The organism is Oceanobacillus sp. NCCP-135 (genome assembly GCF_059698015.1).
The window spans coordinates 57672-114741 of record NZ_BAAKSZ010000002.1 but is presented as its reverse complement, the minus strand read 5'-3'; the positions used below and the strand labels follow the sequence as shown (position 1 = coordinate 114741).

The following is a 57070-nucleotide window of genomic DNA, read 5'->3' as shown; positions in this document are numbered from 1 at the left end:
AGAGGTAAGTCCTTAAACAGTATTGATTATACCATGCCGGTGAAAAGTGCCCAGGTTAAATCTGCCATACTACTGGCAGGGCTTCATGCTGATGGAGAAACCAAAGTTACAGAGATTACTCCAACCAGAAATCATACTGAAAATATGCTTTGGGCATTTGGTGCAGATCTAACTACAGATAGTCAAACAATTACTATTACAAATAAACAAACACTTAAAGCGACGGATGTATATGTACCTGGAGATATTTCTTCAGCTGCATTTTTCTTAGTTGCTGCTGCAATTATTCCTGGAAGCGAATTAACCCTTACAAATGTGGGGTTAAACGAAACAAGGACTGGAATACTCGATGTACTTCATGCAATGGGGGCAAATGTACAAATAAATAACGAACAGACTGTCAGTGGAGAGTTGTTCGGTGATATAATAATCAAATATTGTAATTTGCATAGCACGACAATCGAAGGAGAAATTATTCCGCGCCTAATTGATGAAATACCGATTATTGCATTATTGGCTACTCAAGTAGAAGGTAAGACAATAATCCGTAATGCCGAGGAGCTTAAAGTAAAGGAAACAGACAGAATAACTGCTGTTGTTGATTTATTATCCACGCTGGGCGCTGCTGTTGAGGCAACTGAAGATGGAATGGTTATTCATGGGAAAACATCACTTTCTGGTGGAAAGGTTTTCTCCTGTAATGATCATCGTATCGCTATGATGGCTGTAGTTGCATCATTAATTGCAAATGATGAAGTAATTGTTGATGATGTGAGTTCCATTGCTGTTTCCTATCCGGGTTTCTTTGACGATCTAAATAAAATCAGTAAATGAAAAGGGAGAATTCGCAAAACAGGCGGATTCTTTTCTTTTGATTGAAGATGAATTTATAATTAGTTATGATAACAATTATTCAAGATATCTAAGAGAGGAAGTTCATCATGGACACCATAATGGAAGCAGTAAATTTAATGGAAAGTAATCAATCAGATCAAGCAATCGAATTATTGGAGAAATATTTGAAGGTTGCTAATGATGAAGAAAGATATACGATTGTTGAACTATATATTCAATGGGGATTTCTTCATAAAGCCAGCATTATTTTAAATGAATTATTGCAGCAATATCCCGACGAAGGTGAGTTGAAAGTTGCACTCGCCAATATCTCTATAGAGTTGGAAGATGATGAAAGGGCGATAAATTTATTAAATGGGATTAATGAAGATGATCCGGCATATGTGCAAGCCTTGATACAATTAGCAGATTTATATGAGGCGCAAGGATTATTTGAAGTTGCCGAGCAGAAATTACTTGCTGCAAAACAAGTTGATCCGAATGAAGTGATTATTGATTTTGCACTTGGGGAACTGTTATTTTCAATCGGTGAATATAGAAAAGCAATTACATATTATGAAAAAACCGTAACAAAAATGAAAGACGTCGCGAATGTTTCAATTAACGAACGACTTGCAGAAGCATATGCAGCCTCAGGTGAATTTGAACAAGCATTAGCATTTTTTGAAAACGAAAAAAATGAAGACCCTGATACATTATTTAAATATGGCTTTACTGCATATCGGGCAGGTCGTAAGGATATTGCAATCAAAGCTTGGGAGCATGTAATTGCAATCGACGCCTATTATCACACTGTATATTATCAATTGGCAAAAGCTTATGAAGATGAGGGGATGTACAAGGATGCCTATGAAACTGCTGATAAAGGATTGCAAGTCGATGAATTTAACAAAGAGCTATTCTTTTTGACAGGGTCACTTGCGCATCAACTGAATAAGGATGTGGAGAGTGAGAAATTTGTTCGAGAAGCATTAGCGCTGGATCCGGATTACAAAGAGGCAGTATTATTTTTAATTGAACTTTTTAAAAATAAAGGAAATTATGAAGGAATTATCGATCTGCTTATCGAAATAAAAGGTATAGGCGCAGATGATTCCCTTTATGAATGGGAGTTGGCACGAGCATATAATGAAACTGAATCATATAATAATGCATTAAAACACTATCGGGAAGCATATAATAGCCTTAACAAAGATAGTGACTTTCTAAAGGAATTTGGATATTTTCTAACAGAAGAAGGGAGGGTGGATGAGGCTACTTTAATTTTTGAAGCCTATTTAACTCAACAGCCATCAGATGATGAGATAGAAGAATATATTACTCGGTTAAAACAGTCGAGATAAAGGCTGATAAAGGAGGTATCTAATTAGTTATGCAGACTCCTATTTCCGTTCAAGACAAAAAGAGTTTCATACAATGGTTCTTAAATCACTATCAATTAAAAAAACGTGAAAGCGTCTGGATATTAAATTATTTGGTTAACCATAATGAGCTTCTGAAGCACGTTCATTTTGTAAGAGATGCAAAATTTTGTCCGCGAGGAATTATCATGACAAGTCACTGCTCCAATGAAGTTCCTTTTAGGTTTTATAAAAATCAATTAGTTACAACAGATGCAGAGAAATCATTCCATGACATACGATTAAATCAAAACGAGGCCTTATTCTTACAACTTAATTTCAAGGATGCTAATCAAAATTCATTTTATGTAGCAGTTCTAGAAGAAAATCCGTATATACCAGATGAATACTTTATAACAAAAAAAGATCAGGAGCTTGCTAAGCAATTGTTGGATAGATCTATATATGAATTCAAAAAAAATACACTGCTAGAGAAAATTGACAATGCACTGGATGAATTTGATCAAGCAAAATTCATAAAATTGTCGACACAGTTACAAAGATTGGAGAAAAAATCAACCTAATTTGCTAGAGCAATAGGTTGATTTTTTTTGTACATATAAGCTAGAATTTAATATAATGTAATATTTTTTATAGATTGTATAAGAATAAGGAGAAGGGCTGATAAAATAAATGAAATGGAAGAAAGAGGATGTTAGGCAATATGTACAAGCGAAGGAATATATCGATACCATAATTATTTCATTAATTCCTTTTCAATTATCCCAGGATAATGATCTGGAAAAGAGCACATTCCAAAGTGAGTTCTTGACTATTCTATCAAATGAAATTGAAAAAGAACTGACAGGCAGAGTTATGCAGACACCAACCTATCATTATTTAAAGACTGCCACTAAAGAATCTGAGGTGTATCGTTTGAATAACTGGGTGGAGGATATTCAGAAGCAGCCGTTTATGCATTATTTCTTTATAACATTTGATTCCTTTTGGAAGAAAAATGAACAAGCATTAAATGGCACATTGCTGTGGCTGCCAGGAATTCAATCCGGAGATCTTTATTCAAAGGAAATGCACACGATAATACGTGATCAGGTAGAACAAATCAGCGAACTAATTAGATCTTATTGGCATTAAACACGATGTCGAAATAATGCATTATACCTCACATTATCTATATTAATTTTAAAACTTTTAGCTAACAAATCTTATATATATTGACCGGACAACCAGTTTGCGCTATCATAGTAATGTCCTAGTAATCTGATTAAATAATGATTGTCCGTGATTAATGTAAAGAGGGGGGAAAAACATGAGTGAAAAAAAGCAACAAGTATCCCGTAGACAATTTCTAAACTATACATTGACTGGTGTAGGTGGATTTATGGCAGCAGGACTGCTTGTTTCACCAATTCGAATGGCTATTGATCCAGTATTAAAAAAATCTGGTCATGGTGATTTAGCAAATGTCAGCTTGGCTGTCGAAGATATTACTACTGAACCGACAAGAGTTGACTGGAAGATTGATCAGGTAGATGGTTGGTATGAATCACAAGTAAGTAAATCTGCATGGGTTTTTAAAGATGAAAACGATGAAATTCAAGCCTTTTCCCCGGTGTGTAAACACTTAGGTTGTGTTGTTTCATGGGAAGGCAGTGAGGATTATCCAAATGAATTCTACTGTCCGTGTCATGATGGTCGCTATTACAAAGATGGAACCAATGTACCAGGAACTCCACCATTACAGCCATTAGATGTATATGAACAAGAAGTAAGAGATGGAATGTTGTTCCTAGGCGATACTAAACCAAAAGGGGAGGCTTAAATTTCAATGCTGCAAAAAATATATGATTGGATAGATGATCGTATAGATATTACGCCAATATGGCGAGATATTGCCGATCATGAAGTCCCGGAACATGTTAATCCCGCTCACCATTTTTCAGCTTTTGTATATTGCTTTGGTGGCTTAACATTTTTCGTTGTTGTTATACAAATACTTTCAGGGATGTTCCTTACAATGTATTATGTTCCGGATATTGAAAATGCTTGGAAATCTGTTTATTACCTGCAAACTGAAGTGGCACATGGTCAAATCGTTCGGGGTATGCACCATTGGGGAGCCAGTGTTGTTATAGTTATGTTGTTATTACATACGTTGCGGGTATTTTTCCAAGGTGCATACAAGAAACCGCGTGAACTTAACTGGATGGTTGGGGTGCTGCTGTTCTTTGTTATGCTTGGCTTAGGTTTCACGGGGTATTTATTGCCTTGGGATAATAAAGCATATTTCGCAACACAGGTTGGTCTTGAAATTGCTGAACAAGTACCTTTTATAGGGGAACAATTAAAAACCCTTTTAGCTGGTGATGCATCTATTGTTGGGGCACAAACGTTGACGAGATTCTTTGCAATCCATGTTTTCTTCTTACCAGCTGCATTATTTGGGTTACTGGCAGCACACTTTATTTTAATCCGTAGACAAGGTATTTCTGGACCACTATAAAAAGGAGGGAAAAGCGATGCATAAGGGGAAAGGAATGAAATTTGTCGGAGATTCCCGGATCTCTGCTGAAAGAAAACCGAATACTTCAAAAGACTATTCTGAATATCCTGGAAGAACCGAAGCTTTTTGGCCCAACTTTTTATTAAAAGAATGGTTGGCAGGATCTGTATTTCTAGTTGGTTTCTTATGTTTGACTTTAGCTCATCCATCACCTTTGGAAGGTGTGGCAGATCCAACAGATGCAGCCTATATACCATTGCCGGATTGGTACTTCCTGTTCTTATATGAACTATTGAAATATAAATTTGCAAGTGGACCGTATATTATTATGGGAATTTTGGTGCTTCCCGGTTTAGCATTTGGTGCCTTATTGCTTGCACCATTCTTGGATAAAGGACCTGGTCGTAGGCCACATCAACGTCCAATTGCTGTTGTAATGATGCTTTTAGCACTTACATCTGTTATTTGGCTAACGTATGAGTCAGCAGCGAATGTAAATTGGGAAGAACGCGCAGAAGCGAACAAACCAATTCCTCCATCTGAGGTTGAAATTGACACAGAACATCCTGGCTATGCCGCCTATGAAAATAGCTGTATGTCATGTCATGGTGGGTCATTGGAGGGTACTGCTGGCCCTAGCTTAATTGGGATAGATTATTCAGCTGAAGAAATTGCTACAATCGCAAAAGAAGGCATTGGAACGATGCCTGCTGATCAGTTTCAGGGTACTGATGAAGAATTGGAACAATTAGCTGACTTTATCATTTCAGTGAATGAAGACGCAGAATAGATAATCTATTTTAATACGATTAAACACCTTTGCCATTGCACTTGGTAAAGGTGTTTTTACATATACAGTACTTTTTGAAAAGAAAGGAATTATTTAGGTGATTAAATACATATTGCTTGATAAACGTTTTTTAATCTGTTTGTTTATTATCAACTTACTTGGAACCATTTATGGATATATGTGGTATGAGAGTCAACTATCTAACACCCCTGACCTGTTTTTGATTTTTGTTCCGGATAGTCCAACTGCAAGCTTGTTTTTTACTATCTTTTTAATATTTTTTATCTTTGGAAGAAATGTTCCATATATTGAGGCTCTTGGTGTGATAACTTTATTTAAATATGGAATATGGGCAGTGGTAATGAATCTATTGACATTGATTATGGAAGGATCACTAAGTTGGCAGGGTTATATGCTAATGATTTCACATGGTGCGATGGCAATACAGGGACTACTCTATATTCCTTATTATAAATTTAAATTGAGGCACGTTACCGTTGCTGCAATATGGACCTTACATAATGATGTCATTGACTATGTGTTTGAAATGATGCCAACTTATTCATCACTTAGTAACTATATAAACGAAATTGGTTATTTTACTTTTTGGTTAAGTGTCGTATCTATCCTAATTGCTTATAAAGTAACTACACGTAATACAAAATAAGTCAATAACTTCTATATTAAGATTTCACTTCATATGTTAATAAAAGAAAATGTATATGAGGTGATCTCTATGGATAAGTTTAAAAAAAATATCCTCTTCCTCGCGCTCATAGGGATTATATTATATTTGCAAGCTGATGTACTAACAATTGAAGCAAGTTCAAATACACTATCGGTAAATAATGGTAAAGAAAAATCTGAACTATTTACCTTAATTTGGACGATCATAATTATAGGAGGATGTATTGCCATTACATTATCTTATGTTAGTTGGAGAAAATATAAAGGCGAGCAGAAAAAGGAAGTAGAGAAAGACAAATCAGTTGACTGATTTTTAATTTTTGACTAAAATTGACCTATATAAGAGAAAGTTCAAAAGGAGGATAAAAAGGATCGGTCGACTAAAGTTGCAACGTCCTGGAGCTGTGCTAACTCGCCCCATCGAACCCATTTGTTGCACCGCCGATACTAGTACATTCCTGTGCGTCGAAAGTTCGAGGCAGCATAGCTTTGAGTACAAGAAAGGCTTCCCCGAACTCACATCGCATGTAGGAAAGGTGATCTTCCTATGAACATGTAATAAATAAATTTTTTATGGAGGAATGCAGTTTGTTTGGTGGACTAGGTGGATATCTAATTTATATTGTCCTATTAATGATTATCCCGTTATGGGCACAATCGAAAGTGAAAAGCACGTATAAAAAATACTCAAAAAAAGCAACGTCTTCACATATGACAGGTGCACAAGTTGCACGTAAGATATTAGATGATAATGGATTATATGATGTAAATATTGAAGAAACAAAAGGTGTACTTTCTGATCATTATGATCCAAGGAAAAAAGTGGTAAGACTGTCTACTGGTAACTTTCATGGTCAATCTATGGCTTCTTCGGCTATTGCGGCCCACGAAGTTGGACATGCCATCCAGGACGCAGAAGAATACGCTTTTCTCAAGTTTAGAAGCTCATTAGTACCTGTCGCAAACTTTGGTTCCAATATGTCATTCTTTTTCATACTGGGTGGTATTATTTTTAGTATTGGAGAAATGTTTTTACTTGGAATCATCTTCATGTCTGCAGCCGTACTATTCCAATTAGTTACATTACCTGTTGAATTTGATGCTTCTAGTCGAGCGATGGGACAAATGGTTTCCTCAGGTGTTATAAGAAATAACGAGGAACGTGAAACGAAAAAAGTACTAAATGCTGCAGCGATGACATATGTTGCCGCAGCACTTGTAGCCGTTATGGAATTAATCCGATTTATTCTGATGTATGTAGCAAGTAATAACAATTAACGGAAAAGGGGTGACAAATTTTTGTCATCTCTTTTATTCATCTTAATCATTTAATGGGTTTTTATTTTCATCCAACGTAAATCCTTCTCCAATGACATCATGAACTGTACTTACAGCAACAAATGCATACGGATCAATTCCATGGATAATACTTTTTAACCGAACAATTTCATTTCTTGCAACTACACAATATAAGACATCTCTTTTTTCTCCGGAGAAACTTCCTCTCCCATTAAGTACCGTTACCCCACGATCCATGTCTATTATAATTTTTTTTGCAATTTCGTTGCTATGACTTGAAATAATTGTTGCTCCTTTTGCCGAATATGCTCCTTCCTGGATGAAGTCAATCACTTTTGCAGCAATATAAACTGCGACAAGCGTATACATACCTTCTACTAATTCCAGAATAATAAAAATGGATGTGGCAATAACGACAAAATCGAATAAGAACATTGTTTTTCCCATACTCCAGCCGGCATATTTGTTGACTAATCGGGCAATAATGTCCACACCACCTGTAGTTCCGCCATAACGAAATATAATCCCAAGTCCTACTCCAATAAATACACCTGCAAATAATGCCGCAAGTGTCATGTCTGTTTGCAGATATACAGAGAATTGATATATCTGAAAAACACTTAAAAATACGGAGACAGCTATCGTACCAATTATTGTATAGATAAATGTATTACGGCCAAGAAACTTCCAACCAATAAAAAATACTGGTATATTAAGAATTATATTCGTAATTGCTGGATCCCAGCCCCAAAGAAAATACAAAAGCAGAGTAATGCCGGTAAATCCACCCTCACCAAGATTATTTTGCATATTAAAATGAACAATACCAAAAGAAAAAATTGCTGATCCTAAAAGAATAAATAGGATATTTTTAATTTTTATTCCGAAAATCATTTTGAGAACCTCCAAGCTTTGAATTTAACCGCTCTACCTTAGTACCTTAGTACAATTACTATTATAATCAACTTTATAAATATGAACAATTTTATTTTTATGCTATATAATTGGAATAAATAATTTGTCAAAATAAAACCTATTAGCTAACATAATAGTAGACTTATAAGAGTAAGGGGAAATTATGATGAATACACCTGTCTATACCATTGTCGAAATGCAAAGGCGAGTAGACGACTATATTTCTCAATTTAAGGAAGGATATTTTTCACCATTAAGCCAACTAGCAAGATTAACTGAAGAGGTAGGAGAATTGGCACGGGAAGTCAATCACTATCATGGAGAAAAGCCTAAGAAACAAACAGAAAAAGTTAAAACTATCGAAGAGGAGCTTGGTGATATTTTATTTGTTCTTGCCTGTTTTGCAAATTCACTTGATGTGGACTTAACGGAAGCTTTCAATCATTCCATGAATAAAATTGAAACAAGAGACAAAAACCGTTGGACCCAAAAATAGTAGAAAACATAGCTTATCGATTAAAGAATTGTTAAAAGCATATTTTTGCTTTCTTATAAACACCGATACTCTTTGGAGTGCAAGCTTTAATGCCGAAAGCACGAAGTCAGCACTTATCCTGATATCCAAAAAAAGTAATACAAGCTAATCAATGTAATAAAAAATTATATCGTATTAGGAGGAACTGCAACAATGACTATAAACGTAGTAATTGCCGGACCAAGGGGGAAAATGGGTCGAGAAGCAATCCGAATGGTTAGTACAGAAGAGCGCTTTCAGTTAGTCGCTTGCATCGATCGGAAAAATAATGGTCGACAAATGAAAGAAGTTAATGACCTGCCTAACCTAGATGTACCTATTTTTGAAAACCCGGAAGAATGCTTTGAAAATATTGATGCAACTATTTTTGTTGATCTTACTGTGCCAAATGCAGGATTTGAAAATACAAAAATTGCATTACATCATAATATCAGATCGGTTGTTGGAACAACAGGATTCACAGATGAACAAATTACTGAACTTTCAAGTACAGCAAAAGAAAGGGGGATTGGTTGCATTATTGCTCCAAATTTTGCAATTGGTGCAGTTTTGATGATGCAATTTGCGCAAATGGCTGCAAAATTCTTTCCGGATGTGGAGATCATCGAAAAACATCATGATCATAAATTAGATGCTCCATCTGGCACCGCTATAAAAACAGCAGAGCTTATTAAAGAAATGAGAAATAATAAACTTCAAGGCCATCCAAATGAGAGAGAATTAATGGCTGGGGCACGAGGTGCTGAATATGATGGTATGAGAATCCACAGTATGCGGTTACCTGGCCTTGTGGCACATCAGGAGGTTATATTTGGTGGTTCGGGCCAAACCTTAACAATTAAGCATGATTCTATTAATCGGGAATCATTTATGGATGGAATTAAATTAGCAATAGATAAAGTGATTCATTTAAACGAACTTGTTTATGGCCTTGAAAATATTCTGGATATGGTACGGGATAACAGTTATGAGGGATTAATCGAATGAAAAAAATAGGAATTACCTGTTATCCATCTGTTGGCGGTTCTGGTATAATTGCTACTGAGCTTGGAATGCTTCTTGCTGAGCAAGGACATGAAATTCATTTTATTACATCCGGTGTACCTTTTCGTTTAAATGGGATTTATCCGAAGATTTTTTATCATGAGGTGGAGTTAAATCATTATCCGGTATTTCAATATCCGCCATATGACCTTGCACTCACGTCAAAAATGGCAGAGGTAATTGATCAGGAAAAGCTTGATATTCTTCATGTACACTATGCGATGCCACATGCGATTTGTGCCATTTTGGCTAAAGACATTGCAAAACATGATGTTAAAATCATTACAACATTACATGGTACGGATATTACTGTTTTGGGAATTGATCATACCTTTAAAAAGATGATAAAACATGGCATAGAAAAATCGGATGCAGTAACAGCAGTTTCAAATAGCCTGGTAGAGCAAACGGTTAACATGCTCGATATAAATAAGGATATCTCAGTCATTTATAATTTTGTAAATGAAAAAGAGTACTATAAGAGAGAGCTCCCATTTATCAAAGAACAATATGGGATTAAACCTGATGAAAAAGTAATCATTCATATATCCAATTTTCGTAAAGTGAAGCGAATTAATGATGTAATACATGCCTTTCATAAAATTCAAAGTCATGTTAAGAGTAAACTCTTATTAATTGGTGATGGACCAGAGTATTCAGAGGCTATTCAATTAGTATCAGAATTAGGTCTGGCTGAATTTGTTCTGTTTTTAGGTAAACAGAAAAACATTAGTGATTTATTGTCCATTTCAGATTTAAAATTATTACTATCAGAAAAAGAAAGTTTTGGATTGGTTTTACTCGAAGCGATGGCATGTGAAGTTCCTTGTATTGGTACTAATGTAGGAGGTATTCCAGAAGTAATTATACACAATGAAACAGGTTATATTGTTGAATTAGGTGATTTAGACGGGGTTGCTGATTATGCTACCGAATTATTAAACAATGAAAAGCGTTTAAATGCATTCTCACTAAATGCTTATAATCACGCCAGGAGTCGTTTTCACTCACAAGAAATAGTTCAGCAGTATATGGAGCTATATGATAGAGTATTACGTAATGAATAATAGGAAAATTGGTGATCCCTTGTTAACTGATTCTTTTATTAAAGCAAAACCTATATTGGAAAAAATTGAGGAATATAATCATAAAGCATACTTTGTTGGTGGCTGTGTTCGTGACTTTTTGCTGAAACGTCCAATTGCTGATATCGATATTGCAACATCTGCAGCACCTCATATAATAAAACAACTATTTGATAAAGTGATCCCGGTTGGTATTGAACATGGTACAGTTATTGTCAGACACAAAAATGAGTCATATGAAGTAACAACCTTCCGAATCGATGGGATATACACAGATAAACGTCATCCCGATAATGTAGATTTTATTGATGAAATTGATAAAGATCTGGAAAGAAGAGATTTTACAATAAATGCATTAGCTATGGATAAAAATGGTGTCATTATTGATTTATTTAATGGAAAGCAGGACTTGCAAAATAAAATAATCCGTACTGTTGGCAATGGGTACGATCGTTTCACTGAAGATCCATTACGAATTATTCGTGCACTAAGATTTTCCAGCCAGTTAGGGTTTGCGATAGATCAGGAAACAGTTTTCCAAATGAAAACAGTAAAACAGGATATCGATAATCTTGCAATCGAGCGAATTACCAATGAATTTACAAAATTATTTAAAGGGAAATATCTGAGTAATGGGATTAATTATTTGAAACGTACAGAAGTTCATCAGCATCTTCCGGTAATAAGAAACTATCCCACGATTATGGATCGTCTTCCAAACCCATTACGACCATTACATTCATTTGGAGAAGTTATCGCATTGTTACATAAAATTGAACCAAATGTTAGGATAGAAACATGGATAAGGGAATGGAAATGCTCTAATAAAATCAAGCTGGAAGCAATTCAGTTGGTAACAGCTTTAGATAATTTTTATAGAGAAGGTCTCAACAAATGGGGGGTATATCATTTATCATCCAGCTATTATGAGGGATTTATAAGGTTGGTCGAATTAATGTGTCCAACTAAGTCAATCCATTTGACGGAAATAGTGCAAATGGAACAAAGTATCCCAATTAAATCGAAAAAGGAATTAGCATTAAATGGAAGTGATCTAATCGCTCTGTTTCCAGACATGAAGAAAGGGCCATGGCTTCAGAAAATAATTAGCAAATTAGAGCATGAAGTAGTACTGGGAAATCTAAGGAATTCTAAACATGAACTGAAGGAGTGGATAAGATGGAATCCACCCGAAATAAATTAATAAATTTGTTAGCAAATCACAGGGAAAAATATATTTCCGGTCAAGCCTTATCGGAAGAATTAAATATATCCCGAAGTGCCATATGGAAGCACATGAAAAAACTTAAAGAAGACGGCTATGAGATTGAGGGTAAATCAAATATGGGGTATCGAATTATCCGTTTTCCTGATAAATTGAGCGAAAATACGATCCAATGGGGTTTAAAAACAAAATGGCTAGGTAAAAAGATCATTCATAAAAAAACAGTAACATCTACCCAGATTCTTGCACATCAGGTAGTACAGGAAAATGCGGCTCACGGAACCGTAATCATTGCAGATGAGCAAACGAAGGGAAGAGGGAGAATGAACCGGGAGTGGCACTCTACCAAAGGTAAAGGAATCTGGCTGAGTATTGTTTTAAGACCAGCAATTTTACCTTATCTTGCTCCGCAATTAACATTATTAACAGCTACGGTTTTAGCCGATGTTATCAATTCCTGTTCCACTCTAAAACCACTGATTAAATGGCCCAATGATATTATAATAAATAATAAGAAGACCGCTGGTATTTTAACAGAAATGCAGGCAGAACAGGATCAAATTCAGTATGTTGTTATTGGCATAGGGATAAATGTTAATCAAAAAATAGAAGAATTGCCTGAAGATCTTAAAGATAAGGCAACATCACTAAAAATAGAGACAAATAATAATTGGCCGATGAAAGAACTTATTCAAGAAATCTTGCAAACATTTGAGAATACATATGATGCGTACATAGCTAATGGATTCTCTGAAATAAAATCTAAATGGGAAAGCTATGGTTTTAAGCTTGGAAAGAAAATTAAAATAAACACATTACGAGAACAATATGAAGCGTCATTTTCCGGAATTGCCGATGATGGAGCATTACTTGTAAAAACCAAAAACAATACGATTAAAAAACTGTATTCAGGGGAAATTGATTGGTTTTGAGAAGGAGATTAAAAACATGTTAAGTCGATTAGATTTACAAAAAATGAAACAAAGTAATGAAAAGATCAGTATGGTTACTGCATATGATTATCCTGCAGCAAAAATTGTTGAAGAAGCTGGTATTGATATGATTCTTGTTGGGGATTCACTGGGAATGGTTGTATTAGGATATTCATCTACAGTTCAAGTAAGATTGGCTGATATGATCCATCATGGAAAAGCTGTTAAACGAGGAGCTCCAAATACTTTTACTGTTGTTGATATGCCATTTATGTCATATCACGTATCATTAGAGGACTCTCTATTAAATGCACGTGAAATTTTTCAACAAACAGATGCACAAGCATTAAAGATAGAAGGGGCAACTGACGAAATTTTAGTTCTGATTAAACACTTAACAAGTGCAGGAATTCCAGTAATTGCACATTTGGGTTTAACTCCCCAATCCGTTAACGTTCTTGGTGGTTATAAAGTTCAGGGAAAAGATAAAGAAACTGCAAAAAAGCTGTTGTCAGACGCAAAGAAAGTCGCTGAATCTGGTGCGATTTCATTAGTGTTGGAATGTGTACCCAAGGAACTTGCAGCAATTATAACAAAAGAATTAAGTATACCTACAATTGGAATTGGGGCAGGGATAGATTGTGATGGTCAAGTATTGGTGTATCATGATATATTAAAATATGGTGTAGATCGCTTACCTAAATTTGTTCAATCGTATGGCGACTTTAACAAAGAGGGTCAAGCAGCGATCGCATCTTATATTTCTGATGTAAAGAAAGGACATTTCCCCTCAGAAAATCATTCATTTTTAGTTAAAGATAAAGATGTTTTACCAAATAGCTAAAGTAGGGATTGTTGATGGAAATTATTCGATCTGTAAATACAATACAGAAAATAATAAATGATGTAATCGAGCAAAATAAACAAATAGGTTTTGTTGCGACTATGGGGTTCTTTCACGAAGGTCATATCAGTCTCATGAATCAAGCTAAAAGGGAAAATGATATGGTGGTAACAAGCATATTTGTTAACCCATTGCAATTTGGCCCGAGTGAAGATTATGAACAATATCCACGTGACGAAGATAGAGATATTCAACATGCAAAACAAGCTGGAGTAGATATCTTATTTATACCTGGTGTAAAAGACATGTATCCTAAGAAAATGCGAATCAATATGTCCATAAATGAGCGTGTTAATGTTTTATGCGGTCGTTCACGCCCAGGTCATTTTGATGGAGTAATTACCGTACTAAGCAAACTATTTAACATCATTAGACCAAATAGAACATACTTCGGTATGAAAGATGCGCAACAGGTTGCAGTAGTCGACGCACTTATTTCTGATTTAAACTTTCCAATCAAATTAATTGGATTACCTACAGCTAGAGAAAATGATGGCCTAGCAAAAAGCAGCAGGAATGTAAATTTAAACAATAAAGAACGTAAACAGGCTATATGGCTTTATAAAGCATTAAAAAAAGGACAGGGATTAGTTGTTGACGGAGAGAAAAATCCTGGTATTATTGTGAAAGAGGTTATGGATACAATTACAATACATACTACAGCTAAGATAGATTATGTTGAATTATTAAGCTATCCCAATCTAAAACCTGTTTCTGTTATCGATCAACAGGTTATATTAGCAACTGCTGTGTATTTCCAATATACACGGTTAATTGATAACCTCTTATTTGACGAAAAAGGAAACTTAATTAATGAAATGAAATAGGGGGGATCGTATGTTGCGTACGATGATGAAAGCAAAGATTCATCGCGCCAGAGTTACAGAAGCTAATTTAAATTATGTTGGAAGTGTAACCATTGATCAATCTATTTTAGAGAAAGTTGATATATTGCCACACGAAAAAGTACAAATAGTAAACACTAATAATGGAGCACGTTTGGAAACGTATGTTATTCCTGGTAAAAGTGGTTCAGGTGTCGTGTGTTTAAATGGTGCTGCTGCAAGATTGGTACAAAAGGGTGACACTGTTATAATTGTAGCTTATGCTCTTGTTTCGAATGAAGAGCTAGCAGATTTTAACCCAAAAGTCGCAATTATGAATGAGCAAAATGAAATTAAACAGCTTATTAAACAGGAGCCTCCATTAACAGTGCTATAGGATTTCTTGATCAGGTGTAAAACTCTTATCAGTTATAAAAGATAAGAGTTTTATTAATACGATATAGAAATTAAGAAAGTTAGGTGGAGATATGGATAAATATGTCGTAATTGACTTAGAAACAACAGGACAAACTGCGACAAAAGATGATAAAATCATTGAAGTTGGAATCGTTATTATAGACAATAATAAAATAACTGATCATTATTCCACCTTACTTAATCCGAGCAAGCCTATTCCACCTTTTATTTCTAATTTAACAGGAATCGTTGATAAGGATGTGGAAGATGCTCCAATCTTTAAGGAAAAGGCAAATGAAATTATTGAACTTTTTCGTGATGGGTATTTAATCGCACATAATGTACCTTTTGATTTAGGGTTTTTAAATACAGAACTTAAGAATAACGGGCTCAAACAACTATCTAATCCAGTTGTGGACACAGTAGAGCTTTCACGGATTTTATATCCAAAAGCTCCTAGCTATAAATTAGGACAATTGGCGGAATTCCTGGATATACTTCATGAAGATCCTCATCGAGCTTTGTCAGATGCTTATGTTACTGCAAAATTGTTTTTGAATTTAAAAGAAAAGCTGGATTCATTACCACTTGAAACAATAGACCATTTACTAAAACTTGAAAAAGCGTTTAAATCTGATTTATATCCATTATTAAAGGATAGATATGATAATTTAGTTCATTCACCAATTGAAGACAAAAATATTATTTCTTTTAAGGGTTTGGCATTCAGACATGTAGAAGTAGTCAAGGAAAAGCAGCAGGACAAAATAACGATGTCTTATGGTGATTATTTAGATTCTATCTATGAACAAAATGGATCCATGCAACAGCATCTGAAGAACTATGAAAAAAGAAGTGGTCAACGTGAAATGTCTGAAACTATTTTTGATGCATTTCAATTACATAAACATGCATTAATTGAAGCTGAAACAGGTACCGGAAAGTCATTAGCCTATCTAATTCCTGCAATTTACGAGGCGATAAAAGCAAAACAACGTATTGTAATAAGTACATACACAACTCAATTACAGGCCCAGCTTTTAGAAGAAGAAATCCCCTTAATTCAAAAATTGGCAGCTTTTAAATTTAAAACTGCTTTACTAAAGGGGAAGAGCCACTATCTCAGTTTAGAAAAATTTGAGCGTGCACTTGATTCAGAACAGCAGGATAACTATGATATCGCACTTACGAAAGCAATAATGCTTGTATGGATAACTGAAACAAAAACTGGTGATATCGACGAAATCCACCTACCATCAAGTGGTTACTTATTCTACAGAAAAGTCTCGATAGACACAGAAGGAAATATTGACCCTTTTTCACCGTGGTTTACCTATTCCTATTATCAAAAGGCTCGTAAACTGGCACAACAAGCCGATATTATCATTACTAACCACGCATTATTATGTACAGATCTATTTAATGATTATCAGTTCTTACCAAGTTACGACAAAGTAATTATTGATGAAGCACATCATTTGGAGGAAACAGCTTCAAGACATTACGGCTTAAAGCTTGATTATATTAATATGCAATTTACACTTAATCAAATTGGTAGCACAACTGAGGCAAAGTCATTAGGGAAGGTTCTATCTAAATATTCTTTTTATAAAGAACAATTACCTCTTGAAAAATGGGATAAAATACTAGTCGATGCTAAATATGAGATTGATGATTTATTTCGTTCGTTATTTCAATATGTTATTGATCAGCAAAAGAAAAACAAATCATTAAGCGATATTGGAAGAACACAGTACCGATTTGAAGCAAAAAAAGAAGACCCTAAAAAATGGAATATTATAGAAGAAATGGCAACAAGATTAACTTTTTACCTACGTGATTTAATTCATATACTTGCAGAGATCGAGCACTACTTTGAAAAGACTAAAGCCTTTCATAAATTCGATCAAGATGAATTAAAATTGAATATAGAGCTACTGCAATCATTTATTGACCGAATTGAACAATTATTTTTAATTGAAGAATCAATCAAGCAGGTTAAATGGATTGAGATAGAGATATATGGTGCAAAGAATGCAGTATATCTGTATTGTGAACCAACTGATATGTCTCCATTATTGGCAAATGAATTTTTTGATAAAAAACAGAGTGTTATTTTAACGAGTGCTACCCTTACGATGAAAAACGCTTTTACGTTTATTCAAAACAGACTTGGATTGGCCGAGGGCAGTTTTATTAGTAAAAAGATAATATCACCTTTTCTTTACAAGGAACAGGTAAGGTTAATGGTTCCAAATGACTTTCCTGACATTAAATACGGGAAGCTAGATGATTTTATTTATGCAACTTGTGAAGCGATTTTATCATTAGCGGAAATAACAAGCGGAAGAATGCTCGTATTATTCACTTCATATGATATGCTTAGAAAATCGTATGGGATATTGAGAGAAACAATTGATATTGATAAGTATGTATTAATTGCACAAGGAATATCAAGTGGTAGTCGTATTCGTTTGAAGAAAAATTTTCAAACGTTTGATCAGTCTATTCTTCTAGGTACCAGCTCCTTTTGGGAAGGTGTGGATATACCCGGGGATGATTTATCCTGTCTTATGATTGTGCGACTCCCGTTTCAGCCTCCTGATCATCCTATATATGAAGCAAAATCAAATTATTTAAAAGAACTGGGGAAAAATGCATTTATTGAATGGTCCTTGCCAAATGCAGTAATTCGGTTCAAACAGGGGTTTGGAAGGCTTATACGTTCAACAAATGATCGTGGAATCGTTTTTGTATGCGATGCAAGAGTGATGAAGGCTCGTTATGGAAAATATTTTACTGAATCGATACCAAGTGTACCCATTACTTATGAATCCACACAGGAAATAATGAAAATAGCAGAGAATTGGTTTTAATATCACTAAAAAAGTCTACTGATGCATGTGCAATGCATCAGTAGTATACAGGTATGGGTTGGAAAAAATTTGTTGAAATAAATAAAAATAAAACAAATTATTGATTATGCTTGTTATACTATTTCTATGCTTTATCTTATTCAATCTCAACGTTATAATTAGTATTTGTAAACGAACTGAGTACTATGATTAGCAAATATTGATAAACGAAGCAATTTTATAATGGAGGGAAAAAGATGGGGAATACGATTGAAGTATCATCAGCCATAAATTGTTTACATGCATCAGATTTAAATTTATATAAGATTAGTTTAACGTTGAATGAGGGTTATAATGAGAAGATCTAGCTGGCTATTTTGGAGCTTTATGGTAATAATTATTTTAATCCTTGCTTGCTTTACTTTTGGTGTATTTCTATATAATGATTTAGCAGCAGCTAAAACATCGGGTTACGACGAAACCAAAAGACAAATTTTGCAAAATACTTCAATTACAGATATAGAAAAAATGGAACAGTTTAATGGTGCTGAATCCTTTCATGTTATTTATGGTAAAAACAACAATGATGAAAAAAAACTGATTTTTTATCCATTAAAAGGTAATGAAAAGAATCTAGTCACTATTGACCAAAATGAAATAATGCCTGAATCAGAAGTGCTGGGTCAGTGGAATGAGCAATGTAAGAACTGTAAATTAGTCAAAATTATACCAGCTCTTGTGAATGAAGAAGCATTATGGGAAGTTACGTATGAGAATAATTCAAATCAATATATTATAGATTATTTATCGATCTATGATGGAACTCGATATGAACAATATCGCTTTAACAGGACATTTAAATAGAAGGGTGATTATACAGTGGAATTAGCAAATAGGGTAAAAACATTAACGCCGTCCTCTACTTTAGCAATTTCTGCAAAAGCTAAAGAATTAAAGCAGCAAGGTCATGATGTTATTGGTTTGGGTGTAGGTGAACCAGATTTCAATACACCGGACTATATTCTTGATGCTGCAATGAATGCAATGAAAAGTGGAATGACAAAATATACACCCTCAGGTGGTATCGCAGAGCTTAAACAAGCTATTTCAAACAAATTTAAAAGGGATAATGGGTTACGTTTTTCCAATGACCAAATAATCGTTACAACAGGCGCTAAACATGCGTTATATACCTTATTTCAAGTGTTATTGAATCAGGATGACGAAGTAATTGTTCCAACCCCATATTGGGTGAGTTATCCGGAACAAATAAAATTAGCTGGAGGCAAACCGGTTTTTGTTAATGCCCAGGAAGAAAATGATTTTAAATTAACACCAAGTGAATTAGAAGTAACCATAACAAGTAAGACAAAAGCTGTTATCATTAACTCACCAAGCAATCCTACAGGTATGATGTATAGTAAAGAAGAACTAAGAATGCTTGGAGAGGTCTGCTTAAAACATGGTGTATTAATTGTCTCAGATGAAATTTATGAAAAGCTAATCTATACAAACGATGAACATGTCTCTATTGCAACACTGTCCAATGAATTAAAAGAACAAACAATTGTTATTAATGGTGTTTCTAAATCACATGCCATGACCGGCTGGAGAATCGGTTATGCAGCGGGATCAAACGCAATTATTAAAGCAATGACAAACCTTGCATCACATTCAACATCTAATCCAACATCAATAGCACAATACGGGGCGCTTGCTGCATATGAGGCGAATAATAATTCCATAGAAGAAATGAAAAAAGCCTTCAATGATAGACTTGATATTTTTTATGAGTTAATTAGTGGGATTCCAGGAATATCATGTGTTAAACCTAAGGGTGCATTTTATTTATTTCCAAATGTTCAGGGAGCAGCAGCTAATAATGGCTTTTCCAACGTCGATGACTGGGTTACTGCGTTACTTGAAGAGGAAAAGGTTGCACTAGTACCCGGATCTGGCTTTGGAGCTCCCAATAATGTACGTTTATCTTATGCAACATCCATCGAAATATTAGAAGAAGCAGCAAAGCGAATCAAACGATTTGTAATAAACCATTAAGATATTGAAAAAATATAGTGTGAAGCCAACCCAATTGTTATGGAAATTTGATAAAATTTATTGATTTTAAAATTGTTTAAGGAGGTGAAACCTGGTTATTTTACAGCGATTTGATATGAAATGTTATACGTTAAATTAACCAGGAATTTTTTTGAAAACTACAATAGCACTCACACCAAACTATGTGGAACAGACAGTAACGATAGGAGCATGGCTATCAAATAAACGATCCAGTGGAAAAATTGCTTTTTTACAATTACGTGATGGAACTGGTTTTATTCAAGGGGTCGTAGTAAAAAATGACGTAAGCGAAGGTGTTTTTCAGCTGGCCAAAAATATGACACAGGAATCATCTATGTACATTACAGGGAAAATAGTAGAGGATTCCAGATCGCCATTCGGTTATGAAATGCAGGTTAGTAATATCGAATTAATTCACGAAGCAACAGATTATCCAATTACACCTAAAGAACATGGAACCGAATTCTTAATGGATCATCGTCATCTCTGGCTCAGATCCAAGAGACAACATGCGATAATGAAAATTCGTAATGAAATTATTCGAGCAACCTATCAATTCTTTAACGATGGTGGCTATGTAAAAATTGATCCACCAATATTGACTGGTTCATCCGCAGAAGGAACAACCGAATTATTTCATACAAAATATTTCGATGAAGAAGCATATTTATCCCAAAGTGGTCAGCTTTATATGGAAGCTGCGGCGATGGCTTTTGGAAAAGTATTTTCCTTTGGCCCTACATTTCGTGCAGAAAAGTCAAAAACCCGAAGACATTTAATTGAATTCTGGATGATCGAACCGGAAATGGCTTTTGTGGAGCATGAGGAAAGTTTGGAAATTCAAGAACAATATGTAAGTTTTATTGTACAGGCTGTATTGGAAAATTGTAAACTGGAATTAAATGTTTTGGAACGCAATACATCTAGTTTAGAAAAAATCAAAGCACCATTTCCTAGAATTTCATATGATGATGCAATAAAATTATTGAAGGAAAAAGGGTTCAATGATATTGAATGGGGTGTAGATTTTGGTTCCCCACATGAAACCGCAATTGCCGAAAGTTTTGACAAACCAGTATTTATTACAAATTATCCGGCAGAAATAAAGGCGTTTTATATGAAACCAGTACCAGGTAGGTCTGATGTAGTATTATGTGCTGATCTAATAGCTCCTGAAGGTTATGGTGAAATTATCGGTGGTTCCGAGCGGATTGATGATTTGGATCTAATGAAGGAACGGTATGAAAAACATGGTCTAAATGGACCAGCTTATAAATGGTATTTAGAGCTTCGTCAATACGGTAGTGTTCCACACTCCGGATTTGGTTTGGGACTTGAAAGAACTGTAGCCTGGCTGTCTGGAGTGGATCATGTAAGAGAAACTATTCCATTTCCAAGATTATTAAATCGATTATATCCATAAGTATTTAAAATCCCTTGCAGCTGGAGCAAGGGATTTTAAATTAATTTTTCATTATCAGTTTCATGCTATACTAGGAATGAGGTGCTTATGTATGACAAAATCTATTCCAATCCAACAAATATTATTAGACCAAATACAAGTTCCGATTAAATTGTTATCTTCCTATACAACACTTGGTCTTAATGAAGAAGAACTAATGGTTATTTTACAATTACATCGATTTCTTCAAGCGAATAATGATTTTCCAACACCTTTTGAAATAGCCAGCCATTTAACATTTGATGAAAAAGAGTGTGCCAATATTTTGCGTAGGCTAATCCAGAAAAATGTATTGGAAATAGAACAAAAAGAAAATGATCAAAAACAAAGAAGCGAAGCATATTGTCTAAATCCTCTTTGGGAAAAGCTTTATTCTTCAGAGCCACCTGAAAAAGAGCAAATCGATGGGACAATTTTTATTTTATTTGAACAGGAATTTGGAAGACCTTTATCCCCATTTGAAATAGAAACAATTAATGCATGGCTGGATGAGGATGAAATAGCTCCTTCACTCATTAAAGCAGGACTAAGAGAATCTGTCCTAATGGGAAAACTTAATTTTAAATATATTGATCGAATACTTAGAGACTGGAAGAAAAAAGGAATTCATTCAGTAGAACAAGCTCGAAATGCAAGCAGAAATTTCCATACGAATCAGTCTGTGAAACAGGAAAATACAAAAAAAAGGGATACATCATTTTATTATAATTGGTTAGAAGGGGAAGACTAGGTTATGCTTAATAAAAAACAAATAAGGTATTGCTTAGATGAGATGAAAATAATGTTTCCAAATGCCGAATGTGAATTAAACCACAACAATCCATTTGAATTAGTTATTGCTGTATTGCTTTCAGCCCAATGTACGGATGTACTCGTTAATAAAGTAACGAAAGAGCTATTTAAAAAATACAAAACTCCAGCAGATTATTTGTCTGTTACGCTGGAAGAGCTGCAGCATGATATAAAATCCATCGGGCTTTATAGAAATAAAGCAAAACATATACGAAAACTATGCCAGTCATTACTTGATGACTATAACGGGCAAGTACCGGAGACGAAAACAGAATTAATGAAGCTTGCAGGTGTTGGCAGGAAGACGGCAAATGTGGTAGCCTCAGTTGCTTTTAACGAGCCGGCAATTGCTGTGGATACACATGTAGAAAGAGTCTCTAAGCGGTTGGCTATTTGCAGATGGAAGGATTCTGTAGCAGAGGTTGAAGAAACGCTAATGCGCAAAGTTCCAAAAAAAGAGTGGAGTGATACACATCATCTGATGATTTTCTTTGGTCGATATCACTGCAAGGCAAGAAATCCAAACTGTCCAGAATGCCCGTTATTAGCTATTTGCAGGGAAGGACAAAAGCGAATGAAAAAAGAAATGGCGTAATTAAATAAATAGAAAAAGAGGTAACCAGTTGTGGTTACCTCTTTGTTTTTGGTACACTAATTCTTACTATTATGAAACATAAGTATATCACTTGTCAGCTACGATGTCATAAGCTTCATCATTTTCATACCATTCCACATCAGTTGGGTTCTTGGGATCAAGCAATATTTCGTTTTTATTTGTACACTTTACTTTACGTGCGTTTACCCCTAGTCCATGAAGTTCTTTCAGTAATTCATCAACCGTTTTGACCATGACAATTAGCTCCCAATTTGAAGATCCCCGAAGAACGGGTTTAAGAAAAAATAAAAAAAAGCCATGAGAATCTGTGACTTTTTTAAAATAGATATACTTTCCAGCCCCTAACTTATGAGTTGCATTGAGGGGTTTGCAACTCCCATTTTTAGTCGTCATTGGGAAGAACGACTCCTGTTTTATTAGTCGCTCCAGGAATTGGCGACATCACTTGTGTAAAATAATATACCAATATCAAATGAAAACGTGCAAGAGCATAAGGGAATCCGGTACCACTTTTTAAAAAAAGTGGCAAAATAGGCTGTGCCTATGGGATTCTTTGTGATATTACTTTAGGGTCATTTTTTGCTTAAAAGATATAGTACAGATACCCGCGAGATATAGTTGGGATATACTAAAGTATCACATTTGATATAGTCTCTTTTACCGTTCCATCTCAAAATCATCTCTCCAAATTTATCTTTTCGGTGTGGGAGATTTTTCTTTTTGCTCATCATTTTTTTCTTGCTCTTTTTTATTTTCTTTCATAATAAATTGCGCGCCTTGAATTTCTTTATCGTCTGTAAAATATTTTTGTAACAAAGGCAAATTCATTTTATCCAATACGTTCACTTTCAGCATTCCGATTTTCAAACTCATACCCTGAACCTGCTCTCTAAAATGAATTTTGACTTGCTCGATCGTGCGCTACAAAAAATTATTTTCTTTTTTTAGAACGCCATTCTCTTTTTTCAATTCCTGATTTTGTTTCGTTACCGATTGCACTTTCGTTTGTAGCTGATGATTTCTCTTTTCTAACTCTGTATTTCGGGTAGACACTTGCTTAACTTGTTGTTTAAGACCTGCATTAGCCATTTGTAGCGATTCCGAGACCTTTGCAGTAGTTTTTTGATCAGAAAGAGATAATTTGACCGTTTTTGGCTCGATTAAACCACTTTCTTTAATTTCTATCTGGTCTACTTGTTTTGTTTGATCCCACGCTTTATACAACGTGAGCATTTTTTCCTTCATGCCCTTCAGTTCGTCCTGTTTTCCTACAAACTCATTTTCTAGTCCATTTATTTTTTCCTGAAGTGTTTTCTCTTTAAATTTTTGCATGTCTAAATGTTTGTCGTCTGAACCACGTTCGCCACGCTCTAGGTTATAGCCTTTTTCGTTAATAAAATCATTGAACCGGTCTTGCAACAGAGATAATGCCTTTTTATTACCGATAATATCTTTTGCCGATAGTCACCCATCTTCTGTCAGAGGAACAAAACCAAAGTGCATGTGTGATGTCTTTTCGTCTAGATGAACCGTTGCATAGAGTAGATTTTTTTCTCCATACTCTTTTTTCACAAACTCCAAGCTATTTTTGAAATATTGATTTTGAACATCAGCTGGTAAGCTATCAAAAAATTCCTTATCACTCGTGATAATTCCATCAACTTGCTTAATCGCATCTGAACGCACTTTCCGTTCCGTTGTCCGTTGTAGCCTTTCTCAATGATTTCTTCCATTCGATTTTTTCATTCGATATTTTTGTCATTTATCAAATCGTAATTCAAATGCGTACGATCGTGATCAATATCTTTGTTTCCGTACTTTTCATTTTCCCTTTGATTATGTTTTTGAATGCCTTTTGAAGCCGTTGAATTTCTCATTTTTGCCACTCGTAGAATGGAATACAGTGATTTTTCCCCCCTTGTCCGAGAAACTTAATGAGGTAAGTATAAAACATACTAGACTTATTTCATAAGTCGTATGCTCTGCGAGTTAAGTTCAAATTCAAAAACAAGACCAAAATCAATTTTCCATGCTGAGTGAATAAAAAATATCATTCTGATACAAACCACTAATGGGATGATATTCATTTACTAGAAACATGTATTAAGTTTATTGAACCAAATAGAGTCGTGGGAAGCGTTTTTTATGCTTCCCACGACTCTATTTTCTACGATTTGTTTTTCTTATTTTTTTTCTGATTTTTATAATTATCATTATCACTGCGATTATTAGAATCAAGAAAAAAACTTGAAAACCCGCATCAAACCAATTGATTTCGCCTGTCATTATAAAACTCCTTAAAAGTAAGTTGTAAGTGTATATCTTTGAACATAACCAGCTGGAATGCCTTCAATAGATATTCCATACGTCTTTTCCCTAACAGCCCATGCTGATCCACTTCTTGAAGAATAACTATAGTCAGTATAAAGTTCTTTCCATGTTACTCCAAATATAAAACCTGATTGATAAGAATATACATTATTTACGTCAGTTATAAAACCACTAGAGGTTCTTTCTACTTCTGCTGACACACAAATTTTACCTGTGAAATTATAGTCACACCATTCAGAATTGCTTGTAGAACCTGCTAAACTAATTGAAGGTTGGTCTTGCGCTTTTTCTTGTTTTTCTAAGAAAGCCTCAAACTCTTCTACGGAATCAAATTTTAGTCTCTCTCCTTCAAAATCACTGGTTTCTGTAGGCGTTAAACCATGTTCTTCAGCAACCTTGTTAGCTTCTTCGAGAATTTGATCTTTATTGCTTTCCTCTGCACTAACTGTAAGACTGCTTACCCCTAAAATATATTTTATATACGTCTATCAAAATAACATAAAATTCATTTTTAGTAAATAATTTACATTATTGGTAAAAAATATACTAAAAAGGAAAATAAATAGTCCTATCGAATACATATCATGAGGTCATGATCAAAGGAATAAAGAAAAAGAACTACGCTCAGGCATGATTACGGTTATCCATACGTTTGGTCGTGATCTAAATTTTAACCCTCATATACACGCACTAGTTACAGAAGGGGCGCTGGACAATCAAAATAATTGGGTAGCTACTGGTTTTATTCCTTACGATTATTTAAGAAAATCATGGCAAAAGCTTGTATTGGATTTATTAAAAGAATGGTCTCCCGAAGATCAAAAAATCAAAAGGAAGGTCAATGACTTCTATCAAAAGTATCCCAATGGTTTTTATGTGAATGCAGAGAAAAAGATGAAGAACGCAAAACAAGTAGCCAAATATATAGGGCGTTATTTAGCACGTCCAGCAATCGCAGAGTATCGCATTATCGAGTATGATGGAGAAATTGTTCATTGTTCACTATTGGTATAAAGACCATCGCACGGAAAAAAGGATAGACAAGAAAGTATCAGTATATAAATTTTTATTTGAATTACTTCAACATATTCCACCAAAACATTTTCGTATGATTGGAAGGTACGGATTATATAGTAGAAGATCCCACCGTAAGGCACAACAGATATTAAGTTTACATGTTTTCATGAGGACAAAACAAATTGCGTTGTTACTTGAAACAACACGTAAGAAGAAAAGATATCGACAACGTATAATAGAATCTTTTGAACAGGACCCTCTCAAGTCACCAATTTGCCATCAAGAGATGGATCTTGTAGGAATTTGGCATAAGGATTACGATTGGATATATCACTACATAGAGGACGTAGAAAAGGAGCGTTGTAAAAGATATGGGATTTCCAAAAGACAAGGAACAAAATAACCCTTCTAAGGACTTGGATTGGCTAAATGAGGAAGATCCTTTTGGTTTAAACGAAGAAATGGAAACGGTCATATTTGAATGTCTAGACTGAAAGAAAACCGATGAGGTTCCTGAATATATCATCGGAGAATTTAGTGTGGATTTAAAAGAAGGGGTAGAAGTTGAATTACATTGCCCCTATTGCAACGGCACAATGATTGAGGCAAGAAATATCCCAAGTGATTAATTCTCACTTGGGACGTGATAAGGCGCGACAGCGCTTTTGTTCTTTTTTACTCCTGCCCTTCTTCATCAGGGTTTTCATTGCCATCTTCATCTTCTTCAGTACCTGCCTCATTATCCTCAGGAGCTTCTGGAACTGTAACTTCCGTGCTCTGAACTTCTCCTCGAACACCCTCATTAGCCCCATTTTGTCCAATCGGTGTAACGGTTATCGTATACCCTTGACCAGGTGTTGCACCACTTATTTCGATCCCATTGGATTGAACGGTTTGTGTTTGTCCATTCACGGATACTTCAAATGTTGCTGGAGGTCCATTATAGCCCCAGGAAACATCGATCATAGATCTATTCGCTACATATTGTGCACTCAAGCCACTGACAGGAGGAATATTCCCCTCATTGTTCTCCTCTTCATTTTCATTTTCTTCTGAGTCTTCCTCTTCTTCTTCCTCTTCACCAGGAACCGTGACATTGGTACTTGTCGGTTCACTTTGCATCGAACCATTACTTACAACAACCTGAATTTGATATTCTGCACCAGGCTCTACTTCAGTAATTTCCATTGAAGTATCTTCAGTGGAAGATAAACCTTGCATTTGCCCACCATCTACACTGGCACTAACTTTAAATGAAACATCTTCATCAGAATCATAATTCCATTCGATATCAATTGAATTTGACTCTTCATTATAGATAGCTTTAAGTCCATCTACAGGATCCAATTCATCATATTTTTCAGATGTCTTCGTTGGTTCCGTTCCTTTTACAAACAGTTCTGTCACAGTCTCTGATGATGGTGTGTATTCACTCGGTAATGCAGCAGGATTGGATCCTTTCTCGACTCTAACTTCCACAACTGAACTCGGTTTATTAAAGTCTGCTGTTTCGATTTCCTTGGATATTTCTTGCATTGCATTACTAAATAAATATTGGGGTACGGTAGTTCCGCCATCTGGAATTGGGGCTCTATTATCATCCTCATCCGTGTATCCACCAACCCATGCTGATATTGTATAATTCGTTGTATACCCTGCAAACCACGCATCAGGACTTCCTGACACATCTTTTAAATTGGTAGTTCCTGTTTTTCCAGCAACATGTAATCCAGGCACATTAGCAGCTGTAGCGAAACCATCTGTTATTGCTGATTTCAGCATATCTGTAATCATATATGCCGTATAATCTGACATGGCTGCCTCTGGTTCTGGCTTTAATTCAACTGTCCGACCATCTTCAAATTCAACCTTTGTAACTGCATATGGTTCGTTATAAATACCTTCATTACCAAATGCACGGTAAGACCCTGCTAATTGTAGTGGTGTAACCTGCGTTTGGGTACCTCCAATTGCATCACCTATTGAAATCGTGTCATCAGCGAAATGATAGCCCAATCCTTCAGCAAACTCCTTTGCTTTCCCTGTCCCTGTTGCTTCCAATGTTTTAAGTGCAGGAACGTTTAATGATTGTGCTAATGCATGTCTTGCAGTCATCCAACCACTATATTTGCGGTTCCAGTTTCTAAATGTATGTCCACCAACTTCATATGGTTTATCATCATTAATTTGGTGATAGGTTGATATTTTATCATATTCAATCGCAGGACCATAAGCTACAATTGGTTTCGCTGTGGAACCAGCTTGGGTGCTTCCATTTATAGCAAAATTAAATTCTCTATTTCCTTTACTATTCCTTCTTCCTCCAACGGCCCTGATTGCACCAGTTTTTGTATCAAGTACTGTCATTGCAGCTTGCATTTCATCATCAGGGTAAGGGATCGGATTCTCATCACTGTCTGTTAATAGAAATTCAACATGCTCTTGAACACTCGAATCTAAAGTTGTGTAAATTTTTAAGCCATCGGTATAAATATCAGCACCATCAAGCTTTTCTTTAACCTCTTTATGAACTTGTTGGATAAAGCCTTCATATGGAGTTGAATCAGGCCGGGATTCTTTCAGCAGGCTCGCGATCTCAACTGATCTTGCTTCATCTGCCTGTTCCTCGGTGATTTTATCGTGTCTAACCATCAATGTTAAAACCGTATCCAATCGTTTTTTCGTTAAATCCGGATTTTCAAAAGGGTTATAGGCTGTTGGGCGCTGTGGTAATCCTGCTAAAATCGCAGCCTCTGTTAGCGTAAGTTCATTTAAATCTGTCTTACCGAAATAATTCTCAGCAGCTTTTGCAACCCCATAAGCATTTGCACCATAAAATATTTTATTCAAATACATTTCCATGATTTGTTCTTTTGAATAATCCTGCTCCAGCTTCAGAGCGAGCCATTGTTCCTGAACTTTTATTTTAAGTTCCTTTTCATGTGATAAAAATGATTTCTCAACTACTTGCTGTGTAATTGTACTTGCACCTTCAGACCCAAAACCGTTCCTTAAGTTCCCTACAATTGCTCCACCTATCCGTCTTAAATCAATCCCGGAATGTTCAAAAAAACGAGCATCTTCTGTTGCAGTAACCGCATCAATTAAGACTTGTGGCAAGTCATCATAATCTATCTTCTTTCGTTTTTCAGAACCTAAAACAGCAAACTCATTTCCATCCTGATCATAAAGTGAGGATGAAAATGGATCGGAAAGTTTCGATGCATCTATGTCTGGTGCTGTAACGATCCAATAAGTTCCCACTGCTCCTACACCTATTCCAGTTACGATAAAAATAATAAAAACTGTTAATAGTATTTTCTTCCAAATCGGTTTCTTTTTTGACTTTTTTTGTTTTCTTCTTGCTGTGCGAGATTGGCTATTATCTGCCATAGCACGATACCTCCGTCTCTAAAAATAAAGCTTATCGATAATTTTTAAATAATCTATTCTTGCCTGGTATTGAAAAGGGATACGATATCCTTCTTCTTTGATTGTTTTATAAGCCATTGATTTTTTCCCACCATTTAATTTGTCGTACCAGTGTATAAAAAGTTTCTCTGCCGGCATAAAAAATGTTTCATCATATGCTGCAAATCGAATGATCAAAAAGCAAATTCCGCCATGTTTTACGACTGCTTCCATATGCCGGATTTGATGATCATGTATATTAGCCAATGGGAACAATGTTTTGTTTTTTGTTTCCTTTGCTTCGAAATCAATATAACGATTACGATAGAGACCATTATAATCGGTTGTAGAAGCCTGTTTGAAATAGCCTTCCGTAATTACAGCAGCACTTCTACTGGGATAATTCACCTTTACTATTTGTACCGGTGTTGGTTTTTTATGAATAATTGCTTTATCTATATCCAAATAATACTTATTCGTTGTATTTATATCTTCCTCTAATGACATTCCGCGATTGCTAAAAATATTATTCGTATTGGCTGTATCATGCGAGCTTGTCCCTTTCTGTTTTCCATTAGGATAATTCATCATATTCCTCCCAGCATATTACAGTATCATACCAAATAAATACTAATTTGATAACTAAAATAGCATAAAATCTCGTTTGTATGCAGATAACTAATAATAAATCTTATGAAAGCAGGGTCGTTATGAGATGTATTAGGGAAGAATCTAGTATATATTATATAACAAAAATGACCCAAATACATAATGTCGATAACATATCAAGAACGAAAGCCTATCAGAAATTTTACCTTGATTATTCAGAAATTAAATGGGCATTTGTTGCCAGTCTCGTTTCAAGAAACGCTGGTTGGAACATGACTGACTTGCATTTACCTCCATTTAAAACAATTCTCAGCAGCAAAGAGAGAAATAGATTATTTATGACCTATGAACGAGCAAACTGGCTAATATTTTCAGATGCTTATCCACAACTGCTCGTATATAAATTATCATGCAAGCTAAATAAACCACTATTTCATCTATTGAAATTTTTTAATGTTTCACGATTTATTATAAGAGAATGGAATCATTTCTGGAAGACAAAAAATAAAGAAAGGCTTATGATAGCACTTATTATAAATGAACAAAATGTTATTCAGCAGCCTGTTATTAAACAATCTTTCTTTGAGTATCACGTATTTCGTAAACTTCCATACCTGATGCAGAATTTCATCAATATAAATGCTGTTATCCTACCGACATGTAACGGTAAATTATACGGTTCTTTTGTACATAATTTCACAAATGTAACAAATCGAATTACACTTGGTAAAAATATTGCTACAATAATTTTTACCCCAAATATTCATGAGGAAATATTAGACTTTGCAGTAAATATTGACCATTCAGGAACGAGACGAGATTATGAACAATTTATAGAGACACAGTTCCAGGTTGCTCCTATTTTACGCTATATCTATCCAGTAATACAACATCAAGATATAATTCGAAATGATTGGTACAGATGGGGGGGTATAAAAAAGAAATGGTGGCAAGATAAATTAACGTTAACTGATATAGAAATAAAGAATTCCTTCTATCAAAAGCGCAAGATGTTATATGTATACTCTCATGTAAGGAATGTTTTTATATAAAGTGCGTAAACAACCTTATAAAAGGATTTGCTATGTTTATAGCAAATCCTTTTATCCTTAAGCTTAAGTTGATGGACGGTTTGAACCATTTAACTTTTTATCTCCAATTTTTAATGATTTATTTCTAATTGTTTCTGCTTTTTTCTCATGCTTATTTTTATCTTTCATACTAAACCTCCTTTACAATTAGTGTGTCTAATTTCACTAAAATCATAAGTAATATCACTTGTTTTGTATCATTTCTTCTAGTTTTGTCGAACAGGAAGGATAGTCTTCATTCCTCTCGAATAGTGTTATTAAATCAAAAAGAGTGAGGGTGAGGATAATGGCATTAGCAGCAAAAAAAATGAATCCTTGCAGTGGAGAGGTGGATAAAAAGAGCATAGCAGATTCACTTCAACAGCTATCCGACCAAATACGCTGGATTGATCAAAAACTTACAATGAAAATTGATAATGAAGTATGGCAAAGCTTTCAAGACCATCAAAATGAAATTAAATACACAAAATCAACCATCAAAAATGTGCTATTCATAACTAAAAGTGATAACCTAAAGTAGAATTACTTTAGGTTATCAAAGGTGGTTTTTCATCATGGATTTAAAAAAACAAACAAAACAGTTAAAACAGCAGCTCAGCGCTTTAAAGGGAATTTATGAAGGTAATAACCCTCCGGAGGATAGAAAAAATAGACAGTTCTTTCAACTAGTGAAAGAAGAAACATCACCTATTTATGAATTATTGGGATTATGGGAAGAAGCAACACTTGAAGTTGTGAAGGAAAGAAAAGTAACTATACACCCACAACAAGTCACTTCAACAAGAGAAAACATGGAGCTGTTATTAATGCATAGCTACTATAATGACGTAAAGCGTAAGCGCTATATGGAATTATGTAATTCTATCCATTATATTTTCGATCAATTACTTAGAGAGCTATAGTATAGGAAGCTTTACAAATGGGCATAAATTTCTTATAATTACGTTCCACATCTGTTAAGGGGGAAACGTTTTGAAAAAAGATTATTTAATTAAAGAAGCAATTAAAATAAGAGAAAAGGCATATGTACCATACTCAAAATTTCCTGTGGGAGCCGCTTTATTATCAAAGTCTGGAAAAGTCTATACGGGCTGCAATATTGAAAATGCTGCATATCCGGTAACTTGCTGTGCTGAAAGGGTTGCAATTTTTAAAGCGATTTCAGATGGGGAAAAGGAATTCACAGAAATGGCAGTTGCCGCAAACACAAACAGACCAGTTCCACCATGTGGTTCATGTCGTCAAGTCATGAGTGAGTTCTTTAAGAGTGATATGAATATCCACCTTACTAATTTAAAGATGGATATTAAAACAATTTCAATGGAAGAATTATTACCATTCTCTTTTCAACCTGAAGATATGCTTGAAAAATAAATAATTTAAATTATAATCGTATATAGAGAAAAAAGGAAACTGTCTTTTTCAGTTTCCTTTTTTAATGATATAATAGAATATAGATATTATTTTTGCAAAACAGAAATAAATTATAAATTAACTTGATGTTTATTATTTGAAAAATAGATCTGTGAAAAATTACGAGGTGATGAAATGAGTTTAAGTCGTGTTCAATTAAGTGGAAAAGATATTTTAGAAAAAGAATTTAAAACAGCAATGCGTGGGTATAACCAAGAAGAAGTGGATGAATTTTTAGATGCGATCATTAAAGATTATGATGCATTTAATCAAGAAATTAGCAGGCTGCAGCAAGAAAATGAAAATTTACGGAAGAAAAGTTCAACAGAACAATCGAGAACAAGATCCACACAGCCAAATACGCAGGTTAATTATGATGTCCTAAAACGACTGTCAAATTTAGAAAAAGCTGTCTTCGGAAAGAAATATGCTAATTCTGAAAATTAATTTGAACTTGTAATCTTTTACATGTTTACACTTTTATTCTTGTTGTAGGATCATCCTATTTATGCTAGAATTAATTTTAGATTAAAGTTAAATGCTCAGGTAATCGCTGTATGTAAAATACAGAGGAAAGTCCATGCTCACACAAACTGAGATGTTTGTAGTGTTCATGCTTGACGAAATCATAAGTCAAGGTAGCTTAAAGGCTAACGGCAGGGGAAATTCCTAAGTCAGTTAGGATAAGGAACACGATCCTTTAAAGTGCCACAGTGACGTAGCTGGAGTGGAAACACTTTAGGTGGAACGAGGTAAACCCCATGAGTGAGCAACCCAAATAATGGTAGGGGCATCCTTTAGTAGGGAATTCAACCGAAAGAGGGACAGGCTGATGTCTGTAGATAGATGATTACATCCGGTGTACGAGGCTGACCACCGTTTGCAGTACGATGGAACAGAACATGGCTTATCGAGTATTTAACGGTCTTACTATATTTATAAAACAAACCTTTCCAGTGGTAATTTTATTATTGGAAAGGTTTTTTGATTTGCACCTATTACTGAGAGTAAGTGCAAAGTTAAATTGAGTCAATGAATAGTTATGCTTTCATTTATAGGAATAGGTTATGATAAAATGAAACTAAATTAACTTTGAATTGTGAGGTAAGTCCATATGAAAAATGTAACATTAATTGCAACAGCTGCAATGGGACTTGAATCAGTTGTTGCAAACGAAGTAAAGCAATTGGGATATGAGGTTAATGTAGAAAATGGCAAGGTTATCTTTGAAGCTCCTATTTCTGCTATTCCCCGATGTAATTTATGGCTTCGTTCAGCAGATCGTATCAGATTACTTGTAGGTAGATTTAAAGCAACCACCTTTGATGAGCTATTTGAGGCAACGAAAGCATTGTCATGGGAAGAATTCATAGCGGAGGAAGGGAAGTTTCCTGTTAGCGGAAAATCAGTGAATTCCAAGCTGTACAGTGTTCCCGATTGCCAGGCAATTGTCAAAAAGGCTATAGCGGAGCGACTTAAGCTTAAATATGGTTTGGCAACAAAAATGCCGGAAACAGGTGCAGCATATAAAGTAGAAGTTTCCCTGTTAAAGGATGTAGCCACACTGACAATCGATACATCTGGAGCAGGTTTACATAAGCGTGGATATCGGGTTGGTCAAGGTGAAGCACCATTAAAGGAAACGATGGCAGCAGCACTTGTAATGCTAACTAACTGGAAACCGGAGTACCCTTTAATTGATCCTTTTTGCGGTTCAGGTACGATTGCGATTGAAGCTGCTTTAATAGGACAAAACATTGCTCCTGGCTTCAATAGAGAATTTGCTTCAGAAAACTGGTCTCTAATTAAAAGGAAAGCGTGGAAAGAGGCTTTTGAAGAGGCTGAAGATAAAGCGAATTATGATCAAAAACTGGATATAACAGGGTTTGATATTGACCATAAACTAATAAAAATCTCGGGAGACAATGCAATGGAAGCTGGTTTAGGTGAGATTATTAATTGGAAGCAAATGCAAGTAAAAGATTTATTTATTCGAAAAGAAAATGGATATATTATCGGTAATCCACCATATGGTCAGCGAATGGGAGATAAAGATAAAGTTGCCGAAATCTATCGAGACTTTGGGGGGATTATGCGAAATCATCCTACTTGGAGTGTATATATATTAACGGCATTTGAAAACTTTGAAACACAATACGGGCTAAAGGCCACGAAGAAAAGAAAATTGTTTAATGGTTTTATTCAAACAAATTATTATCAGTATTTTGGAAAAAAGGAAAAGGGGCAGTAAACGATGGACAACACCTATTTAATCGAGAAAGATTTTAAAGAGTTATTAAAAGAACAAAATGCCTACCGTGAAGTTATTTCACTAACACATTGGGATATGCGCACAAAAATTCCTAATAAGGGCGTAGAACAACGGTCAGAGGTTGTTGGATTTTTGGCTGAAAAATTACATCAGCTTGAAACATCGGAAAAAATGAAATACTTTATCGATATATTAAAAGAAAACACCAGTGATAAAATAACAGAAAAGATAGTAGCAGAATGTGAAGAAAACTATGAGAGAAACCGAAAAATTCCTCATGATGAATATAAAGAATATGTCATGCTCAGTTCTAAATCTGAAGCAGTTTGGCAAGTGGCAAGAGAGAAAGCTGACTTTTCCTTGTTTCAACCTTATTTGGAAAAGCTTGTTGACTATAACAAGAAATTTGCAAATTATTGGGGATATGAAGATAACATCTATGATGCACTTCTACACAATTATGAATCTGGTGTAACAACAAAAACGTTAGACCAGATTTTCCCGAAACTGCGAAAATCACTAACAAACTTATTAAGTGAAATAAACCAAAGTGCTTTGGTGCCTGATCCATCACTATTAACTGGTCATTTTCCAAAAGATGATCAAACAGCATTTACGATTGAAGTATTAAAACAAATGGGCTATGACTTTTCTTCAGGCAGACTGGATGAAACCATTCATCCATTTGCTATTGCTTTAAATATAAATGATGTACGCATAACGACTAGATATGACGAAGAGGATTTTCGTATGGCTGTATTCGGAACCATACATGAGGGCGGTCATGCACTATATGAGCAAAATATTAATCCGAAGCTGGCAAACACGCCGTTAGCCACAGGGACATCAATGGGTATTCATGAATCACAATCCTTATTCTGGGAAAATTTTGTCGGGAGGAGTAAATCTTTCTGGGAAGCAAACTATGAGCTATTTAAATCATATGCTCCTGATTATTTAGGAAATGTACCTTTAAATGATTTTTACCAGGCAATAAATGAAGTGAAACCATCATTTATTCGTATTGAAGCAGATGAATTAACTTATCCGCTTCATATCATGATACGATATGAGCTTGAAAAAGCTTTAATAAATGGAGATGTCCAAGTAAAAGATCTTCCATATTTATGGAATGAAAAAATGAAGAATTATTTAGGTATTATCCCCCCATCTGACAGAGAAGGGGTACTACAGGATATTCACTGGGCCGGTGGAGATTTTGGTTATTTTCCTTCCTATGCACTTGGTTATATGTATGCAGCTCAACTTTATCATACATTTTCAAGGAATAATAACCTTGAAGCAATGATTGCAAAAAATGATTATCTTCCAATTAGAAATTGGTTAAGGGATAATATTCACCAGTATGGAAAAATGAAAAAGCCACTGGAAATAATTGAAGATGCTACAAATGAACAATTAAACCCTGAATATCTAGTGAATTATTTAACAGAGAAATACAGAGGTATTTATACTCTGTAAATATGTGTTGAATGGAGGACAAAACAAGCCTGGAAAGTTCGAAGCAGCTTATCTTTCGGTATCGAAATGTATGCTTTTAATACATGAGGAAACGTTCGATACGCAGGAAAAACGCTTTTTGTCCATAGGGATGAAAAAACAAGCCAATGAGTTTCTTGATGTGGTGACGTCTATTTTCGACACAATCTTTTTTGGTAAGGCGAGCTTTAGTGCAGTCCCATGGTTTTCGGTGGGGCGAGCTTTGGCGCAGTCCCAGGATGTATCAGTACTTAGTAGAAGATCCTTTTCGATGTGTTATTTTTACCGGACTTTTGTAATTACCTTTATAAATAAACCTGTCTATATTGATGCATAATACTACTAATAAATATCTTGCAAGAGGTGGTATTATGTCATTCATTAGTTCAGTTGGTGTTGGGATTCCCGAACATAATCTATCACAGGATGAGGTAAAGAGTTTAGTACAGGAGGTCTTTCCTTTTTATACGGATCAACTAGCTAGATACCTTCCTGTTTTTGATAATGCAGAAGTAAAAAACAGACAGTTTGTTGTGGATAAGGAATGGTTAAAACAAGATCATTCCTTCAAAGAAAGAAATGATCTTTATCAATCCTACGCCCACAAGCTTGCATGTGAAGCGATTGATGATTGTTTAACCAATAAAAATTTTTTAACAGAAGATGTGCCGTATGAAGCAATTGACATGATTATATTTGTTTCCAGTACAGGTGTTGCCACACCTTCACTAGATGTTTATCTGCTAAATTCACGCAATTTTAGAGAAGATATAAATCGCATGCCTCTATGGGGGCTGGGTTGTGCAGGGGGAGCGATAGGATTAGCCAGGGCGTTTGATTGGCTAACTGCCCACCCTGAAAAAACTGCTTTAATTGTCTGCTGTGAATTATGCAGCTTAACTTTTCAAAAAAATGATGTAAAAAAAAGCAACCTGATCGGCAGTGCTTTATTTGGGGATGGTGTAAGTGCAGTGTTAGCGGTTGGTGTTGATTCTCCATATCTTTCTGTGCGGAAAGGCAATACACCGAAGATTACTAAAACTAGCTCATTAACGAAGAAAGACAGCACTTCTGTAATGGGGTGGGAAGTTTCAAATAATGGATTAGAAGTGATTTTTTCAAAAAGCATCCCAGCATTAGTCCATACATTTTGGAAAGGACATATCCAAACATTTTTTGATGATTTAGACCTAAACGAAAGAATGGTTCATTCATTTATTGCTCATCCTGGTGGTAAAAAGGTATTAGAGGCGATGGAGTCAGTATTACAAATTTCTAATAGTAAGTTTTCCAACGCATGTAAAGTTCTTTCCAACCATGGTAATATGTCTTCAGCAACCGTTTTTTATGTGCTTTACGAATCTATGAAAGAAAATGCAGGTAAGAATAATTTAAGTATTCTATCTGCCTTAGGACCTGGTTTTAGTTCTGAACTTTTACTATTGGAGTGGAACTAAGTATGCAGATTTTTATGTGGGTTTTATTATTTATTATTATTGCACAGCGTTTAATTGAATTGGCAATTGCAAATAAAAATGAAAATTGGATGAAAGAACAAGGTGGAATAGAAAGAGGAAAGAGTCATTATAAATGGTTTATCATTCTTCATAGCGCTTTTTTTGTTGTAATGATTATTGAGTCTTTAGCTCGTGGTGCTATGGACTTAGAGTTAAATTTTTTTCTCTTATTTATTTTTACTATTACACAAATAGGCAGGATTTGGTGTATTGTTACATTAGGTAAATTCTGGAATACAAAAATCATTGTTTTACCAGATTATCCTTTAATTAAAAAAGGGCCTTACAAATATGTCAAGCATCCAAATTATATTATTGTTGGTGTTGAACTCTTTATAATCCCTTTATTGTTTGGGGCTTACATAACTTCTATTGTATTTCCAATCCTGCATATCCTGCTATTGATGATTAGAATTCCAAGCGAGGAAAAGGCGTTAACAGAGGCTGATTAATTTAAAAGTGAACGAAAGAAAAGGACAGTATAAAGTGACTGTCCTTTTCTTTCTGGCTTATGAATTTCCTATTGGCCAATCAAATGGCGGTGATCCTGGTGGAGAGTTTTGAATAATATCCATAAATGGGATCGTATACGCAAATAGAATTAATGCGATTGTAATAGCAATCCAAAGCCTCCAATTTTCCAGGAACATTGGCGTTGGTTCTGCATCTTCTTCTTCCTCTGCAATTGGGAATTCCTCTTTCCCTTTTGGTGCGAAAAAGGTTAATTTAATGAATATATAAACCATTAACAATATACCTATGAAGAGAATGGAACCTCCTATAGCTTGTGCCATCTGGTATCCGATCCATTCCGTTGCCTGTTCTGTTGCGCCATACTCAGAGAATGATGAGCGTCTTGGCCCACCTAAAAGACCTTGAATGTGCATCGCCCCTGACATAATTGTCATACCAACTGTCCAGATAATTGCTTGGATAATGCCTAGTCTGTTTATCGATTTGGTTAAAGTTCTACCAGTAAGATGCGGAATTAACCAATACGTAATACCGAAGAAAGTAAGTATTACAGTTGTTGCAGCAGTTATATGAAAATGCCCGGTAACCCATATCGTATTATGAACAACTGCATTTACTTGGTGAGAAGCATTAATAATACCACCTGCTCCACCTGGAATAAATGCAAGCATACCGATCATTGGGGCAAGGAAACGAACGTCTTTCCAGGGAAGGTGTTTAAACCAGCCAAACAAACCTTTAAATCCTTTGCGGCGTCCGGTAATTTCGAATGTAGCAAAGATTGAAAATGCAGTCATTAAACTTGGAATAACAACCATAAAGGTTAGTACAACTTGAATAAACTTCCATGTTGGATCAATCCCCGGCTCTGTTAGCTGATGATGAAACCCAACAGGAATGGAGAAAAATAATAATAATATAAATGCTAATCTGGCAAGCGAATCACTAAATAACTTTCCACCTATGATTTTAGGAATTATTGCATACCAGGCCATGTAGGCAGGTAGTAACCAAAAATAAACCAGTGGATGCCCGAAATACCAGAATAATGTTCTGCTGATTAGAACATTGATCGTTTCAGCATACCCTAAAGACCAAGGGATAAATTGAACAACAACTGAAACGGCAACCCCAAGGGAGGCAATAACCCACATTAACATATTAATCGTAACCATGAATGCCAATAAAGGTGACTTTTCACCTGAATGTTTCTTTTTCCAGACATATAGCTGACGGAAATTAACAGTTGCTGCAATCCAGCTTCCAATAATCACGAGAGACAAACCTATATAAAATGCAGGATGAGCTTTCAGTGGTGCATAGAATGTGTAAAGCACATTCGCTTTTCCAAGCAAGATGGTTATTGCAGTCATGATTGTACCAATAACCATAACCCAAAAGCTCAACCAGGCAGCTTTTCGCTGTTTCTGTGACATGCCAACTGTTTTCCCCATTAAGGAAAATTGAAATCCGATAATAAAATAGGTTGTTAAAATAAGAGCAAGGATTACCCCATGTAGTGTTAAAATTTGATAATAATCAATTCCCCATGGTAATGTGATAGTTCCTGACCTAACCAATGTTTGTAAAAGCCCCATCATTCCACCGATGAATAAAGATATGAAAGCTACATACATAAAGGACATATATAGTCTGGATTCCGGTTTTGAAATAGTTAAAGGCAATCTGGAATCCTGTTTTGATTCTGCTAGTTTTTTAATAGCCATTATTCATACACCTCCATTGTCGCAAACATTAAATGATGTCCTACACCACAATATTCATTACAAACAATTGTAAATTCTCCAGGATTGTTGAGTACCGTTTCAATGCTGCTGATATATCCTGGCTCTACCATCATATTTACATTTGTACCAGCAACATTGAAGCCATGGACAACATCCGTTGTTGTTACTTGAAATAATACGGTTGAACCTTTTGGTATGCGAATATTTTTCACCGGTGAACCATCATCATCCACTCCAAAATTATAATTAAATGCTGAAGATACAATGTTGACAATGTACTTATCTTCATTAACTTTTGTAACTCCCAGATTTTCTGGTTTAAAAGCGTCATGTGCTTCGATATTTTCCGGGTCAATCGTCGCTCCATGACTTTGCGGATGTGTACCTTGCCAAAATGCCCCGAAACCAAGAACAATTAAAAAAATAATTAGTGAACCTATTCCAAATACCAACCATAGCTTTTCGTATTTGTGAAAATGCATTGCGAACACTCCCTGTTTTATTTATCTTTATCTAACAATAAAAAGTATATATACCCCAACCCAGCTAACAATAAGAAATAGACCAACTAGTAACACAGAAATAAATGTACCTTTTAAATTTGGTTCACTTTTTTGTGTATTTGTTTTTGATCTTCTTTCCTGAACATTACTCATTTGATTCACCCCTTCACTGTAGGATATTTGCTCTTGTTTTCATCATACACATTTTATTAATAGAAATAATGGCACTAGAAGACGTTTCACAATTTGTTCAATAACTCGGAAGTTGTAACATATAAGTGTTTTACTAACTTTTTGGTTAATAAAGTTTGTGGCTGAAATGTGACTTATTTGTTAATAATTCTTGAAAAAGAGAACATACTATCCCTAATAAATGGACTATAATTGCTTAGTTCGAACAATTGGAGAGGATATAATGATGGCAATCTGGATATGGCTATTTATTACTTATATTGGTATACAGCGTTTATATGAGTTGAAAGTTTCTAAGAGAAATGAGAAATGGATGAAGGAGAGGGGAGGGATTGTAAAGGGCGAAAGAAGATATAAATGGATTGCAGTGTTTTCTATCCTATTTTATCTTTCCATACTTTTTGAGCTTTTGCTGACAGGAAAACCTGTCAACGAATTGAATATCTTATTTTTACTTATCTTTATTGGCACACAGTTGGGGAGAATTTGGTGTATTCGATCATTAGGGAGATTCTGGAATACAAAAAATATCGTATTTCCCAGAGTTTTATTGTTAAAAAAGGGACCATATAAATATACAAAATTTCCGGACAAAATAATTGTAGTACTGGAAATGTTTATAGTTGCGTTACTATTTGGAGCATATATGAACGCATTTATTTATCCGATTTTTTATATTTTTTTATTAAAGATCCCACAAGAAGAAAAGGTATTATCTAAAGCTTCTATATAAGTAAAGGAGGAAGACAAGACCTTCTTCCTTTACTTATAAATAAAAAAAGCGGCAATCAGTTAAGATCACCGCTTGTATTTTACTGTTATTTTTTCATTACATTGGCTGCTTGTGGACCACGTTCGCCTTCAACAATTTCAAAAGAGACTTCTTGTCCTTCTTCCAATGATTTAAAGCCTTCTTCCTGGATTGCTGAATAATGTACGAACACATCATTTCCCTCTTCTAATTGGATAAAGCCATAACCCTTTTCTGCGTTAAACCATTTTACTACTCCGTTTTCCATGTAAATAATCCTCCTAAAAACTTTCACGTAAAACGTGTTAATAGTTAATACAAAGCAGAATAACAGAATATCAAAGAAGACAGCCCTATAGAAGTGTAGGATCACTATTACATCCACTTCTATAGAAGCTGCCTGTGTCATTAATGATTCCATACCTCTTCTTTGCTTGCCCCTAATATAGCTTATTTGCATAGCACTGTCAAGAATTTGCCATCACTTTAAAGCAAAAAAATGATATAATGAAAACGCTTTATAATAGTTGTGGAATAAATGAAACAAATCACAATAAAAGGTATACTACTAGTATAGGAAATACGAAGGGAGCAAGTAATATGAAAACGGATATCGAAATAGCTCAACAGGCAACACTTAAACCAATTGGGGAAATTGCATCAGGACTTGATTTAGCCGAGGGAGATTGGGAGCCATATGGTCACACAAAGGCAAAGCTCTCCGATAATTTATTGAATAAATTTAAAGATCGTCCTGATGGTAAAATCATTTTAGTGACATCAATAAATCCTACACCAGCTGGAGAAGGGAAGTCGACAGTTACAGTAGGACTGGGGCAGGCACTAAATAAAATTGGCAAAAATGCAGTTATTGCACTTCGTGAGCCATCACTTGGTCCTGTAATGGGAATGAAAGGTGGAGCAGCTGGAGGTGGGTTTTCACAGGTGCTGCCAATGGAAGATATCAATCTTCATTTCACTGGAGACCTTCACGCAATAACAAGTGCTAATAATGCGTTGTCAGCAATGATTGATAATCATATTCACCGCGGCAATAATCTAAATATTGATCCTAGAAGAATAGAGTGGAAACGGGTAATGGATATGAATGACCGTTCCCTGCGCCAAATTGTTGTTGGACTGGGCGGTCCTTTACGTGGTGTTCCTCGTGAAGATGGCTTTAATATTACAGTTGCTTCAGAAATTATGGCCATATTATGTTTAGCAACAAGTCTTGAGGATTTAAAGGCCAGAATTGCAAAAATAGTAATTGGCTATACATATGATGAGGAGCCAGTTATGGTTAAGGATTTAAAAATTGAAGGTGCATTAACATTACTATTAAAGGATGCAATCAAACCAAATCTGGTACAAACCATCGAAAATACTCCCGCAATTATTCACGGGGGTCCATTTGCAAATATTGCTCATGGCTGCAATAGCATTATGGCAACAAAAACAGCAGCAAAATTAGGAGATTTTGTGGTAACTGAAGCAGGCTTTGGAGCTGATCTTGGTGCGGAAAAATTCCTTGATATTAAATCGCGTGCCGGAGATTTTGATACGGCTGCAGTGGTTATTGTTGCAACCGTACGTGCTTTAAAAATGCATGGCGGTGTTGCGAAAGATAACCTAACAGAAGAAAATGTCGATGCCTTAAAAGCAGGTATGGAAAATCTGAAAAAACATATGGAAACGATAGAAAATTTTGGACTTCCTTTTGTAGTTGCCATCAATAAATTCCCTACAGATACAGCAGCGGAAACAGATTTTATCGAAAACTGGTGTAAATCAAGAGGTGTTGAAGTAGCATTAACAGACGTGTGGGCCAAAGGGGGAGAGGGCGGCATTCTTTTAGCTGAAAAGATCATGAAAAAAACAGAAACATCAGAAAGAAACTTTAAACAAATCTATGAAACAGAAGAAACCTTGGAAACTAAAATTAGAAAAATAGCGCAAACCGTTTATGGTGCAGATGACATTGAACTATCACCCAAAGCAAAAAAACAAATTACTTTTTATGAAAAACAAGGGTGGGGTAAGCTACCAATATGTATGGCAAAAACCCAGTATTCTCTGTCAGATGATCCTTCGCTACTCGGCAGACCTAAAGGGTTTACTATTTCAATCAGAGAAATGCGTCCATCGATAGGTGCAGGTTTTATTGTTGTTTTAACGGGTGATATGATGACAATGCCTGGTTTGCCAAAGAAACCGGCAGCATTAAATATGGATATTACTGATGACGGAAAAATAGTTGGTTTATTTTAGTGACAAACGAAATGAAATTAAAAAAGATTGAGGACTACGTGTTCAACTACTTTCATAACGATTCAAGCGGACATGACTTTTACCATATGAAACGTGTTGCTGGACTGGCAAAAACAATAGCTGAAAAAGAAAATGCTGATGTATTTATTTGTGAAGTGGCAGCCTGGGTGCATGATATTGGAGATTTCAAACTGTTTACAAATCCAGGAGCAGTATTCAAGGATTTGAATACTTTTTTAGAAACAATAGGTATCTCCAAGTCTGATCTAATCCAAATAAATGAAGCTATCAAGGATGTCTCTTTCAGTAAGGGGGATGATCCAATAACACTGGAAGGTAAGATTGTCCAGGATGCTGATAGAATTGATGCAATTGGTGCAATCGGTATTGCAAGAACCTTCGCCTATGGTGGAGCAAGTAGACAACCGATTTATCATCCAGAGATCACAAAGAACTCGATTCAGCATTTTTATGATAAGCTCTTAAAAATAAGAGATTTATTGCATACATCAACTGCAATGGAAATAGCTGAAGAGAGACATAAGTTTATGGAGATTTTCCTGAAACAATTTTATAAAGAGTGGTAGTGAACAATCAAATTGGAGGATACTCCTCCAATTTGATTGTTTTTGAAAGTACTGTCATGTCTTTTGTGCAGTGCTTTTATCTTCACTGTACACGCCTGGTTAAATCGATGTAGATAAATTGGTCTTAAAGAGTCTTATATTAAAACAATACTTCATACGTTGCGTTTATGTTACAATAAATGCAAGATAAAGATGCGAAAAAGTAATATAGCTGGAGGGGATTATATGGTTACAGGCGAACAAGCATACTTAAATTTATGTGAATATATTTTAGAAAATGGAAAAAAGAAGGAAGATCGGACAAATACTGGCACATACTCCGTTTTCGGTCATCAAATGCGATTTAATTTAAATGAGGGGTTTCCCTTACTTACTACAAAAAAAATCCCATTTCGTTTAGTTGCCAGTGAACTTCTCTGGTTTATAAAAGGAGATACAAATATTCGTTATCTGCTGCAAAATAATAATAATATCTGGAATGAGTGGGCTTTTGAAAAATGGGTGAAAAGCAACGAATATTCAGGTCCGGATATGACCGATTTCGGAATACGTAGTCAGATAGAACCGGATTTCAATGAACAATATCAACAACAGATGGAACTATTCAAAGAAAAAATTCTAAAAGATGAAGATTTCGCTCTAAAGTTCGGGGACTTGGGTTCTGTGTATGGAAAACAGTGGAGAGAGTGGAAGACTGCTAAAAATGAAACAATCGATCAATTGAAGGAGGTAATTGAATCCATCCGTAAGTATCCGGATTCACGTCGCCATCTAATTTCTGCCTGGAATCCGGCAGATGTACCCAATATGGCACTGCCCCCTTGTCACACATTATTTCAATTCTATGTAGCTGACGGAAAATTATCTTGCCAGCTTTATCAACGAAGTGCAGATGTCTTTCTCGGGGTTCCATTTAATATTGCGAGCTATGCATTATTAACTTATTTAATTGCCCATGAATGCAATCTAAAGGTCGGGGAATTTGTTCATACTTTGGGAGATACACATATATATGCAAATCATGTAGAACAGGTAAACACGCAACTCAATCGCGAAATACGTCCGTTTCCACAACTTAAAATTAATCAGGATAAGAATTCTATTTTTGATTTTGAATTGAATGATTTTGAAATAATTGATTACAATCCACATCCAACAATTAAAGCACCGATTGCTGTATAAAAATATAGGGAGGGTTTTCTGCATTGATATCACTGTTATTAGCTATGGACAAGAATAATGTTATCGGACTTAATAAAGATTTACCCTGGCACTTGCCAAAAGATTTGCGTTTCTTTAAAGAAAAGACTACCGGGCAAACGGTTATTATGGGAAGAAAAACATTTGAATCCATGGGTGGAGCATTACCAAATAGAGAAAATGTTATCATTTCTAAAAAACAGACAGGCTTTCCGGACAATGTGAAAGTAGTTAATGATTTGAAAACGATACAGGAATGGAATAAATCCAATCCGGATAAGGAATATTTCGTCATCGGTGGGGGAAACATATTCGAACAAGTTATAGATTACGCTGATCGAATGTATATTACTTATATTGATGAAGCATTTAATGGCGATACTTACTTTCCTGGATTTCCGGCAGAACAATGGAATTTAACTTCAAAAGTAAAAGGGGAAAAGAATGATACAAACCCGTACGATTATTATTTTTTACAATATGATCGAAAATAATGGATAGAGGAGAGACTATGCATATATGTGGGGTTGTTCTTTCTGGTGGAAAATCCTCCAGAATGGGAACAAATAAATCTTTATTGACACTGGGCAATAAATCAGTAATGGAACATATCGTAAACGAACTTCAAACATTGACAGATGAAGTTATTATTATTGCCAATGAGCCTTCCGTATATGATTTTCTAAATTTAGAAATTATTAGTGATAGGTATATAGATAAAGGCCCATTGGCGGGATTTGAAACAGCTATGTATCATAAAAATGCCGATGCATTTCTAATTGCAGCGTGTGATATGCCTTTAATCAGTAGGAAAGTATACAAGTATTTATTAAATCAATTGGAAGGCTACGATGCAGTGGTTCCTATTTTTGATGGCCAACAACATCCACTTTCCGGGATCTATACAAAGAATGTCCTGCCAAAAATTCAGGAGAATTTAAATAGAGATGTACTAAAAGTAAAAGGTTTTTTTGAGGATGTACAGGTTAATTTCGTAACTGATTTTAACGATATTTCCAGTGCGGTTTTACAAAAGCATTTTTTTAATATGAACAACCCTTCTGATTATGAACAGGCAAAATTATTATGGCTTGTTTAATAATAGGAGAACATGTTAAACTATAAACGAATTACAGTTTAGCTGATGATGAACATTATGTATATTTATTAAAAAATTTACTGATGTTTTCGCAAAGTTGCATTATAATTAATACTAACTTACAAAGAAGGTGTACTTATGTTATCCAGTATAGGGATACCAGGATTAATTTTAATTTTAGTCATAGCATTAGTCATTTTTGGTCCAAAAAAACTTCCGGAAATCGGCAAGGCTGCTGGACAGACACTGCGTGAATTCAAAAGCTCGGCCCGTGATCTAACAAGTGATGCCTCTGATGAAATTAAGGAAGCAAAAACACTTGTTAAAGGGGAAGAAAGCAAATAATCTTTCGGAGTGATTTAAATGTTTAGTAGTATTGGCATCCCAGGGTTAATTTTAATTCTAATTGTAGCATTAGTCATTTTTGGTCCATCTAAGCTTCCGGAGATCGGTAAGGCCTTTGGCAGCTCGCTAAAAGAATTTAAGAATGCTACAAAAGATATTGTAGGCGATGAAGCAAACAGTAATGATAACAAAAAGTAATTTACAATCAAGTGCGTGTTCAATCAGGAAGATAGAAAGGATCTAGACGTCCTACGTGGTATGGTTTCAATCACAGGATTAGCTTCCCTGAATTCACCTCTTCCCTAGGGAAAAAGTGTTTTTCTTTTCAAGGGCGTGTTAAGATCCCTATCTTGTTGTGTCATTTTACCGGACTTTTTGAACAACCTCTTAAAGTGGATTTGATGAAGGTGTAAGGGTGTTGCCTTACATCTTCTTTTGTGCTCATGCGTTAGGGAGTGTAAAGGAATGTCTGAAGAACAACAATTCGATAACGAAAAAGAAATGAATGTAGTTGGCCATCTATCTGAGCTAAGAAACAGACTTATTGTTACAGCAGTATTCTTTATCCTATTTTTTATTGTTGGTTTTATATATGTTAAAGATATTTATTGGTTTTTTGTCAATGATTTAGACTTTCAATTGACCGTTATCAGTCCTGGTGAAATTATCTGGATTCACTTTACAATGGCTGGACTTGTTGCAATCGCTGGAACACTTCCTATCTTGGCTTTTCAGATTTGGGCATTTATCAAGCCTGGCTTAACACCTATTGAAAGAAAAGCATCTCTTGCTTATATTCCTGCTATATTTTTGTTGTTCATAGGTGGATTGGTGTTTGGATATATTATGTTTATTAAATTAATCATGCCATTTTTACTATCTTTAAATGATGGTATGTTCAATGAAATGTTTACAGTGGATAAATACTTTAAATTTTTATTGCGTATAACACTACCTTTTGCTGTGCTTTTTGAAATTCCAATGATTGCAATGTTTCTGACGAGCTTGGGAATACTTACTCCTGACTTCATGAGAAAAACAAGGAAATACGCATATTTTATTCTGATTATTATTGGAACCATCGTCACACCACCCGATTTTATTCTGCAAATTACTGTTGCAATACCATTGATTATTCTTTATGAAATCAGTATTTATCTAGCAGCAGTTATATATCGCAAAAAACTTCGTAAACACCAAAAATTTATGGAGCAGGATAGTTTTTAATAGTGGGGTGGGAAAATGCAGTCATTTTATCAATTTCTAATGACATTTAGAGGAAAAAAACAACCAGATAATAAAAGCCGATTGGCAGATTGGGCATTTTTTGATCATAATTTCCCGAAATACTCGGATGATTATGATGAAATAAGCAATTATCTGGAATGGAATAGTCCTTTTATTCATGCTTTAATTGTTTTTGATGAACTATGGGAATTATTCAAACTAAAGGAAGATTGATTAAAACAGCGCTTGATAGCTTCAGCGCTGTTTATTTATTTTAGCGAGATCGATATAATATTTTTAAAGTCAACAGTTACTTCCTCGTATTTATTTATCCGTAACCAAACATGATTCGTATTCTTATCCAATTTAATTACTATTCCAATATAATCAATGATTGCACCATTTTTGTAAACAGATAGAATAGCAGGATATCGCTGTGTAAATGCATAAATTAACTGATCATTTATTATTTCTACTTCTTGAGAATCAAGTACTGGCTTGGTTATTCTTTTGTCCTCCAGCCATAATTCCTTAAGTAATTCTACATGCTCCGGTAGCATTAATGATGTCCACTTAATCGAACCTCTATCTTGCTGCATTTCAATATCACCTCATTATCCATTATACACGAACATAGGTTCTTAATTCAATATATAAATAATATCTAATAATTAGGAGGGAATAGATAATAATAATTTTCAAACAAACGTTTGATCAATTATTGTAAAATTTAAAAAATTAGACTCCTGAAAATATATGTATTTAACTGAACTTAAAGCAAACATTTTTTGTCGTTAAAAACCGCATTACATGTAAAATATTGTTATTTTTTGCGGTTACCCGGGAAATATATATTATTTCAAATATTTTAATGAGTTCATTAATATTAAAAAATATTTAGCCTACACCATTTTAAGTTAACCACGTACAATAAACTAGATAACAATAACTGAGGGGGATTTTCATGTTGATTCCTAATCAACGACCTAGAAATTACAATACAGGTCGTATGCGCCATGGTTCAAATCATTTTATGTTTCCAAATCAAGGTCTAAACCATCCTGCGCAAAGAAATAACATTCCAAATATCATGCAGCATTTTACACAACCACAGTCTGCAGCAAATATGGTCAATAAAGGAGTTGGAGGTCTATCAAAAACATTATCAAATGTTCAGCAAGTATTAAAAGTAGTGCAATCAACTGCTCCCATCGTACAGGAATACGGACCAATGGTTAAAAATTTACCTGCAATGTATAAAATGATAAAAGCATTTAAAGAGATAGAGAGTACAGATGAGGAAATTGATGAAGAACAGTATATTTCTCCAAATGAAACAAAAAATGAAACTACGTCTAAATCAAATAATAATAATGGAAAATCGACCCCAAAACTATTTATATAATTATAAGTCAAACAACTTGATTTTTATTACAATTAACGAAAAAATAGAGATACAAATAAATCTAGCATGGGAGGTATAAAATGACTTCAAATAATGAAATTGCAACATTTGCTGGTGGATGCTTTTGGTGTATGGTGGAACCATTTGACAAAAGACCTGGGATAGTAGAAGTTATTTCTGGCTATACAGGTGGAACTACTCATAATCCAACCTATGAACAAGTGTGTTCAAATACAACTGGTCACTTGGAAGCAGTTCAAATCACATTTAATCCAACTATTATGTCTTATGAGGAATTAGTCAATACATTTTGGCAACAAATTGATCCCACCGATACGGGAGGGCAGTTTCATGATAGAGGAGAATCTTATCAGACAGCTATTTTTTACCATAATGAAGAGCAAAAATTAATAGCGGAAACATCCAAACAGAACTTAGAGTCTAGTGGCAGGTTTTCGAAACCAATAGTGACAAAGATTCTTCCTGAGAAAACATTTTACAGAGCCGAGGAAAATCATCAAGATTATTATAAAAAACAATCTTTTCATTATCGATTATATAAAAAGGGATCTGGGAGGGAAGACTTTATTAAAAATAACTGGAAACAAAATATAGATAAAGCAGATTTGAAAGAGAAGTTAACATCAATTCAATATAGTGTTACACAAGAAAATGGTACAGAAAGACCATTTCAAAATGAATATTGGGATAACGAAAAAGAGGGTGTCTATGTTGATATAATATCCGGTGATGTATTGTTTTCTTCAAAAAATAAATTTGATGCGGGTTGTGGTTGGCCAAGCTTTACAAAACCTGTCGATAACTACCAATTAACCGAAAAAACAGATACAACACATGGTATGATTCGAACAGAAGTAAGAAGTAAATCAGCAGATTCTCATCTTGGACATGTGTTTGAAGATGGACCAAAGGAAGCTGGTGGTCTACGTTATTGTATGAATTCAGCAGCTATGCGTTTTATTCCTAAAGAGGAAATGATTGAAAAAGGTTATGAAAAATACTTATATCTTTTTAAATAATATGGTTTCTAATAGGAATGTTGTTTTAACGCAAAAGCTATACATTGCGCTCCCGAACGGCAGCAACAGCACATGCTTTAGAATAAACTTAAAGATACGTCATCTTTTATTATAAAGAAATCTTGTGAGAAAAGCCTAAATAATAAATGAAAGTAGACCATATTATTATTATGTAAACTAAAATTATAAATTGGAGACTGATTAGGGAAATGATACATTTAAATTGGGAAAAAAGAGATACTATAAAACAAATTGAATGTGTACATGCTGATGCTAAAAAATTCATTGTACATGATAAATTAACACCTGGAAAAAAATATGATGTCAAAAATGAAACAGATGAATTCTATTTTATTATTGATAATAGTAAAAGAGTAGGCGGGTTTCTAAAAGAGTATTTTAAAGAAATTAAATAACAGGGAATTTTCCTGTTATTTTTCATGGTTAGATGGTTTATAATTTTGTCGATTGATGATATAATTTATTTACTATTTTGAAAGTTAAATAGAGTTACCTAAATCCACATAAAAAGGGAATGAGCCAAAATGAAAAAAATTTACTTCGTTCGTCATTGTACCGCTGATGGGCAACATATGGATTCACCATTAACAACGATTGGAATGAGGCAAGCTCATCTGCTTTCAGTTTTTTTTAGTGAACAGAATATAAAAATTGATAAAATTATCTCAAGTCCTTATTTACGTGCAATTGAAAGCCTAAAACCATATGCTGAAAAAGAAAAGATTGAAATTGAAATTGATAACCGATTAAAAGAACGTATAGTAAGTGAAGAACCAATTGACGACTGGATGGAAGTATTAGAGCATTCCTTTAATGATCATCATTTTTCTTTGCCTGGGGGAGAGTCAGCCAACGATGCAGTTCAAAGGGTGACTCCAATCCTTGAATCGATTTATATGGATGATCGAATTCATAATGTGATTTTGGTAAGTCACGGAAATTTATTAGCATTATTGCTTCACCAATTTGATAAAAATTTTGGTTTTGACCAATGGAAAGAACTAAATAATCCGGATGTCTATTTGATTAATTATATGGAAAATAATACATCAGTGGAATGTTTATGGAAAAAAGAGAACTAAAAGGGTATTATAAATATAAGTTTGCCAGCATAATTCCTAAACTTTCCTGATAGATTTCCTCAAATTGTTCGATTGGTAATGGATTTATTCCACTGCCGAGCTCTACGGTAAATCCAGGTCTTCTGAAATCCTGAATAAACCAATCCTTATATCCTGCGAAACTGTCAACATACTGGATTGGTGTATACCCGCTGACCTGTGCATATTCATTTACGATTACTTCAGAAACAGGAGGCTCTAATCCTTCAAATCCCCAATATATCTCTTTACCTTGTGTATGAAATGCATTTACACGCAAAAAATCTCTTGACCTGGCTAGTTCTGCCATAGCCATTGACTCTGGCTCTGAGAGTGGCCAGGGACCCGGGTAGTCTCTTGACTCGGGAGTTGTTGGTTTACGTTCTGCTTCTATTTCCCATAATGCTGGATACTGATTATTTAAATCTACTCCATTAATATTTGCTTTCCAATTGGAAAAATCTTCACTTTGGTTGTTAATAGCCAGTACGCTATCTTGCAGTTTTTCCGCCGCAGATGATCCATTTAACACAAGGTTTACACCATCCGGGTTTACCATAGGTACAACAGATAACACTGTATCCATATACAGTGGAAGCATAAATATAGCCCTAATTGGCAGATTATTTGTAAGTGAAAGAGCATATTGATTGATAAACCTCATAATGACGGGTGTTGTTATCCATTCATTTGCATGGAAGGAACCGTTCAAATGAAGTTCTTTTGATCCCGAACCTATCTGTAATTCAATTAATTCTTTTCCCATAACTGAACTCCCAATTGCTTGTCTAAATATAAATGGATAAATAGCTCGTAACCGCTGAATATCTTGGAGCATCTTTTCATACGTGTAATGATGGATATCTGAAACGATTAGCTCACGTATCTGCTGAGGAATTAAGAGTTCCTGGCCAATTTGCAGATTAACAGGTTCGATCATTGGATTAACCAAAGTCATGCTATCAAGGGGAATATTATTATTAATTGAAATCGACCATAAGGAATCATTTTCTTTAACCGTATATTCGCTTAAGACATATCCAGGTATTGGAACCTGCTGACCGATCACAAGTTGATTTCCAGCTAGTTGTGGTTAGAGCTTTCCATTAATATCATCGGTATTCCAAATAGTCGACTATAGTACCAAAAAGTATCTCCAGCACGAACAGATATTTCCATTATATTCTCTCCCTTAAGTAACGAATAATAAATAGTATGATTGAAAAATAAAAAGATGAATCTTTTATTTTTTAGTGAAAATGCGTTATAATGGCAATGATTAACTTATATATAAACAAACATTTATTGTAAGCACTTGAAGGAGGAGATTTACTTGGCTTTTATAATAACATCACCTTGTAAAGATGAAAAATCAGGAGAATGTGTAGAAGTTTGTCCTGTTGATTGTATAGAAGAAGGAAAAGATATGTTCTATATAGATCCGGATATCTGTATTGATTGTGGGGCATGTGAAGCAGTGTGTCCTGTTGAAGCAATATATATGGAAGATGAAGTACCTGAAAAAGAAAATGAATATATCGCATTAAATCGTAAGTTTTTTGAAGAGAAATAACTAAAAAGCTGCCGCTCACCCAACTGGTCAGCGGCATTATTTTATTGAAAAATTCTTATATCCTTTTTCCTCATCTGAAATAGTTTCCTCAATATTTTCTACTTGAATAAATCGATTCAGGCCTGATTTCAACTCAATTATAAAGGAATCCAGTTGCTGTTTTGTTCCTTCAACCTCCATTTCAACAGTACCATCCATTTTATTGCGTACCCATCCAACGAGTCGATGTTCTATAGCTTTTATCTGTGCAGTATATCTAAATCCGACACCTTGTACCCGACCACTGATTATTAAATGTTTATTCATATGAAAATCACCTCTTTGTAATTGCTTTATTATACTATATATCCCCCATTCCATTATAAAAAACCATATTCTTACAATAAAATCCCTGAAATTGGACATGCTTTGTATTGTAAACCTAAAATTTCAATGTTTTTTGCAAAACGTGATAAATATCACACCAATTCCAATATTTCCATATATTGTTTGTGGTACCTAATTATACATGTTATCCTAAAAATAATATATATTTTCAAAATTGTAGTAATTTAGCTGAATTACTGGAGGTGCCAAATGAAAAAAACATCTACCCCTTTATGGAAAAGATTATCTTATTTTGGTAAATCTGAGAAACTCAATGATCAATATGAACGATCACCACAGGATCGAAACACAGAAAAGGTATATCGAAGCAGATGGCAGCATGACAAAATTGTTCGAACTACGCATGGTGTTAACTGTACAGGTTCGTGTAGTTGGAAGGTGCATGTCAAAGACGGGATTATTGCATGGGAAACACAACAAACAGATTACCCTTCTACAGGACCCGATATGCCGGAATATGAACCAAGAGGTTGTCCGAGGGGGGCAAGCTTTTCGTGGTATACGTATAGTCCGCATCGAGTGCGTTATCCTTACATTCGATCATCTTTATTGAAAATTTGGTCGGCAGCATTGGCCGAACAAAGGGATCCTGTAAAAGCATGGAAAAGTATTGCAGAAGATCCGGTAAAATCACAGCGTTACAAATCAGCACGCGGTAAAGGTGGTTTTGTCCGAACAACATGGGAAGAGATTAATACACTTATTTCTTCATCCATTATTCACACCATCCAAAAAGAAGGACCTGACAGAATTTTTGGCTTTTCGCCAATTCCTGCCATGTCAATGGTTAGTTATTCAAGTGGAGCACGATTTTTAAATCTGATAGGTGGTTCACTTTTAAGTTTTTATGATTGGTATGCAGATTTACCACCGGCATCTCCGCAAATTTGGGGAGAGCAAACGGACGTTCCCGAAAGTTCAGATTGGTATAATTCAAGTTATCTTTTAGTTTGGGGATCAAATCTGCCGCAAACACGTACACCGGATTCACATTTTATGGTAGAAGCCAGATATAAAGGAACAAAAGTTGTTGCGGTTGCTCCTGATTACGCAGAATACGTGAAATTTGCAGACAACTGGCTGTCTGTACAAGCCGGGATGGATGCAGCACTTGGCATGGCAATGACACATGTGATTTTAAAGGAGTATTATGTTGATCAGCAAACGCCTTATTTCAATGATTATGTTAAGAAATATACGGATCTTCCATTTTTGATCACTTTGGTTCAGGATGGAGAGAATCTGCGATCAGGAAAATTTCTCCGTGCTGAAAACCTTGATATGGACATTAGCAATGCCGCATGGAAAACAGTAGTTTTTGATAATAAAACCGGCTCGTATGCAGTGCCTGATGGGACTATCGGCCACCGTTGGGAAGATAATAAAACCTGGAATTTGCATTTACGCGACACCGACAATCAGCTTGGTGAGATTGACCCGGTTTTATCGCTGATTGATCACTCTGATGATGTGGTAGATGTAAGTTTTCCGGAGTTTATGGCTGCTGACCGAAAGATATACAAACGTAAAGTTCCAGTTAAAAAAGTCACCATTGACGGCAAAGAGCAATATATAACCACAGTCTTTGATTTAATGCTGGCTAATTGTGGTGTAACCAGAGATTTACCAGGTGAGGATAAAATCAGTTATGAGGATGAAAATGCACCATTTACTCCAGCCTGGCAGGAGAAATTAAGTGGAGTACCTGCTGAAGATGTCGCACAGATTGCCAGAGAGTTTGCCCAAAACGCAATTGATTCCAATGGGCGTTCCATGATTATAATGGGATCCGGAATTAATCATTGGTATCACTCGGATATGATATACCGGGCCATTTTAAATATGGTTCTGCTAACAGGCTGTGAAGGGGTTAATGGTGGTGGATGGGCACATTATGTAGGACAGGAAAAAGTCAGACCACTTGAAGGTTTCCAAACTGTCGCAATGGCTAAAGATTGGGGCATACCTGCACGACTTCATGCTGGGACATCCTTTTTCTATTTTGCAACTGAACAATGGCGATATGATGACCAAAAGGTAGATCAATTGATATCACCATTAACTAAAAAAGGTCGCTATGAGCATTTAGGAGATTATAATTCACTTGCAGCAAGGCTGGGATGGTTACCATCTTATCCACAATTCGATAAAAACTCGACAAAATTAGTTGGAAATAAACCAAATGAAGAAGTTGTTCAATCCATTGTTGAACAGATAAAATCGGGTGATATGGAGTTTGCTATTGATAATCCTGGGGATCCAAATAACTTTCCAAAACTCCTGTTTGTATGGCGTGCCAATCTGATTGGAAGTTCAGCGAAAGGGCATGAATACTTCTTAAAACACTTACTTGGAACCCATGAAGGAACATTAAGTGAACAGGAAGAAGAAAAAAACACAAATGAGATCAAATGGATTGAAGAAGTACCTGAAGGAAAACTGGATTTACTTATAAATTATGATTTCCGCATGAGTGGAACCGGTCTATATTCAGATATTGTTTTACCTGCAGCAACATGGTATGAAAAACATGATTTATCAAGTACGGATATGCATCCTTTTGTTCATCCTTTTAATCCGGCAATATCAACACCATGGGAATCAAGATCTGACTGGAATGCGTTTAAGTCGTTAGCTAAAAAATTCTCTGAAATGGCTGAAACGTATTTTCCGGATCCTATTAAAGATGTTGTCACATCACCACTATTACATGATACAAAGGATGAAATTCAACAGGCATATGGAACAATTCCAGATTGGAAATATGGTGAATTCGAACCTGTACCGGGGGTTAACTTCCCTAAAA

The 57070-nt window shown here is 35.0% G+C and carries 65 protein-coding genes, 1 other RNA gene and 3 pseudogenes (2 of these 69 only partly in view); 54 read left to right on the top strand and 15 right to left on the bottom strand.

The window, feature by feature from the left end:
• From aroA to AC6HVZ_RS02235, 10 genes are all read left to right on the top strand, one after another.
• On the top strand, window positions 1-834 hold the 3' portion of the coding sequence (gene aroA / locus AC6HVZ_RS02280; protein WP_497556506.1) for a 3-phosphoshikimate 1-carboxyvinyltransferase. It extends 456 nt beyond the left edge of the window; the window shows 834 of its 1290 coding nt (coding positions 457-1290); its start codon lies off the left edge, out of view; the stop codon is at window positions 832-834.
• A gap of 107 nt (window positions 835-941) precedes the next feature.
• Complete coding sequence (locus tag AC6HVZ_RS02275) at window positions 942-2198, top strand: tetratricopeptide repeat protein (RefSeq protein ID WP_497556505.1); 1257 nt, start codon at window positions 942-944, stop codon at window positions 2196-2198.
• Between the two features lie 29 nt (window positions 2199-2227).
• Window positions 2228-2779 carry a ReoY family proteolytic degradation factor gene (locus AC6HVZ_RS02270; protein WP_497556504.1) on the top strand — a complete coding sequence of 184 codons (552 nt, stop codon included), beginning with the start codon at window positions 2228-2230 and terminating at the stop codon, window positions 2777-2779.
• Window positions 2780-2888: 109 nt separating this feature from the next.
• The gene (locus AC6HVZ_RS02265; protein ID WP_497556503.1) at window positions 2889-3350 is read left to right on the top strand and encodes a YpiF family protein; all 462 of its coding nucleotides are present in this window, start codon (window positions 2889-2891) and stop codon (window positions 3348-3350) included.
• Between the two features lie 175 nt (window positions 3351-3525).
• A complete protein-coding gene (locus tag AC6HVZ_RS02260; RefSeq protein ID WP_497556502.1) occupies window positions 3526-4038 on the top strand; it encodes a QcrA and Rieske domain-containing protein in 513 nt (170 codons plus the stop codon).
• A gap of 6 nt (window positions 4039-4044) precedes the next feature.
• Window positions 4045-4719 carry a menaquinol-cytochrome c reductase cytochrome b subunit gene (qcrB, locus tag AC6HVZ_RS02255; protein ID WP_497556501.1) on the top strand — a complete coding sequence of 225 codons (675 nt, stop codon included), beginning with the start codon at window positions 4045-4047 and terminating at the stop codon, window positions 4717-4719.
• Window positions 4720-4735: 16 nt separating this feature from the next.
• Entirely contained in the window at window positions 4736-5509 is a 774-nt protein-coding gene (locus AC6HVZ_RS02250) for a c-type cytochrome (protein ID WP_497556500.1), read from the top strand.
• Window positions 5510-5606: 97 nt separating this feature from the next.
• The gene (gene lhaT, locus AC6HVZ_RS02245; RefSeq protein ID WP_497556499.1) at window positions 5607-6176 is read left to right on the top strand and encodes a lipoprotein heptaprenylglyceryl N-acetyltransferase LhaT; all 570 of its coding nucleotides are present in this window, start codon (window positions 5607-5609) and stop codon (window positions 6174-6176) included.
• Between the two features lie 69 nt (window positions 6177-6245).
• Entirely contained in the window at window positions 6246-6506 is a 261-nt protein-coding gene (locus tag AC6HVZ_RS02240) for a sporulation protein YpjB (protein WP_497556498.1), read from the top strand.
• A gap of 278 nt (window positions 6507-6784) precedes the next feature.
• Window positions 6785-7474: a zinc metallopeptidase gene (locus AC6HVZ_RS02235; RefSeq protein WP_497556497.1), complete on the top strand. Its 690-nt coding sequence runs from the start codon at window positions 6785-6787 to the stop codon at window positions 7472-7474.
• 42 nt (window positions 7475-7516) lie between these two features.
• Here AC6HVZ_RS02235 and AC6HVZ_RS02230 read toward each other — a convergent pair whose 3' ends face one another.
• The gene (locus tag AC6HVZ_RS02230; protein ID WP_497556496.1) at window positions 7517-8389 is read right to left on the bottom strand and encodes a YitT family protein; all 873 of its coding nucleotides are present in this window, start codon (window positions 8387-8389) and stop codon (window positions 7517-7519) included.
• A 187-nt stretch (window positions 8390-8576) separates the two neighbouring features.
• On the opposite strand from AC6HVZ_RS02230, the gene AC6HVZ_RS02225 reads away from it, so the two are divergent.
• From AC6HVZ_RS02225 to nth, 14 genes are all read left to right on the top strand, one after another.
• Complete coding sequence (locus AC6HVZ_RS02225) at window positions 8577-8906, top strand: nucleotide pyrophosphohydrolase (protein WP_497556495.1); 330 nt, start codon at window positions 8577-8579, stop codon at window positions 8904-8906.
• Between the two features lie 192 nt (window positions 8907-9098).
• Entirely contained in the window at window positions 9099-9932 is an 834-nt protein-coding gene (dapB, locus tag AC6HVZ_RS02220; protein ID WP_497556494.1) for a 4-hydroxy-tetrahydrodipicolinate reductase, read from the top strand.
• Complete coding sequence (gene bshA / locus AC6HVZ_RS02215; RefSeq protein WP_497556493.1) at window positions 9929-11056, top strand: N-acetyl-alpha-D-glucosaminyl L-malate synthase BshA; 1128 nt, start codon at window positions 9929-9931, stop codon at window positions 11054-11056. The genes dapB and bshA overlap by 4 nt, the downstream gene beginning before the upstream one ends.
• Window positions 11049-12278: a CCA tRNA nucleotidyltransferase gene (locus AC6HVZ_RS02210; protein ID WP_497556492.1), complete on the top strand. Its 1230-nt coding sequence runs from the start codon at window positions 11049-11051 to the stop codon at window positions 12276-12278. Before bshA ends, AC6HVZ_RS02210 begins: the two co-directional genes overlap by 8 nt.
• Window positions 12254-13231, top strand: a complete 978-nt coding sequence (locus AC6HVZ_RS02205) for a biotin--[acetyl-CoA-carboxylase] ligase (protein WP_497556491.1) — start codon at window positions 12254-12256, stop codon at window positions 13229-13231. The genes AC6HVZ_RS02210 and AC6HVZ_RS02205 overlap by 25 nt, the downstream gene beginning before the upstream one ends.
• Before the next feature lie 16 nt (window positions 13232-13247).
• On the top strand, window positions 13248-14075 hold the full coding sequence (gene panB / locus AC6HVZ_RS02200; RefSeq protein ID WP_497556490.1) for a 3-methyl-2-oxobutanoate hydroxymethyltransferase: 828 nt from the start codon (window positions 13248-13250) through the stop codon (window positions 14073-14075).
• Window positions 14076-14089: 14 nt separating this feature from the next.
• Window positions 14090-14962, top strand: coding sequence for a pantoate--beta-alanine ligase (gene panC / locus AC6HVZ_RS02195; protein WP_497556489.1), 873 nt, complete (start codon window positions 14090-14092; stop codon window positions 14960-14962).
• Window positions 14963-14972: 10 nt separating this feature from the next.
• Window positions 14973-15356: an aspartate 1-decarboxylase gene (panD, locus tag AC6HVZ_RS02190; protein WP_497556488.1), complete on the top strand. Its 384-nt coding sequence runs from the start codon at window positions 14973-14975 to the stop codon at window positions 15354-15356.
• A 91-nt stretch (window positions 15357-15447) separates the two neighbouring features.
• Window positions 15448-18252, top strand: coding sequence for an ATP-dependent DNA helicase DinG (gene dinG, locus AC6HVZ_RS02185; protein ID WP_497556487.1), 2805 nt, complete (start codon window positions 15448-15450; stop codon window positions 18250-18252).
• 333 nt (window positions 18253-18585) lie between these two features.
• The gene (locus AC6HVZ_RS02180; protein WP_497556486.1) at window positions 18586-19095 is read left to right on the top strand and encodes a cell wall elongation regulator TseB-like domain-containing protein; all 510 of its coding nucleotides are present in this window, start codon (window positions 18586-18588) and stop codon (window positions 19093-19095) included.
• A 15-nt stretch (window positions 19096-19110) separates the two neighbouring features.
• Complete coding sequence (locus AC6HVZ_RS02175) at window positions 19111-20289, top strand: pyridoxal phosphate-dependent aminotransferase (protein WP_497556485.1); 1179 nt, start codon at window positions 19111-19113, stop codon at window positions 20287-20289.
• 151 nt (window positions 20290-20440) lie between these two features.
• On the top strand, window positions 20441-21733 hold the full coding sequence (gene asnS, locus AC6HVZ_RS02170) for an asparagine--tRNA ligase (protein WP_497556484.1): 1293 nt from the start codon (window positions 20441-20443) through the stop codon (window positions 21731-21733).
• Window positions 21734-21824: 91 nt separating this feature from the next.
• Entirely contained in the window at window positions 21825-22502 is a 678-nt protein-coding gene (locus AC6HVZ_RS02165) for a DnaD domain-containing protein (protein WP_497556483.1), read from the top strand.
• A 3-nt stretch (window positions 22503-22505) separates the two neighbouring features.
• Complete coding sequence (gene nth, locus AC6HVZ_RS02160) at window positions 22506-23159, top strand: endonuclease III (RefSeq protein WP_497556482.1); 654 nt, start codon at window positions 22506-22508, stop codon at window positions 23157-23159.
• An 87-nt stretch (window positions 23160-23246) separates the two neighbouring features.
• Here nth and AC6HVZ_RS02155 read toward each other — a convergent pair whose 3' ends face one another.
• From AC6HVZ_RS02155 to AC6HVZ_RS02135, 5 genes and pseudogenes are all read right to left on the bottom strand, one after another.
• On the bottom strand, window positions 23247-23414 hold the full coding sequence (locus tag AC6HVZ_RS02155) for a hypothetical protein (protein ID WP_497556481.1): 168 nt from the start codon (window positions 23412-23414) through the stop codon (window positions 23247-23249).
• A gap of 456 nt (window positions 23415-23870) precedes the next feature.
• Complete coding sequence (locus AC6HVZ_RS02150; RefSeq protein WP_497556480.1) at window positions 23871-24053, bottom strand: hypothetical protein; 183 nt, start codon at window positions 24051-24053, stop codon at window positions 23871-23873.
• A 48-nt stretch (window positions 24054-24101) separates the two neighbouring features.
• Window positions 24102-24866 (bottom strand): annotated as a pseudogene (gene mobV / locus AC6HVZ_RS02145) (MobV family relaxase).
• A gap of 56 nt (window positions 24867-24922) precedes the next feature.
• Complete coding sequence (locus tag AC6HVZ_RS02140; protein WP_497556611.1) at window positions 24923-25075, bottom strand: plasmid recombination protein; 153 nt, start codon at window positions 25073-25075, stop codon at window positions 24923-24925.
• A 402-nt stretch (window positions 25076-25477) separates the two neighbouring features.
• Entirely contained in the window at window positions 25478-25711 is a 234-nt protein-coding gene (locus AC6HVZ_RS02135) for a hypothetical protein (protein ID WP_497556479.1), read from the bottom strand.
• Window positions 25712-26141: 430 nt separating this feature from the next.
• Here AC6HVZ_RS02135 and AC6HVZ_RS02130 point away from each other — a divergent pair, with 430 nt between their 5' ends.
• The 3 genes and pseudogenes from AC6HVZ_RS02130 (at window position 26142) to AC6HVZ_RS02120 (ending at window position 26931) form a co-directional block, all read left to right on the top strand.
• Window positions 26142-26525, top strand: a complete 384-nt coding sequence (locus AC6HVZ_RS02130) for a transposase (protein ID WP_497556478.1) — start codon at window positions 26142-26144, stop codon at window positions 26523-26525.
• Window positions 26488-26595 (top strand): annotated as a pseudogene (locus tag AC6HVZ_RS02125) (hypothetical protein); the annotation flags it as partial. The gene AC6HVZ_RS02130 and the pseudogene AC6HVZ_RS02125, both read left to right, overlap by 38 nt.
• A gap of 99 nt (window positions 26596-26694) precedes the next feature.
• The gene (locus AC6HVZ_RS02120; protein WP_497556617.1) at window positions 26695-26931 is read left to right on the top strand and encodes a hypothetical protein; all 237 of its coding nucleotides are present in this window, start codon (window positions 26695-26697) and stop codon (window positions 26929-26931) included.
• A gap of 272 nt (window positions 26932-27203) precedes the next feature.
• Here the strand turns inward: AC6HVZ_RS02120 and AC6HVZ_RS02115 are convergent, their stop codons facing one another.
• Window positions 27204-29921: a PBP1A family penicillin-binding protein gene (locus tag AC6HVZ_RS02115; protein WP_497556477.1), complete on the bottom strand. Its 2718-nt coding sequence runs from the start codon at window positions 29919-29921 to the stop codon at window positions 27204-27206.
• Window positions 29922-29939: 18 nt separating this feature from the next.
• Window positions 29940-30527, bottom strand: coding sequence for a Holliday junction resolvase RecU (gene recU / locus AC6HVZ_RS02110; protein ID WP_497556476.1), 588 nt, complete (start codon window positions 30525-30527; stop codon window positions 29940-29942).
• A 167-nt stretch (window positions 30528-30694) separates the two neighbouring features.
• On the opposite strand from recU, the gene AC6HVZ_RS02105 reads away from it, so the two are divergent.
• The 11 genes from AC6HVZ_RS02105 to AC6HVZ_RS02055 all read left to right on the top strand — a co-directional run bounded on the left by AC6HVZ_RS02105 (window position 30695) and on the right by AC6HVZ_RS02055 (window position 38793).
• Window positions 30695-31600 carry a DUF2515 family protein gene (locus AC6HVZ_RS02105; protein WP_497556475.1) on the top strand — a complete coding sequence of 302 codons (906 nt, stop codon included), beginning with the start codon at window positions 30695-30697 and terminating at the stop codon, window positions 31598-31600.
• 325 nt (window positions 31601-31925) lie between these two features.
• Window positions 31926-32159 carry a hypothetical protein gene (locus AC6HVZ_RS02100; protein WP_497556474.1) on the top strand — a complete coding sequence of 78 codons (234 nt, stop codon included), beginning with the start codon at window positions 31926-31928 and terminating at the stop codon, window positions 32157-32159.
• A gap of 34 nt (window positions 32160-32193) precedes the next feature.
• On the top strand, window positions 32194-32541 hold the full coding sequence (locus tag AC6HVZ_RS02095) for a DUF1798 family protein (RefSeq protein ID WP_497556473.1): 348 nt from the start codon (window positions 32194-32196) through the stop codon (window positions 32539-32541).
• Between the two features lie 70 nt (window positions 32542-32611).
• Window positions 32612-33013, top strand: coding sequence for a cytidine deaminase (locus AC6HVZ_RS02090; RefSeq protein ID WP_497556472.1), 402 nt, complete (start codon window positions 32612-32614; stop codon window positions 33011-33013).
• A gap of 174 nt (window positions 33014-33187) precedes the next feature.
• On the top strand, window positions 33188-33499 hold the full coding sequence (gene gpsB / locus AC6HVZ_RS02085) for a cell division regulator GpsB (RefSeq protein ID WP_497556471.1): 312 nt from the start codon (window positions 33188-33190) through the stop codon (window positions 33497-33499).
• Window positions 33500-33590: 91 nt separating this feature from the next.
• An RNA gene (rnpB, locus tag AC6HVZ_RS02080) (RNase P RNA component class B) lies at window positions 33591-33967 on the top strand.
• A gap of 199 nt (window positions 33968-34166) precedes the next feature.
• Window positions 34167-35303 (top strand): THUMP domain-containing class I SAM-dependent RNA methyltransferase, encoded by a 1137-nt coding sequence (locus AC6HVZ_RS02075; RefSeq protein WP_497556470.1) that lies wholly within the window; start codon window positions 34167-34169, stop codon window positions 35301-35303.
• Between the two features lie 3 nt (window positions 35304-35306).
• Window positions 35307-36806 carry a carboxypeptidase M32 gene (locus AC6HVZ_RS02070; protein WP_497556469.1) on the top strand — a complete coding sequence of 500 codons (1500 nt, stop codon included), beginning with the start codon at window positions 35307-35309 and terminating at the stop codon, window positions 36804-36806.
• 70 nt (window positions 36807-36876) lie between these two features.
• Window positions 36877-37161: a hypothetical protein gene (locus AC6HVZ_RS02065; RefSeq protein ID WP_497556468.1), complete on the top strand. Its 285-nt coding sequence runs from the start codon at window positions 36877-36879 to the stop codon at window positions 37159-37161.
• Window positions 37154-38281, top strand: coding sequence for a type III polyketide synthase (locus tag AC6HVZ_RS02060; RefSeq protein ID WP_497556610.1), 1128 nt, complete (start codon window positions 37154-37156; stop codon window positions 38279-38281). The genes AC6HVZ_RS02065 and AC6HVZ_RS02060 overlap by 8 nt, the downstream gene beginning before the upstream one ends.
• A gap of 2 nt (window positions 38282-38283) precedes the next feature.
• Complete coding sequence (locus tag AC6HVZ_RS02055; protein ID WP_497556467.1) at window positions 38284-38793, top strand: isoprenylcysteine carboxyl methyltransferase family protein; 510 nt, start codon at window positions 38284-38286, stop codon at window positions 38791-38793.
• Window positions 38794-38850: 57 nt separating this feature from the next.
• Here the strand turns inward: AC6HVZ_RS02055 and AC6HVZ_RS02050 are convergent, their stop codons facing one another.
• The 3 genes from AC6HVZ_RS02050 to AC6HVZ_RS02040 are packed head-to-tail and all read right to left on the bottom strand — an operon-like array spanning window position 38851 to window position 41219.
• Window positions 38851-40542 carry a b(o/a)3-type cytochrome-c oxidase subunit 1 gene (locus tag AC6HVZ_RS02050; protein ID WP_497556466.1) on the bottom strand — a complete coding sequence of 564 codons (1692 nt, stop codon included), beginning with the start codon at window positions 40540-40542 and terminating at the stop codon, window positions 38851-38853.
• Window positions 40542-41045 (bottom strand): cupredoxin domain-containing protein, encoded by a 504-nt coding sequence (locus tag AC6HVZ_RS02045; protein ID WP_497556465.1) that lies wholly within the window; start codon window positions 41043-41045, stop codon window positions 40542-40544. The genes AC6HVZ_RS02050 and AC6HVZ_RS02045 overlap by 1 nt, the downstream gene beginning before the upstream one ends.
• A gap of 27 nt (window positions 41046-41072) precedes the next feature.
• Window positions 41073-41219, bottom strand: coding sequence for a cytochrome c oxidase subunit 2A (locus tag AC6HVZ_RS02040; protein WP_497556464.1), 147 nt, complete (start codon window positions 41217-41219; stop codon window positions 41073-41075).
• Between the two features lie 220 nt (window positions 41220-41439).
• On the opposite strand from AC6HVZ_RS02040, the gene AC6HVZ_RS02035 reads away from it, so the two are divergent.
• Window positions 41440-41991, top strand: coding sequence for an isoprenylcysteine carboxyl methyltransferase family protein (locus AC6HVZ_RS02035; RefSeq protein WP_497556463.1), 552 nt, complete (start codon window positions 41440-41442; stop codon window positions 41989-41991).
• A gap of 85 nt (window positions 41992-42076) precedes the next feature.
• Here AC6HVZ_RS02035 and AC6HVZ_RS02030 read toward each other — a convergent pair whose 3' ends face one another.
• Complete coding sequence (locus AC6HVZ_RS02030; protein WP_497556462.1) at window positions 42077-42277, bottom strand: cold-shock protein; 201 nt, start codon at window positions 42275-42277, stop codon at window positions 42077-42079.
• 332 nt (window positions 42278-42609) lie between these two features.
• Between AC6HVZ_RS02030 and AC6HVZ_RS02025 the strand changes: the two genes are divergently transcribed.
• From AC6HVZ_RS02025 to AC6HVZ_RS01985, 9 genes are all read left to right on the top strand, one after another.
• A complete protein-coding gene (locus AC6HVZ_RS02025; protein ID WP_497556461.1) occupies window positions 42610-44280 on the top strand; it encodes a formate--tetrahydrofolate ligase in 1671 nt (556 codons plus the stop codon).
• 11 nt (window positions 44281-44291) lie between these two features.
• Window positions 44292-44867, top strand: a complete 576-nt coding sequence (locus tag AC6HVZ_RS02020) for an HD domain-containing protein (RefSeq protein ID WP_497556460.1) — start codon at window positions 44292-44294, stop codon at window positions 44865-44867.
• A gap of 225 nt (window positions 44868-45092) precedes the next feature.
• The gene (locus AC6HVZ_RS02015; protein WP_497556459.1) at window positions 45093-46049 is read left to right on the top strand and encodes a thymidylate synthase; all 957 of its coding nucleotides are present in this window, start codon (window positions 45093-45095) and stop codon (window positions 46047-46049) included.
• A gap of 23 nt (window positions 46050-46072) precedes the next feature.
• Window positions 46073-46561 carry a dihydrofolate reductase gene (locus tag AC6HVZ_RS02010; protein ID WP_497556458.1) on the top strand — a complete coding sequence of 163 codons (489 nt, stop codon included), beginning with the start codon at window positions 46073-46075 and terminating at the stop codon, window positions 46559-46561.
• 17 nt (window positions 46562-46578) lie between these two features.
• Window positions 46579-47166, top strand: coding sequence for a molybdenum cofactor guanylyltransferase (gene mobA, locus AC6HVZ_RS02005; protein WP_497556457.1), 588 nt, complete (start codon window positions 46579-46581; stop codon window positions 47164-47166).
• A 138-nt stretch (window positions 47167-47304) separates the two neighbouring features.
• Window positions 47305-47511, top strand: a complete 207-nt coding sequence (locus AC6HVZ_RS02000; RefSeq protein ID WP_497556456.1) for a twin-arginine translocase TatA/TatE family subunit — start codon at window positions 47305-47307, stop codon at window positions 47509-47511.
• A gap of 18 nt (window positions 47512-47529) precedes the next feature.
• Complete coding sequence (locus tag AC6HVZ_RS01995) at window positions 47530-47709, top strand: twin-arginine translocase TatA/TatE family subunit (protein WP_497556455.1); 180 nt, start codon at window positions 47530-47532, stop codon at window positions 47707-47709.
• A gap of 267 nt (window positions 47710-47976) precedes the next feature.
• Window positions 47977-48738, top strand: a complete 762-nt coding sequence (gene tatC, locus AC6HVZ_RS01990) for a twin-arginine translocase subunit TatC (protein WP_497556454.1) — start codon at window positions 47977-47979, stop codon at window positions 48736-48738.
• A 15-nt stretch (window positions 48739-48753) separates the two neighbouring features.
• Entirely contained in the window at window positions 48754-48972 is a 219-nt protein-coding gene (locus AC6HVZ_RS01985; RefSeq protein ID WP_497556453.1) for a YozE family protein, read from the top strand.
• Window positions 48973-49007: 35 nt separating this feature from the next.
• Here AC6HVZ_RS01985 and AC6HVZ_RS01980 read toward each other — a convergent pair whose 3' ends face one another.
• Window positions 49008-49337, bottom strand: coding sequence for a YolD-like family protein (locus AC6HVZ_RS01980; RefSeq protein ID WP_497556452.1), 330 nt, complete (start codon window positions 49335-49337; stop codon window positions 49008-49010).
• A 368-nt stretch (window positions 49338-49705) separates the two neighbouring features.
• On the opposite strand from AC6HVZ_RS01980, the gene vrrA reads away from it, so the two are divergent.
• The 4 genes from vrrA (at window position 49706) to AC6HVZ_RS01960 (ending at window position 52286) form a co-directional block, all read left to right on the top strand.
• Window positions 49706-50143 (top strand): VrrA/YqfQ family protein, encoded by a 438-nt coding sequence (gene vrrA, locus AC6HVZ_RS01975; protein WP_497556451.1) that lies wholly within the window; start codon window positions 49706-49708, stop codon window positions 50141-50143.
• 80 nt (window positions 50144-50223) lie between these two features.
• Window positions 50224-51183 (top strand): peptide-methionine (R)-S-oxide reductase MsrB, encoded by a 960-nt coding sequence (msrB, locus tag AC6HVZ_RS01970; protein WP_497556450.1) that lies wholly within the window; start codon window positions 50224-50226, stop codon window positions 51181-51183.
• A gap of 209 nt (window positions 51184-51392) precedes the next feature.
• Complete coding sequence (locus AC6HVZ_RS01965; protein WP_497556449.1) at window positions 51393-51599, top strand: DUF6501 family protein; 207 nt, start codon at window positions 51393-51395, stop codon at window positions 51597-51599.
• A 129-nt stretch (window positions 51600-51728) separates the two neighbouring features.
• Window positions 51729-52286, top strand: coding sequence for a histidine phosphatase family protein (locus tag AC6HVZ_RS01960; RefSeq protein WP_497556448.1), 558 nt, complete (start codon window positions 51729-51731; stop codon window positions 52284-52286).
• A gap of 7 nt (window positions 52287-52293) precedes the next feature.
• On the opposite strand, the pseudogene AC6HVZ_RS01955 reads toward AC6HVZ_RS01960, so the two are convergent.
• Window positions 52294-53483: pseudogene (locus tag AC6HVZ_RS01955) on the bottom strand (M14 family metallopeptidase).
• Between the two features lie 154 nt (window positions 53484-53637).
• On the opposite strand from AC6HVZ_RS01955, the gene AC6HVZ_RS01950 reads away from it, so the two are divergent.
• Window positions 53638-53877 carry a 4Fe-4S dicluster domain-containing protein gene (locus tag AC6HVZ_RS01950; RefSeq protein ID WP_497556447.1) on the top strand — a complete coding sequence of 80 codons (240 nt, stop codon included), beginning with the start codon at window positions 53638-53640 and terminating at the stop codon, window positions 53875-53877.
• A gap of 36 nt (window positions 53878-53913) precedes the next feature.
• Here the strand turns inward: AC6HVZ_RS01950 and AC6HVZ_RS01945 are convergent, their stop codons facing one another.
• Complete coding sequence (locus tag AC6HVZ_RS01945) at window positions 53914-54183, bottom strand: acylphosphatase (RefSeq protein ID WP_497556446.1); 270 nt, start codon at window positions 54181-54183, stop codon at window positions 53914-53916.
• Window positions 54184-54453: 270 nt separating this feature from the next.
• On the opposite strand from AC6HVZ_RS01945, the gene AC6HVZ_RS01940 reads away from it, so the two are divergent.
• Window positions 54454-57070, top strand: partial view of a nitrate reductase subunit alpha gene (locus tag AC6HVZ_RS01940; RefSeq protein WP_497556445.1) — the 5' portion only. The gene runs 1064 nt beyond the window's last position; 2617 of the gene's 3681 nt are visible here — the first part of the coding sequence; it begins with the start codon at window positions 54454-54456; the stop codon falls past the right edge of the window.

Excerpts from the sequence above, each read along its gene's own strand:
- AC6HVZ_RS02240 (WP_497556498.1), top strand. The coding sequence starts at position 6,246 with ATGGATAAGTTTAAAAAAAATATCCTCTTCCTCGCGCTCATAGGGATT.
- AC6HVZ_RS02035 (WP_497556463.1), top strand. The coding sequence starts at position 41,440 with ATGGACTATAATTGCTTAGTTCGAACAATTGGAGAGGATATAATGATG.
- AC6HVZ_RS02260 (WP_497556502.1), top strand. The coding sequence starts at position 3,526 with ATGAGTGAAAAAAAGCAACAAGTATCCCGTAGACAATTTCTAAACTAT.
- AC6HVZ_RS02150 (WP_497556480.1), bottom strand. The coding sequence starts at position 24,053 with ATGAGTTTGAAAATCGGAATGCTGAAAGTGAACGTATTGGATAAAATG.
- AC6HVZ_RS02075 (WP_497556470.1), top strand. The coding sequence starts at position 34,167 with ATGAAAAATGTAACATTAATTGCAACAGCTGCAATGGGACTTGAATCA.
- AC6HVZ_RS02130 (WP_497556478.1), top strand. The coding sequence starts at position 26,142 with ATGATTACGGTTATCCATACGTTTGGTCGTGATCTAAATTTTAACCCT.
- AC6HVZ_RS02265 (WP_497556503.1), top strand. The coding sequence starts at position 2,889 with ATGAAATGGAAGAAAGAGGATGTTAGGCAATATGTACAAGCGAAGGAA.
- AC6HVZ_RS02165 (WP_497556483.1), top strand. The coding sequence starts at position 21,825 with ATGACAAAATCTATTCCAATCCAACAAATATTATTAGACCAAATACAA.
- AC6HVZ_RS01945 (WP_497556446.1), bottom strand. The coding sequence starts at position 54,183 with ATGAATAAACATTTAATAATCAGTGGTCGGGTACAAGGTGTCGGATTT.
- AC6HVZ_RS01980 (WP_497556452.1), bottom strand. The coding sequence starts at position 49,337 with ATGCAGCAAGATAGAGGTTCGATTAAGTGGACATCATTAATGCTACCG.
- AC6HVZ_RS02095 (WP_497556473.1), top strand. The coding sequence starts at position 32,194 with ATGGATTTAAAAAAACAAACAAAACAGTTAAAACAGCAGCTCAGCGCT.
- AC6HVZ_RS02020 (WP_497556460.1), top strand. The coding sequence starts at position 44,292 with ATGAAATTAAAAAAGATTGAGGACTACGTGTTCAACTACTTTCATAAC.
- panC (WP_497556489.1), top strand. The coding sequence starts at position 14,090 with ATGGAAATTATTCGATCTGTAAATACAATACAGAAAATAATAAATGAT.
- AC6HVZ_RS02225 (WP_497556495.1), top strand. The coding sequence starts at position 8,577 with ATGAATACACCTGTCTATACCATTGTCGAAATGCAAAGGCGAGTAGAC.
- AC6HVZ_RS02100 (WP_497556474.1), top strand. The coding sequence starts at position 31,926 with ATGGCATTAGCAGCAAAAAAAATGAATCCTTGCAGTGGAGAGGTGGAT.
- AC6HVZ_RS02070 (WP_497556469.1), top strand. The coding sequence starts at position 35,307 with ATGGACAACACCTATTTAATCGAGAAAGATTTTAAAGAGTTATTAAAA.
- mobA (WP_497556457.1), top strand. The coding sequence starts at position 46,579 with ATGCATATATGTGGGGTTGTTCTTTCTGGTGGAAAATCCTCCAGAATG.
- qcrB (WP_497556501.1), top strand. The coding sequence starts at position 4,045 with ATGCTGCAAAAAATATATGATTGGATAGATGATCGTATAGATATTACG.
- dinG (WP_497556487.1), top strand. The coding sequence starts at position 15,448 with ATGGATAAATATGTCGTAATTGACTTAGAAACAACAGGACAAACTGCG.
- AC6HVZ_RS01985 (WP_497556453.1), top strand. The coding sequence starts at position 48,754 with ATGCAGTCATTTTATCAATTTCTAATGACATTTAGAGGAAAAAAACAA.
- AC6HVZ_RS02250 (WP_497556500.1), top strand. The coding sequence starts at position 4,736 with ATGCATAAGGGGAAAGGAATGAAATTTGTCGGAGATTCCCGGATCTCT.
- AC6HVZ_RS02275 (WP_497556505.1), top strand. The coding sequence starts at position 942 with ATGGACACCATAATGGAAGCAGTAAATTTAATGGAAAGTAATCAATCA.
- AC6HVZ_RS01965 (WP_497556449.1), top strand. The coding sequence starts at position 51,393 with ATGATACATTTAAATTGGGAAAAAAGAGATACTATAAAACAAATTGAA.
- AC6HVZ_RS02030 (WP_497556462.1), bottom strand. The coding sequence starts at position 42,277 with ATGGAAAACGGAGTAGTAAAATGGTTTAACGCAGAAAAGGGTTATGGC.
- AC6HVZ_RS02050 (WP_497556466.1), bottom strand. The coding sequence starts at position 40,542 with ATGGCTATTAAAAAACTAGCAGAATCAAAACAGGATTCCAGATTGCCT.
- AC6HVZ_RS02180 (WP_497556486.1), top strand. The coding sequence starts at position 18,586 with ATGAGAAGATCTAGCTGGCTATTTTGGAGCTTTATGGTAATAATTATT.
- recU (WP_497556476.1), bottom strand. The coding sequence starts at position 30,527 with ATGAATTATCCTAATGGAAAACAGAAAGGGACAAGCTCGCATGATACA.
- tatC (WP_497556454.1), top strand. The coding sequence starts at position 47,977 with ATGTCTGAAGAACAACAATTCGATAACGAAAAAGAAATGAATGTAGTT.
- AC6HVZ_RS01960 (WP_497556448.1), top strand. The coding sequence starts at position 51,729 with ATGAAAAAAATTTACTTCGTTCGTCATTGTACCGCTGATGGGCAACAT.
- gpsB (WP_497556471.1), top strand. The coding sequence starts at position 33,188 with ATGAGTTTAAGTCGTGTTCAATTAAGTGGAAAAGATATTTTAGAAAAA.
- panD (WP_497556488.1), top strand. The coding sequence starts at position 14,973 with ATGTTGCGTACGATGATGAAAGCAAAGATTCATCGCGCCAGAGTTACA.
- AC6HVZ_RS02230 (WP_497556496.1), bottom strand. The coding sequence starts at position 8,389 with ATGATTTTCGGAATAAAAATTAAAAATATCCTATTTATTCTTTTAGGA.
- panB (WP_497556490.1), top strand. The coding sequence starts at position 13,248 with ATGTTAAGTCGATTAGATTTACAAAAAATGAAACAAAGTAATGAAAAG.
- AC6HVZ_RS02000 (WP_497556456.1), top strand. The coding sequence starts at position 47,305 with ATGTTATCCAGTATAGGGATACCAGGATTAATTTTAATTTTAGTCATA.
- AC6HVZ_RS02205 (WP_497556491.1), top strand. The coding sequence starts at position 12,254 with ATGGAATCCACCCGAAATAAATTAATAAATTTGTTAGCAAATCACAGG.
- AC6HVZ_RS02045 (WP_497556465.1), bottom strand. The coding sequence starts at position 41,045 with ATGCATTTTCACAAATACGAAAAGCTATGGTTGGTATTTGGAATAGGT.
- AC6HVZ_RS02060 (WP_497556610.1), top strand. The coding sequence starts at position 37,154 with ATGCATAATACTACTAATAAATATCTTGCAAGAGGTGGTATTATGTCA.
- AC6HVZ_RS02270 (WP_497556504.1), top strand. The coding sequence starts at position 2,228 with ATGCAGACTCCTATTTCCGTTCAAGACAAAAAGAGTTTCATACAATGG.
- AC6HVZ_RS02105 (WP_497556475.1), top strand. The coding sequence starts at position 30,695 with ATGACCCAAATACATAATGTCGATAACATATCAAGAACGAAAGCCTAT.
- msrB (WP_497556450.1), top strand. The coding sequence starts at position 50,224 with ATGACTTCAAATAATGAAATTGCAACATTTGCTGGTGGATGCTTTTGG.
- AC6HVZ_RS02155 (WP_497556481.1), bottom strand. The coding sequence starts at position 23,414 with ATGGTCAAAACGGTTGATGAATTACTGAAAGAACTTCATGGACTAGGG.
- AC6HVZ_RS02115 (WP_497556477.1), bottom strand. The coding sequence starts at position 29,921 with ATGGCAGATAATAGCCAATCTCGCACAGCAAGAAGAAAACAAAAAAAG.
- AC6HVZ_RS02120 (WP_497556617.1), top strand. The coding sequence starts at position 26,695 with ATGAGGACAAAACAAATTGCGTTGTTACTTGAAACAACACGTAAGAAG.
- AC6HVZ_RS02065 (WP_497556468.1), top strand. The coding sequence starts at position 36,877 with ATGCTTTTAATACATGAGGAAACGTTCGATACGCAGGAAAAACGCTTT.
- AC6HVZ_RS02025 (WP_497556461.1), top strand. The coding sequence starts at position 42,610 with ATGAAAACGGATATCGAAATAGCTCAACAGGCAACACTTAAACCAATT.
- AC6HVZ_RS02015 (WP_497556459.1), top strand. The coding sequence starts at position 45,093 with ATGGTTACAGGCGAACAAGCATACTTAAATTTATGTGAATATATTTTA.
- AC6HVZ_RS02040 (WP_497556464.1), bottom strand. The coding sequence starts at position 41,219 with ATGAGTAATGTTCAGGAAAGAAGATCAAAAACAAATACACAAAAAAGT.
- dapB (WP_497556494.1), top strand. The coding sequence starts at position 9,099 with ATGACTATAAACGTAGTAATTGCCGGACCAAGGGGGAAAATGGGTCGA.
- AC6HVZ_RS02210 (WP_497556492.1), top strand. The coding sequence starts at position 11,049 with ATGAATAATAGGAAAATTGGTGATCCCTTGTTAACTGATTCTTTTATT.
- AC6HVZ_RS02055 (WP_497556467.1), top strand. The coding sequence starts at position 38,284 with ATGCAGATTTTTATGTGGGTTTTATTATTTATTATTATTGCACAGCGT.
- AC6HVZ_RS01995 (WP_497556455.1), top strand. The coding sequence starts at position 47,530 with ATGTTTAGTAGTATTGGCATCCCAGGGTTAATTTTAATTCTAATTGTA.
- nth (WP_497556482.1), top strand. The coding sequence starts at position 22,506 with ATGCTTAATAAAAAACAAATAAGGTATTGCTTAGATGAGATGAAAATA.
- bshA (WP_497556493.1), top strand. The coding sequence starts at position 9,929 with ATGAAAAAAATAGGAATTACCTGTTATCCATCTGTTGGCGGTTCTGGT.